The 57,671-nt window shown below is 55.2% G+C and carries 50 protein-coding genes, 3 tRNA genes, 3 rRNA genes and 2 pseudogenes (2 of these 58 cut by a window edge); 37 read left to right on the forward strand and 21 right to left on the reverse strand.

Features of this window, described 5'->3' with window-relative positions; translation table 11 throughout:
• On the reverse strand, positions 1–315 hold the beginning of the coding sequence (locus ACKZ62_RS04595; RefSeq protein WP_447096377.1) for a hypothetical protein. It extends 1,179 nt beyond the left edge of the window; the window shows 315 of its 1,494 coding nt (coding positions 1–315); it begins with the start codon at positions 313–315; its stop codon lies off the left edge, out of view.
• Positions 316–522: 207 nt separating this feature from the next.
• Between ACKZ62_RS04595 and ACKZ62_RS04600 the strand changes: the two are divergent.
• The 7 genes and pseudogenes from ACKZ62_RS04600 to ACKZ62_RS04630 all read left to right on the forward strand — a co-directional run.
• Positions 523–684, forward strand: a pseudogene (locus ACKZ62_RS04600) (protein-methionine-sulfoxide reductase heme-binding subunit MsrQ); the annotation flags it as partial.
• A gap of 488 nt (positions 685–1,172) precedes the next feature.
• A 16S ribosomal RNA gene (locus ACKZ62_RS04605) occupies positions 1,173–2,709 on the forward strand.
• Positions 2,710–2,792: 83 nt separating this feature from the next.
• Positions 2,793–2,869: transfer RNA gene (locus ACKZ62_RS04610), tRNA-Ile, on the forward strand.
• 30 nt (positions 2,870–2,899) lie between these two features.
• Positions 2,900–2,975, forward strand: a tRNA-Ala gene (locus ACKZ62_RS04615).
• 247 nt (positions 2,976–3,222) lie between these two features.
• Positions 3,223–6,114 (forward strand): 23S ribosomal RNA (locus ACKZ62_RS04620).
• Between the two features lie 169 nt (positions 6,115–6,283).
• Positions 6,284–6,399 (forward strand): 5S ribosomal RNA (rrf, locus tag ACKZ62_RS04625).
• Together the 16S, 23S and 5S rRNA genes with 2 tRNA genes alongside form the textbook arrangement of a ribosomal RNA operon.
• A gap of 192 nt (positions 6,400–6,591) precedes the next feature.
• Positions 6,592–7,012, forward strand: a pseudogene (locus ACKZ62_RS04630) (IS3 family transposase); the annotation flags it as partial.
• 85 nt (positions 7,013–7,097) lie between these two features.
• Here ACKZ62_RS04630 and ACKZ62_RS04635 read toward each other — a convergent pair.
• Positions 7,098–7,247 carry a hypothetical protein gene (locus ACKZ62_RS04635; protein ID WP_242460974.1) on the reverse strand — a complete coding sequence of 50 codons (150 nt, stop codon included), beginning with the start codon at positions 7,245–7,247 and terminating at the stop codon, positions 7,098–7,100.
• Positions 7,248–8,206: 959 nt separating this feature from the next.
• Between ACKZ62_RS04635 and ACKZ62_RS04640 the strand changes: the two genes are divergently transcribed.
• The 3 genes from ACKZ62_RS04640 to ACKZ62_RS04650 are packed head-to-tail and all read left to right on the forward strand — an operon-like array spanning position 8,207 to position 13,951.
• Positions 8,207–10,669 (forward strand): ABC-three component system protein, encoded by a 2,463-nt coding sequence (locus ACKZ62_RS04640; protein ID WP_447096378.1) that lies wholly within the window; start codon positions 8,207–8,209, stop codon positions 10,667–10,669.
• A complete protein-coding gene (locus ACKZ62_RS04645) occupies positions 10,662–11,201 on the forward strand; it encodes a hypothetical protein (RefSeq protein WP_122611846.1) in 540 nt (179 codons plus the stop codon). The genes ACKZ62_RS04640 and ACKZ62_RS04645 overlap by 8 nt, the downstream gene beginning before the upstream one ends.
• A complete protein-coding gene (locus tag ACKZ62_RS04650) occupies positions 11,201–13,951 on the forward strand; it encodes a hypothetical protein (protein WP_447096379.1) in 2,751 nt (916 codons plus the stop codon). The genes ACKZ62_RS04645 and ACKZ62_RS04650 overlap by 1 nt, the downstream gene beginning before the upstream one ends.
• A 458-nt stretch (positions 13,952–14,409) precedes the next feature.
• Here ACKZ62_RS04650 and ACKZ62_RS04655 read toward each other — a convergent pair whose 3' ends face one another.
• The 13 genes from ACKZ62_RS04655 to ACKZ62_RS04715 form a co-directional block, all read right to left on the reverse strand.
• A complete protein-coding gene (locus tag ACKZ62_RS04655; protein WP_447096380.1) occupies positions 14,410–15,264 on the reverse strand; it encodes a hypothetical protein in 855 nt (284 codons plus the stop codon).
• Between the two features lie 96 nt (positions 15,265–15,360).
• On the reverse strand, positions 15,361–18,246 hold the full coding sequence (locus ACKZ62_RS04660; protein WP_447096381.1) for a DUF927 domain-containing protein: 2,886 nt from the start codon (positions 18,244–18,246) through the stop codon (positions 15,361–15,363).
• Entirely contained in the window at positions 18,243–18,515 is a 273-nt protein-coding gene (locus tag ACKZ62_RS04665) for a DUF3077 domain-containing protein (protein WP_236277560.1), read from the reverse strand. The genes ACKZ62_RS04660 and ACKZ62_RS04665 overlap by 4 nt, the downstream gene beginning before the upstream one ends.
• Positions 18,512–18,793: a hypothetical protein gene (locus tag ACKZ62_RS04670; RefSeq protein ID WP_236277559.1), complete on the reverse strand. Its 282-nt coding sequence runs from the start codon at positions 18,791–18,793 to the stop codon at positions 18,512–18,514. Before ACKZ62_RS04670 ends, ACKZ62_RS04665 begins: the two co-directional genes overlap by 4 nt.
• Entirely contained in the window at positions 18,790–18,948 is a 159-nt protein-coding gene (locus tag ACKZ62_RS04675) for a hypothetical protein (RefSeq protein WP_447096382.1), read from the reverse strand. The genes ACKZ62_RS04670 and ACKZ62_RS04675 overlap by 4 nt, the downstream gene beginning before the upstream one ends.
• Before the next feature lie 375 nt (positions 18,949–19,323).
• The gene (locus tag ACKZ62_RS04680; protein ID WP_447096383.1) at positions 19,324–19,629 is read right to left on the reverse strand and encodes a hypothetical protein; all 306 of its coding nucleotides are present in this window, start codon (positions 19,627–19,629) and stop codon (positions 19,324–19,326) included.
• Positions 19,626–20,234 carry a hypothetical protein gene (locus tag ACKZ62_RS04685; protein ID WP_236277557.1) on the reverse strand — a complete coding sequence of 203 codons (609 nt, stop codon included), beginning with the start codon at positions 20,232–20,234 and terminating at the stop codon, positions 19,626–19,628. The genes ACKZ62_RS04680 and ACKZ62_RS04685 overlap by 4 nt, the downstream gene beginning before the upstream one ends.
• Positions 20,231–20,500, reverse strand: coding sequence for a helix-turn-helix transcriptional regulator (locus ACKZ62_RS04690; protein ID WP_447096384.1), 270 nt, complete (start codon positions 20,498–20,500; stop codon positions 20,231–20,233). Before ACKZ62_RS04690 ends, ACKZ62_RS04685 begins: the two co-directional genes overlap by 4 nt.
• Positions 20,497–20,745 (reverse strand): helix-turn-helix domain-containing protein, encoded by a 249-nt coding sequence (locus tag ACKZ62_RS04695; protein WP_236277555.1) that lies wholly within the window; start codon positions 20,743–20,745, stop codon positions 20,497–20,499. The genes ACKZ62_RS04690 and ACKZ62_RS04695 overlap by 4 nt, the downstream gene beginning before the upstream one ends.
• 340 nt (positions 20,746–21,085) lie before the next feature.
• A complete protein-coding gene (locus tag ACKZ62_RS04700; protein WP_268977439.1) occupies positions 21,086–22,237 on the reverse strand; it encodes a PIN domain-containing protein in 1,152 nt (383 codons plus the stop codon).
• A 219-nt stretch (positions 22,238–22,456) separates the two neighbouring features.
• Positions 22,457–23,311, reverse strand: a complete 855-nt coding sequence (locus ACKZ62_RS04705; RefSeq protein WP_447096385.1) for a hypothetical protein — start codon at positions 23,309–23,311, stop codon at positions 22,457–22,459.
• Between the two features lie 285 nt (positions 23,312–23,596).
• The gene (locus ACKZ62_RS04710; protein ID WP_236277552.1) at positions 23,597–24,838 is read right to left on the reverse strand and encodes a tyrosine-type recombinase/integrase; all 1,242 of its coding nucleotides are present in this window, start codon (positions 24,836–24,838) and stop codon (positions 23,597–23,599) included.
• Between the two features lie 164 nt (positions 24,839–25,002).
• Positions 25,003–25,087, reverse strand: a tRNA-Leu gene (locus ACKZ62_RS04715).
• Between the two features lie 108 nt (positions 25,088–25,195).
• Between ACKZ62_RS04715 and queA the strand changes: the two genes are divergently transcribed.
• The 6 genes from queA (at position 25,196) to ACKZ62_RS04745 (ending at position 31,270) form a co-directional block, all read left to right on the forward strand.
• The gene (gene queA / locus ACKZ62_RS04720) at positions 25,196–26,245 is read left to right on the forward strand and encodes a tRNA preQ1(34) S-adenosylmethionine ribosyltransferase-isomerase QueA (protein WP_447096386.1); all 1,050 of its coding nucleotides are present in this window, start codon (positions 25,196–25,198) and stop codon (positions 26,243–26,245) included.
• Between the two features lie 5 nt (positions 26,246–26,250).
• Positions 26,251–27,366 (forward strand): tRNA guanosine(34) transglycosylase Tgt, encoded by a 1,116-nt coding sequence (gene tgt, locus ACKZ62_RS04725; protein ID WP_003175976.1) that lies wholly within the window; start codon positions 26,251–26,253, stop codon positions 27,364–27,366.
• Positions 27,367–27,409: 43 nt separating this feature from the next.
• Positions 27,410–27,748, forward strand: coding sequence for a preprotein translocase subunit YajC (gene yajC / locus ACKZ62_RS04730; RefSeq protein WP_003175975.1), 339 nt, complete (start codon positions 27,410–27,412; stop codon positions 27,746–27,748).
• Positions 27,749–27,810: 62 nt separating this feature from the next.
• On the forward strand, positions 27,811–29,679 hold the full coding sequence (gene secD, locus ACKZ62_RS04735; protein WP_447096387.1) for a protein translocase subunit SecD: 1,869 nt from the start codon (positions 27,811–27,813) through the stop codon (positions 29,677–29,679).
• Positions 29,680–29,688: 9 nt separating this feature from the next.
• Positions 29,689–30,603 carry a protein translocase subunit SecF gene (secF, locus tag ACKZ62_RS04740; protein ID WP_032890676.1) on the forward strand — a complete coding sequence of 305 codons (915 nt, stop codon included), beginning with the start codon at positions 29,689–29,691 and terminating at the stop codon, positions 30,601–30,603.
• A 124-nt stretch (positions 30,604–30,727) separates the two neighbouring features.
• Positions 30,728–31,270, forward strand: coding sequence for a glycine zipper 2TM domain-containing protein (locus ACKZ62_RS04745; RefSeq protein ID WP_032890678.1), 543 nt, complete (start codon positions 30,728–30,730; stop codon positions 31,268–31,270).
• A 205-nt stretch (positions 31,271–31,475) separates the two neighbouring features.
• Here ACKZ62_RS04745 and suhB read toward each other — a convergent pair whose 3' ends face one another.
• Positions 31,476–32,291, reverse strand: coding sequence for a type III secretion system regulator SuhB (gene suhB / locus ACKZ62_RS04750; RefSeq protein WP_003175971.1), 816 nt, complete (start codon positions 32,289–32,291; stop codon positions 31,476–31,478).
• Positions 32,292–32,435: 144 nt separating this feature from the next.
• Here suhB and trmJ point away from each other — a divergent pair, with 144 nt between their 5' ends.
• The 19 genes from trmJ (at position 32,436) to der (ending at position 49,203) form a co-directional block, all read left to right on the forward strand.
• Entirely contained in the window at positions 32,436–33,206 is a 771-nt protein-coding gene (trmJ, locus tag ACKZ62_RS04755) for a tRNA (cytosine(32)/uridine(32)-2'-O)-methyltransferase TrmJ (RefSeq protein WP_122753173.1), read from the forward strand.
• Positions 33,207–33,208: 2 nt separating this feature from the next.
• Positions 33,209–33,991: a serine O-acetyltransferase gene (gene cysE, locus ACKZ62_RS04760; RefSeq protein ID WP_032890682.1), complete on the forward strand. Its 783-nt coding sequence runs from the start codon at positions 33,209–33,211 to the stop codon at positions 33,989–33,991.
• A 302-nt stretch (positions 33,992–34,293) separates the two neighbouring features.
• Positions 34,294–34,785 carry a Fe-S cluster assembly transcriptional regulator IscR gene (gene iscR, locus ACKZ62_RS04765; RefSeq protein WP_003194020.1) on the forward strand — a complete coding sequence of 164 codons (492 nt, stop codon included), beginning with the start codon at positions 34,294–34,296 and terminating at the stop codon, positions 34,783–34,785.
• A 50-nt stretch (positions 34,786–34,835) separates the two neighbouring features.
• The gene (locus ACKZ62_RS04770) at positions 34,836–36,050 is read left to right on the forward strand and encodes an IscS subfamily cysteine desulfurase (RefSeq protein ID WP_032890684.1); all 1,215 of its coding nucleotides are present in this window, start codon (positions 34,836–34,838) and stop codon (positions 36,048–36,050) included.
• A 99-nt stretch (positions 36,051–36,149) separates the two neighbouring features.
• Positions 36,150–36,536 (forward strand): Fe-S cluster assembly scaffold IscU, encoded by a 387-nt coding sequence (iscU, locus tag ACKZ62_RS04775; RefSeq protein WP_003209682.1) that lies wholly within the window; start codon positions 36,150–36,152, stop codon positions 36,534–36,536.
• Between the two features lie 28 nt (positions 36,537–36,564).
• The gene (iscA, locus tag ACKZ62_RS04780; RefSeq protein ID WP_003209680.1) at positions 36,565–36,888 is read left to right on the forward strand and encodes an iron-sulfur cluster assembly protein IscA; all 324 of its coding nucleotides are present in this window, start codon (positions 36,565–36,567) and stop codon (positions 36,886–36,888) included.
• An 8-nt stretch (positions 36,889–36,896) separates the two neighbouring features.
• Entirely contained in the window at positions 36,897–37,418 is a 522-nt protein-coding gene (gene hscB, locus ACKZ62_RS04785; protein ID WP_032890686.1) for a co-chaperone HscB, read from the forward strand.
• A gap of 51 nt (positions 37,419–37,469) precedes the next feature.
• A complete protein-coding gene (hscA, locus tag ACKZ62_RS04790; protein WP_032890687.1) occupies positions 37,470–39,332 on the forward strand; it encodes a Fe-S protein assembly chaperone HscA in 1,863 nt (620 codons plus the stop codon).
• Between the two features lie 3 nt (positions 39,333–39,335).
• The gene (gene fdx / locus ACKZ62_RS04795) at positions 39,336–39,677 is read left to right on the forward strand and encodes an ISC system 2Fe-2S type ferredoxin (protein WP_099602716.1); all 342 of its coding nucleotides are present in this window, start codon (positions 39,336–39,338) and stop codon (positions 39,675–39,677) included.
• A 14-nt stretch (positions 39,678–39,691) separates the two neighbouring features.
• A complete protein-coding gene (gene iscX / locus ACKZ62_RS04800) occupies positions 39,692–39,892 on the forward strand; it encodes a Fe-S cluster assembly protein IscX (RefSeq protein WP_032890702.1) in 201 nt (66 codons plus the stop codon).
• A 91-nt stretch (positions 39,893–39,983) separates the two neighbouring features.
• The gene (gene ndk, locus ACKZ62_RS04805; protein WP_003175956.1) at positions 39,984–40,409 is read left to right on the forward strand and encodes a nucleoside-diphosphate kinase; all 426 of its coding nucleotides are present in this window, start codon (positions 39,984–39,986) and stop codon (positions 40,407–40,409) included.
• Positions 40,410–40,438: 29 nt separating this feature from the next.
• Entirely contained in the window at positions 40,439–41,587 is a 1,149-nt protein-coding gene (gene rlmN / locus ACKZ62_RS04810; RefSeq protein WP_032890704.1) for a dual-specificity RNA methyltransferase RlmN, read from the forward strand.
• A 12-nt stretch (positions 41,588–41,599) separates the two neighbouring features.
• Entirely contained in the window at positions 41,600–42,358 is a 759-nt protein-coding gene (gene pilW / locus ACKZ62_RS04815) for a type IV pilus biogenesis/stability protein PilW (protein ID WP_179179896.1), read from the forward strand.
• The gene (locus ACKZ62_RS04820) at positions 42,358–43,347 is read left to right on the forward strand and encodes a RodZ domain-containing protein (RefSeq protein ID WP_179179897.1); all 990 of its coding nucleotides are present in this window, start codon (positions 42,358–42,360) and stop codon (positions 43,345–43,347) included. Before pilW ends, ACKZ62_RS04820 begins: the two co-directional genes overlap by 1 nt.
• A gap of 2 nt (positions 43,348–43,349) precedes the next feature.
• Complete coding sequence (gene ispG, locus ACKZ62_RS04825; protein WP_003175952.1) at positions 43,350–44,459, forward strand: flavodoxin-dependent (E)-4-hydroxy-3-methylbut-2-enyl-diphosphate synthase; 1,110 nt, start codon at positions 43,350–43,352, stop codon at positions 44,457–44,459.
• A gap of 23 nt (positions 44,460–44,482) precedes the next feature.
• Positions 44,483–45,772 (forward strand): histidine--tRNA ligase, encoded by a 1,290-nt coding sequence (hisS, locus tag ACKZ62_RS04830; RefSeq protein ID WP_447096388.1) that lies wholly within the window; start codon positions 44,483–44,485, stop codon positions 45,770–45,772.
• A 41-nt stretch (positions 45,773–45,813) separates the two neighbouring features.
• Positions 45,814–46,455 (forward strand): YfgM family protein, encoded by a 642-nt coding sequence (locus ACKZ62_RS04835; protein WP_032890712.1) that lies wholly within the window; start codon positions 45,814–45,816, stop codon positions 46,453–46,455.
• The gene (bamB, locus tag ACKZ62_RS04840; RefSeq protein WP_032890714.1) at positions 46,448–47,599 is read left to right on the forward strand and encodes an outer membrane protein assembly factor BamB; all 1,152 of its coding nucleotides are present in this window, start codon (positions 46,448–46,450) and stop codon (positions 47,597–47,599) included. Before ACKZ62_RS04835 ends, bamB begins: the two co-directional genes overlap by 8 nt.
• Before the next feature lie 134 nt (positions 47,600–47,733).
• Positions 47,734–49,203 (forward strand): ribosome biogenesis GTPase Der, encoded by a 1,470-nt coding sequence (gene der, locus ACKZ62_RS04845; RefSeq protein WP_032890716.1) that lies wholly within the window; start codon positions 47,734–47,736, stop codon positions 49,201–49,203.
• Positions 49,204–49,237: 34 nt separating this feature from the next.
• Here der and ACKZ62_RS04850 read toward each other — a convergent pair whose 3' ends face one another.
• Positions 49,238–50,497 carry an NHL repeat-containing protein gene (locus tag ACKZ62_RS04850; RefSeq protein WP_447096389.1) on the reverse strand — a complete coding sequence of 420 codons (1,260 nt, stop codon included), beginning with the start codon at positions 50,495–50,497 and terminating at the stop codon, positions 49,238–49,240.
• A gap of 243 nt (positions 50,498–50,740) precedes the next feature.
• Here ACKZ62_RS04850 and ACKZ62_RS04855 point away from each other — a divergent pair, with 243 nt between their 5' ends.
• Together ACKZ62_RS04855 and ACKZ62_RS04860 are read left to right on the forward strand one after the other, a co-directional pair.
• Complete coding sequence (locus ACKZ62_RS04855; protein WP_032890720.1) at positions 50,741–51,889, forward strand: pyridoxal phosphate-dependent aminotransferase; 1,149 nt, start codon at positions 50,741–50,743, stop codon at positions 51,887–51,889.
• Positions 51,877–52,668, forward strand: a complete 792-nt coding sequence (locus ACKZ62_RS04860) for an amidohydrolase (RefSeq protein ID WP_095185818.1) — start codon at positions 51,877–51,879, stop codon at positions 52,666–52,668. Before ACKZ62_RS04855 ends, ACKZ62_RS04860 begins: the two co-directional genes overlap by 13 nt.
• A 171-nt stretch (positions 52,669–52,839) precedes the next feature.
• On the opposite strand, the gene leuA is transcribed toward ACKZ62_RS04860, so the two are convergent.
• The 4 genes from leuA to ACKZ62_RS04880 form a co-directional block, all read right to left on the reverse strand.
• Complete coding sequence (leuA, locus tag ACKZ62_RS04865; protein WP_145338389.1) at positions 52,840–54,519, reverse strand: 2-isopropylmalate synthase; 1,680 nt, start codon at positions 54,517–54,519, stop codon at positions 52,840–52,842.
• Positions 54,520–54,843: 324 nt separating this feature from the next.
• Positions 54,844–55,665: a M23 family metallopeptidase gene (locus tag ACKZ62_RS04870; RefSeq protein WP_099602719.1), complete on the reverse strand. Its 822-nt coding sequence runs from the start codon at positions 55,663–55,665 to the stop codon at positions 54,844–54,846.
• Between the two features lie 3 nt (positions 55,666–55,668).
• Positions 55,669–57,048: an exodeoxyribonuclease VII large subunit gene (xseA, locus tag ACKZ62_RS04875; RefSeq protein WP_447096390.1), complete on the reverse strand. Its 1,380-nt coding sequence runs from the start codon at positions 57,046–57,048 to the stop codon at positions 55,669–55,671.
• 10 nt (positions 57,049–57,058) lie between these two features.
• Positions 57,059–57,671, reverse strand: the 3' portion of a protein-coding gene (locus tag ACKZ62_RS04880) for a LysR family transcriptional regulator (RefSeq protein ID WP_447096391.1). Its footprint extends 278 nt past the window's final position; the window shows 613 of its 891 coding nt (coding positions 279–891); its start codon lies beyond the right edge, outside the window; the stop codon is at positions 57,059–57,061.

Here is a 57,671-nt window from a genome sequence, read left to right on the forward strand (position 1 = left end):
GCAACGCTGGAACAGCAGTTGTTCAAAGTCGGCGGCACACCCTTGTGCCACGGCGCGGGCCCAGCATTCGTCGACTTTCCAGTCATCGAATTCGGCCAGCAGCGCCATTGCTTGTTCATACGCAGCAGGGGGGAGGGCGTGGGCGACGAGGCTGTCGCCGGCACGCAGTCGCTGCAACGCCCGCTCGTACGCTTCCCGCAGACGCTGGAAGGCGACGGGATCATCGTCCGGCCGCGTTACCTTGAGCAGCTTGGCGTACTGGCGTTTGAGGGTGCGCTCGTCAGGGCTGGCCAGCAGATCGTCCATGTTCAGCATCGCCAACCGTTCTTTCAGGGGGGAGGGCGATGATCACTGTTCCTGCGCGCTAAAAACAACCCCGCTGCTCACCGCTCCAATATCCATTCCACCCGGCGGTTATGCGCCCGCCCTTCCGTCAGGCGATTGATAGCGGGACTTATCAGGTCTGCGCGGATTCAGTGTGAGGGGAGCTAAGTCTGTGCGCCGGGCGCGCATTGCTGGGGTGGGCTGCTGCATATATTTTGGATCGTGCGGGGTGATCACAGGAGTGGGCTATCTATGCATCTATCTATAGCTGCGCTGCTGCTGGTGTTGCGTGTACCGCCGGTGATGCGCCGAATCCCACGGCTTATTGCGAAAAAAGCACCTTCTGCAACAAAAGCGTAATTAACGCTTGACCGCAGATTCTGGGAGCCTATAATTCGCCCCACTTCCGGCGCAGTCGAAACGGAAAACTCCTTGATAAACAATGAGTTACGCAGTTTTCGGCAGTGTGCTGCTTCAGTTCATCGAAGCCAAAAGGAAGTTGAAAAAGAGGTGTTGACAGCAGCGTGTAACGCTGTAGAATTCGCCTCCCGCTGATGAGAGATCAGAAGCGCAAGTGGTTGAAGTTGTTGAAGAAATCTTCGAAAGCTTCTGAAAATAATCACTTGACAGCAAATGAGGCTGCTGTAGAATGCGCGCCTCGGTTGAGACGAAAGATCTTAACCAACCGCTCTTTAACAACTGAATCAAGCAATTCGTGTGGGTGCTTGTGGAGTCAGACTGATAGTCAACAAGATTATCAGCATCACAAGTTACTCCGCGAGAAATCAAAGATGTAACCAACGATTGCTGAGCCAAGTTTAGGGTTTCTTAAAAACCCAAAGATGTTTGAACTGAAGAGTTTGATCATGGCTCAGATTGAACGCTGGCGGCAGGCCTAACACATGCAAGTCGAGCGGTAGAGAGAAGCTTGCTTCTCTTGAGAGCGGCGGACGGGTGAGTAATGCCTAGGAATCTGCCTGGTAGTGGGGGATAACGTTCGGAAACGGACGCTAATACCGCATACGTCCTACGGGAGAAAGCAGGGGACCTTCGGGCCTTGCGCTATCAGATGAGCCTAGGTCGGATTAGCTAGTTGGTGAGGTAATGGCTCACCAAGGCCACGATCCGTAACTGGTCTGAGAGGATGATCAGTCACACTGGAACTGAGACACGGTCCAGACTCCTACGGGAGGCAGCAGTGGGGAATATTGGACAATGGGCGAAAGCCTGATCCAGCCATGCCGCGTGTGTGAAGAAGGTCTTCGGATTGTAAAGCACTTTAAGTTGGGAGGAAGGGCAGTTACCTAATACGTGATTGTTTTGACGTTACCGACAGAATAAGCACCGGCTAACTCTGTGCCAGCAGCCGCGGTAATACAGAGGGTGCAAGCGTTAATCGGAATTACTGGGCGTAAAGCGCGCGTAGGTGGTTTGTTAAGTTGGATGTGAAATCCCCGGGCTCAACCTGGGAACTGCATTCAAAACTGACTGACTAGAGTATGGTAGAGGGTGGTGGAATTTCCTGTGTAGCGGTGAAATGCGTAGATATAGGAAGGAACACCAGTGGCGAAGGCGACCACCTGGACTGATACTGACACTGAGGTGCGAAAGCGTGGGGAGCAAACAGGATTAGATACCCTGGTAGTCCACGCCGTAAACGATGTCAACTAGCCGTTGGGAGCCTTGAGCTCTTAGTGGCGCAGCTAACGCATTAAGTTGACCGCCTGGGGAGTACGGCCGCAAGGTTAAAACTCAAATGAATTGACGGGGGCCCGCACAAGCGGTGGAGCATGTGGTTTAATTCGAAGCAACGCGAAGAACCTTACCAGGCCTTGACATCCAATGAACTTTCTAGAGATAGATTGGTGCCTTCGGGAACATTGAGACAGGTGCTGCATGGCTGTCGTCAGCTCGTGTCGTGAGATGTTGGGTTAAGTCCCGTAACGAGCGCAACCCTTGTCCTTAGTTACCAGCACGTAATGGTGGGCACTCTAAGGAGACTGCCGGTGACAAACCGGAGGAAGGTGGGGATGACGTCAAGTCATCATGGCCCTTACGGCCTGGGCTACACACGTGCTACAATGGTCGGTACAGAGGGTTGCCAAGCCGCGAGGTGGAGCTAATCCCATAAAACCGATCGTAGTCCGGATCGCAGTCTGCAACTCGACTGCGTGAAGTCGGAATCGCTAGTAATCGCGAATCAGAATGTCGCGGTGAATACGTTCCCGGGCCTTGTACACACCGCCCGTCACACCATGGGAGTGGGTTGCACCAGAAGTAGCTAGTCTAACCTTCGGGAGGACGGTTACCACGGTGTGATTCATGACTGGGGTGAAGTCGTAACAAGGTAGCCGTAGGGGAACCTGCGGCTGGATCACCTCCTTAATCGACGACATCAGCTGCTCCATAAGTTCCCACACGAATTGCTTGATTCATTGAAGAAGACGATAAAGAAGCAGCCCGAAATTGGGTCTGTAGCTCAGTTGGTTAGAGCGCACCCCTGATAAGGGTGAGGTCGGCAGTTCGAATCTGCCCAGACCCACCAATTTTGTGTGGGAAACGCCTGTAGAAATACGGGGCCATAGCTCAGCTGGGAGAGCGCCTGCCTTGCACGCAGGAGGTCAACGGTTCGATCCCGTTTGGCTCCACCACTACTGCTTCTGTTTGTTGAAAGCTTAGAAATGAGCATTCCATTGTTATGATGGTGAATGTTGATTTCTAGTCTTTGATTAGATCGTTCTTTAAAAATTTGGGTATGTGATAGAAAGATAGACTGAACGTTACTTTCACTGGTAACGGATCAGGCTAAGGTAAAATTTGTGAGTGGCTCGAAAGAGCCAAATCGAATTTTCGGCGAATGTTGTCTTCACAGTATAACCAGATTGCTTGGGGTTATATGGTCAAGTGAAGAAGCGCATACGGTGGATGCCTTGGCAGTCAGAGGCGATGAAAGACGTGGTAGCCTGCGAAAAGCTTCGGGGAGTCGGCAAACAGACTTTGATCCGGAGATGTCTGAATGGGGGAACCCAGCCATCATAAGATGGTTATCTTACGCTGAATACATAGGCGTAAGAGGCGAACCAGGGGAACTGAAACATCTAAGTACCCTGAGGAAAAGAAATCAACCGAGATTCCCTTAGTAGTGGCGAGCGAACGGGGACTAGCCCTTAAGTGGCTTTGAGATTAGCGGAACGCTCTGGAAAGTGCGGCCATAGTGGGTGATAGCCCTGTACGCGAAAATCTCTTAGTCATGAAATCGAGTAGGACGGAGCACGAGAAACTTTGTCTGAATATGGGGGGACCATCCTCCAAGGCTAAATACTACTGACTGACCGATAGTGAACTAGTACCGTGAGGGAAAGGCGAAAAGAACCCCGGAGAGGGGAGTGAAATAGATCCTGAAACCGTATGCGTACAAGCAGTGGGAGCCCACTTTGTTGGGTGACTGCGTACCTTTTGTATAATGGGTCAGCGACTTATTTTCAGTGGCGAGCTTAACCGAATAGGGGAGGCGTAGCGAAAGCGAGTCTTAATAGGGCGTCTAGTCGCTGGGAATAGACCCGAAACCGGGCGATCTATCCATGGGCAGGTTGAAGGTTGGGTAACACTAACTGGAGGACCGAACCGACTACCGTTGAAAAGTTAGCGGATGACCTGTGGATCGGAGTGAAAGGCTAATCAAGCTCGGAGATAGCTGGTTCTCCTCGAAAGCTATTTAGGTAGCGCCTCATGTATCACTGTAGGGGGTAGAGCACTGTTTCGGCTAGGGGGTCATCCCGACTTACCAAACCGATGCAAACTCCGAATACCTACAAGTGCCGAGCATGGGAGACACACGGCGGGTGCTAACGTCCGTCGTGAAAAGGGAAACAACCCAGACCGTCAGCTAAGGTCCCAAAGTTATGGTTAAGTGGGAAACGATGTGGGAAGGCTTAGACAGCTAGGAGGTTGGCTTAGAAGCAGCCACCCTTTAAAGAAAGCGTAATAGCTCACTAGTCGAGTCGGCCTGCGCGGAAGATGTAACGGGGCTCAAACCATACACCGAAGCTACGGGTATCACGTAAGTGATGCGGTAGAGGAGCGTTCTGTAAGCCTGTGAAGGTGAGTTGAGAAGCTTGCTGGAGGTATCAGAAGTGCGAATGCTGACATGAGTAACGACAATGGGTGTGAAAAACACCCACGCCGAAAGACCAAGGTTTCCTGCGCAACGTTAATCGACGCAGGGTTAGTCGGTCCCTAAGGCGAGGCTGAAAAGCGTAGTCGATGGAAAACAGGTTAATATTCCTGTACTTCTGGTTATTGCGATGGAGGGACGGAGAAGGCTAGGCCAGCTTGGCGTTGGTTGTCCAAGTTTAAGGTGGTAGGCTGAGATCTTAGGTAAATCCGGGATCTTAAGGCCGAGAGCTGATGACGAGTTAACTTTTAGTTAACGAAGTGGTTGATGCCATGCTTCCAAGAAAAGCTTCTAAGCTTCAGGTAACCAGGAACCGTACCCCAAACCGACACAGGTGGTTGGGTAGAGAATACCAAGGCGCTTGAGAGAACTCGGGTGAAGGAACTAGGCAAAATGGCACCGTAACTTCGGGAGAAGGTGCGCCGGTGAGGGTGAAGGACTTGCTCCGTAAGCTCATGCCGGTCGAAGATACCAGGCCGCTGCGACTGTTTATTAAAAACACAGCACTCTGCAAACACGAAAGTGGACGTATAGGGTGTGACGCCTGCCCGGTGCCGGAAGGTTAATTGATGGGGTTAGCTAACGCGAAGCTCTTGATCGAAGCCCCGGTAAACGGCGGCCGTAACTATAACGGTCCTAAGGTAGCGAAATTCCTTGTCGGGTAAGTTCCGACCTGCACGAATGGCGTAACGATGGCGGCGCTGTCTCCACCCGAGACTCAGTGAAATTGAAATCGCTGTGAAGATGCAGTGTATCCGCGGCTAGACGGAAAGACCCCGTGAACCTTTACTATAGCTTTGCACTGGACTTTGAATTTGCTTGTGTAGGATAGGTGGGAGGCTTTGAAGCGTGGACGCCAGTCTGCGTGGAGCCAACCTTGAAATACCACCCTGGCAACTTTGAGGTTCTAACTCAGGTCCGTTATCCGGATCGAGGACAGTGTATGGTGGGTAGTTTGACTGGGGCGGTCTCCTCCTAAAGAGTAACGGAGGAGTACGAAGGTGCGCTCAGACCGGTCGGAAATCGGTCGTAGAGTATAAAGGCAAAAGCGCGCTTGACTGCGAGACAGACACGTCGAGCAGGTACGAAAGTAGGTCTTAGTGATCCGGTGGTTCTGTATGGAAGGGCCATCGCTCAACGGATAAAAGGTACTCCGGGGATAACAGGCTGATACCGCCCAAGAGTTCATATCGACGGCGGTGTTTGGCACCTCGATGTCGGCTCATCACATCCTGGGGCTGAAGCCGGTCCCAAGGGTATGGCTGTTCGCCATTTAAAGTGGTACGCGAGCTGGGTTTAGAACGTCGTGAGACAGTTCGGTCCCTATCTGCCGTGGACGTTTGAGATTTGAGAGGGGCTGCTCCTAGTACGAGAGGACCGGAGTGGACGAACCTCTGGTGTTCCGGTTGTCACGCCAGTGGCATTGCCGGGTAGCTATGTTCGGAATAGATAACCGCTGAAAGCATCTAAGCGGGAAACTAGCCTCAAGATGAGATCTCACTGGAACCTTGAGTTCCCTAAAGGGCCGTCGAAGACTACGACGTTGATAGGTTGGGTGTGTAAGCGCTGTGAGGCGTTGAGCTAACCAATACTAATTGCCCGTGAGGCTTGACCATATAACACCCAAGCAATTTGCTTGCTTCGAGCTGAAAAGCGAAAGAGCACCAGATTGCGGTGTGTGAAGACGAAATGAACCGAAAGTTCGACTCTTGCAAACACCGAAAGCTATCACATACCCAATTTGCTGAAGCGAGGCCAGCTGGTCACGACTCAGTACCCGAATTTCTTGACGACCATAGAGCATTGGAACCACCTGATCCCATCCCGAACTCAGTAGTGAAACGATGCATCGCCGATGGTAGTGTGGGGTTTCCCCATGTGAGAGTAGGTCATCGTCAAGATTAAATTCCGAAACCCCATTTGCGAAAGCAGATGGGGTTTTGTTTTGGGCGGGCGGAAAGTGCGAGGACGGATCAGGGCGAGCTCTCGAATATCCTCAGGGGCGGCGGGCCTGAACTGGCCTAATGATTTTGACACTTCAATCGGGCGCTATATTGGTACCCAAGTCTGAGGTGTTTGGATACTTCGCCAAAAAGTGCGCCTTTATCAAGCAGCGCACGGGCGACTACTCGATTCGACGGCTTTGCCTGACGCTGATAGTGCATCCCGGTGGTTATTACAGCGTGGCGGTCTGAGCCGCAATCTATACGCGCCAAAGACGACCAGCGACTGCTGGGTTTGGTCAAGCATTCCTGGCTGGAGAGCGGCGGCGTTTACGGCTATCGCAAAATCCATGACGATCTGCGCTAGGTCTGTGAGGATTGTGGTGGTCATTGTGTGGCTAGGCTGATGCGTCTTTAAGGTATGCGTTCTCAGACAGGTTATCGACGCCGCCCCGGAAAGTGCGGCGGTAAGCCAGCGGTAGCATTACCCAATTTGTTGAAGCGCCAGTTCGATGTCTTGGAATCCAACAGGGTTTGGGTCACTGACATCACCTACATTCGTACGTATGAAACAACGTAAAACGCCGCCATGGTTTCAACAATCAGCTGCCATCGGTAGAGTTTGAAAAGCGTTACGCAATGAGCTTGCAAGGTGTCTAGAGAATCTGGGGCGATTCACGCTGATTGAGAAGGCGCGGGATGACCGGCAAATAGTTAGGATTATTTTTGCCGTCCCAGTTCGGACGATCAATCGCATCTTGAACGTCAAGGATAACAATCAGGATAGGGGCGGATTGGTCCTTCATCTCATCTCCTTTGGGTAGGGCGGCAGGCCGAGTGTGCTGAGACGAGCCTCAACCAACAGTTGATTGCACTCGAAACCTGCCTACAGCTCTCTGCGAAGCCCTCTATAATGAATCTCAAGCTTATGCAAGTTGAGTTCGGCAGACGCTTACGGATACGCGCACTGCCTAATGCGGAACATTTGCCAGGATTCCTAACGGATATTGCCTTCTACCTAAGCTAGAAATCTCTCAATGGTTGGGCCTGGGTGTTGCCGACGCCTCGGAGTAGCCCAAATTCGTCCAATCGATAAGGCCGATATCGTAATTCGAGATTCGCGCGTTGGCTTATGCGTGATGGGAGGGGAGCGAGAGTGGGCTTTCGATGTCATCACAAGGCTTCTGGGGCGGGGCGTGAGCGCGCTCAACGATCTTTAAGGTTGTGGGCTGGTTTTGTCTGTTCTCGCCTTCTGGGCACCTTTGCCGGCCTCTGGCGACGTGACTTCACTTTTCCACAGACGAAAAAAAAGACCTTGAAATTCAAGGTCTTTTTTTAAGATGGTGCCCGAGGGAGACTGGAATCTTCCATATGGGTTGGCCGTTTCGAAAGGTTTTGCATTCAAGGGATACACGTCGGGATACACAGCCATTGCCGCTGACTTTGGTTATGACCCATCAAAGTAATCACTTACGGTTCCGGTACTGGGATCAATCAGGCAGAACTGGCAAAGGTGCCTTGCCCCTGACCCACATGAACTCCCTAGCATGGATACCGAGGTGCGCATTATGCATTGGAACGATTGGGAGTGGACAGCCTGCCAGAAGGGGCATGGGAGTTGGCGGCTCATGTAGGAGATGCCTAAAAATGACGCATGCAGGGGAATTTTGCCTATCTGTTGCGAAGGCTGTTTGTTCATAGCAGTATGCCGTGAAGCGTACTGAAGGTTGGTACGGTCTATCCAAGTTGCGTAAAGGATTAGCTCTTGTCAAATCTTAGTATGCACGAAACTCCCGAATCGCTATCAGATAGCCTCAGAGAGGCTGCGAAGAAAGTAAAACCTCCCGTGTTTGAACTTGATGGAGGTCAGTTGCCTTTTGAAAGACTTAGTCCAGAGCACTTTGAACTGCTAATTGCTGATCTCTATCGAGAGCGCCAAGGGGCCAAGGGGTGGGACTGGTACGATAAATCAATCCGCCTCAATGGCGGGAGTGATATGGGGCAAGATGTAGTTCTATTTAACAGCGGTAAACCTGTTGGTGTGGTGCAGTGTAAGCGACTTCGTGCTTCTACGCTGAGTAGGCAGGTGATGCTCTACGAACTTTGTAAGTTTTTTCTATTTGCGCGAATATTTCCTTACCTTACCCCTGTGGCAGGCCAGAAATTTAAGTATATATTTTCTGTTGCAAAAAACGTTCATCAAGATGGTCTGGTTTTTTTTAATTCGTCAGGAAGTGAACGTTTCAATAATTTGCGGTCCGAGATCGTTAATATATTTGGCTCTCTTGTAAAGGATCTGAAAACGTTTAGCGGCTATCCAGGTTTTGTTAATTTAACTCCGGAAGATGTTTGCGATCTGGTGTGGGGCTCGTTAGTAGAGGTCGAGACAAGCGTTTATAGGCAAAATGATTTGTCCGATTTAGTAAGAAAGACGCCAGGCGTCTATTCAAATTATTTTTCTTTGCGGCATGTCGCCATTGTAGGTGAGGAGCTTAAGGAGTTAATAGCAGGTTATTTCAGGTCTGCTGGCGCTCCACCTAACTCGTCTTGGATGCAGCTGGAGGAAGACTCGTATACAGTCGAAATTCCGATGTTTGCCTCGCATAATGATAAAGTCAATGTTGTGTTAATACAGGGTACGGGTGATTTTGCTTTAAGATCTTTAGAGAGTGCTTTGGGTCAAGATGATGCTGTTAAATCGATGGTCGGCGGACGCCTCACAGTTATTTTAGCTGGTGGTTCGGCTTTTAGTTGTGCAGACGATATGAGAATTGAAAAGATACTTGGGGGGTTTTCAAGTCCAGTTATTCTGATTGCTGGCTGTGGTGCGCTGGACGGTCAGGAAATAAATAATTTGAAGAATGAGCCTGGGGTCGTTTGGTATTTTAGACATTTTATTCTTGCCGCCAGTCGTCGGTATAAATTTGGTTGGTGTTGGTTAAAGCTTCAAGAGGATAGAGTTGAGGGTGAGGGAAATGCCGGTGAAGTAGGCGATAATAAAGAAGTCTTACGTTACCCTCTGATAGTGAATACTCCTTTGGATCCGACTTTTGAATCGGCAGATGTTGGACTTAGGTTGTCATTCAATGATTTTATAATATATCCGTTAATTGATGATGATATGTTATGTAGCTGGGCTTCTCGTCACTCGGTTCTCAAGCGGTTAGCTTTGGGTATGCATGAAGATAGTTCTAGCCGTAGAACCATGATTTGTGGGGCTGTGCATTGGGATGAGGTTTCGGATAAACATGATGAGTCAATAAGTGATGTGCTTGCTGTCAGAAGGAATCTGCAGAGAGAGGTCGGGGTTTTTCTAGCAAATAGTTCGCTGACTACCAAGTTTGATAATGAGTGGCGCAGCGCGTCCGGATATTTTCCTTCCTTTGTGGAAAGTAGCTATTTGTTCAATAGACGATCGTCGCCAAAGGGATCAATATTCAGACGTGATGATGAATCTTATATATTTTTTGTTCTGAGATGGACTCAGGTAGGCATCGAGTCGGTAATAGAAGTTCCGCACTTTGATTTGCGCGGAGTTGTAAGTGGAGATATTGATCCTGGTGGTGTTGAGTTAAGTCGGCATATGAAGTGGCATTTGCCACATCCGCATAGCAGTTTGCAATTGCATGACTCATTTTCTGAGTTTTATGAAAGTCTAATTTCTTCAAATTATAAGAAGTCAACTAAGCTGTCGGCTGGATTTTTTTATGGTGTCCAGCCCGGATTGGAATTTAGTGTGAATGATATCTCCAAATCATTCTCAAAGTTATGCGAGCCTTTGCAAGCTGCTTGCTACTTGTCGGGTGGGTACGGCGCGAAGTGGGTACAGCATGATGAGTATCCAGCGCATATTGATTATTGTAAGTTCGGTAAACCTGTAGTGTCACTCTTCTTATGGGCAGATAGGAATATGTCATTAAATCAAGTCGAGGCTATGGTATCCGAGTATTCGAAAACTGGCGGTGCAGCTCCAGATTTAATTATATTTACCTCCGTCTTAGGTGATCCAGAGCCAGCAGGTCGCGCGACAAGAAGTAAGTCTCGTGACAATATCGCGAGTCCAGCTTCGTTGCCAGGAAGTATTGCGGAACCCAACATTGCCCGTAAAACATATTTGTTTCCGATGCGTGAAATACAAAACTGTTATATGTCTGGTGTTTCGGAGTCAGACGAGCGTGCAAAATTTTTTGAAGGACTCGTGGCACGAAAGGAGGCATTAGATGTTTGAGGCGTTGAAAGAACTCGTGTTTACGTTAGGTGCTAGTGCTGGGTTTGAAAAGGTTGCCATCGAATTAGATTTGAATGATGAAGAGCGCGTGCCGTTTGCTTATCTTGAATCATCTTATGCATCTATATTGATTTGGCCAATAAGCCAGTTATCTCAAGAAAAGCTGATTGAGCATGCTGTTTTAGCGGAGCGAATTCTTGATGAGATACTAACGACTCGTGAATCATCAGGTGTAGTAATAGATGGTTATGTGATTATTGCGCTAGATAAATACTACGAGAACTTGAAGTCTGTAGTTTTAGAGATAGAGCAAAGTACGCGTTTGTGTCGTAAACACATAGTCTGGTTTGATGCATCTGGATGGGCAAGGCTGGAACGCGTCACTACTCTGGGAGTAAGTAAAGTTACAATGCTATCGGATATAGGGAGTTTGCCGACTCTCGATCATGAAGCGCAAATGCTTATGGATGAATTGGAGTCTACTCAGCCAAGGGCCCTAGCTCGAGCACATGATACATGGAGTGCCCAATAATGGCATTGGTAAAGTTTAAAATTGATAGCCTCGAGATAACCAGGTTTCGGGGGGTTCCAGACACAATTACCGTGCCGCTCGGAGCACCTCTAACACTAATCTACGCTGCTAACGGAACTGGGAAGAGTACTGTTTGTCAGGCTGTGGAGTGGTTGCTAACTGGTCGCATAGAAGGAATTGAAGATGACGCTATTACCTGTAAGTGGGGAGCGAGCGAGACGTGCGTGTCTGCCATAGGTAGTTTTGATGATAAGCCTCTCAAGTTAATTAGAACTTTTGACGGGTTGAGTAGGGAGAGTGCTGGGAAGCTACATGAGGTCGATACTCTGAAGTTTCTTAAAGCGTTGACACCTGATAATTTGGCTGTAAGTAGTCGTTCAGATTATGCGATAAAGGAACGTAGTAGTTGGCTGCGAGGTACGCGTTGGCTGTACTCAACAGCGCTCGGATTACTTATTGATGATGATCACTTAGATAAGCGGGAGCAAATATTTGCGGATATTCTAGGCTATGGGCATTTGACGCCAGTGCGAAGAAAAATAAAGGCTTACTGGGATGCTTTGCCAAGTTATAGAGGGTTAGAGTCCAATATTAAAAAAATCGAATTGCAAATGGAGAGTGCTAAGAAAGATATAAGTTCGGCGGGGCCCACAGCATTTGATACGTCAATAGAACTTGCTTATTCAATTCTAAATATCAAGGAGGCTGAAGGGGTAGAGGAACATAATCAACGGTTGGATGCGGTTAATGCAGCTATCTCGGGTGCAGAGCATAGGCTCGCCTCAGTTTCTAGTCAGTTCATAAATCTATCCGGCGGCTTACAAAGTGCTGAATTAACGTATAGTGAAATAAAAAATCTCCGGGGGCTTATCTCAGAAGCTATCAATCGTAACAAGTCGGTTGAGGAGCGAGTTAATAAGGTTGCCTCTGATCTTTCTCAGAAAAATACAGAAAGTTCAGATGGACAAATACTTCTTAAGAACCTTGAACTGCTTTGTGAGGTGCTGATAAAAGCAAATGAAGTATATTCTGATATGGAGGATCTTGAGGAGTCAATATCCTCTGATATAACTGTTTCCGAGTTGAAAGAGAATTTGCCTGAGGCTTTTTGGACAAAATCTGAAATTTTTTTATTAATATCAGCGGTTGATGAATTCTCCAATGTAAAGCAAGACTTCATAGATCTTCGTAAAAAATATTCTGAATTAAATAAAGTTATTTTGCAGCGACCCGCCGCGACGCAGTTAAGTGAAGCCAGTGCGGAGGTAACTAATTACAGAGAGCTTAATCAGAAGGCGATTTCGGAGTTGGCAGCTATTTCATCGTCTCTTGATGAGCTGCGGCGATTAGGTCAGGGCTTTGTTCATGAACATGAAGAACTTAAAAGTTGTCCACTGTGTGGAGTAGAACAGCCTACGCACGATAAATTACTCCGTTTAATTGGTGTGGCGATGAGTACTGTTGCGCCATCTGTTGCAGTATTACAGGTGAATGTAAAGCGTACGGGTGAGCTACTTACTTCAGCAGAAAAGAAACATTCCGAGATTGCTGCAGTTGAAATGCGAGCCACCTTGGCGCAGCGCGAGCTTTCAGATGTTGAAGAGAAGCTTAAGGAGATGATTTCGCAATCTCCTTTCGATGAGCTTACACTCGAGAGCATCGATCAGTTTAGCGTAGATTCGATTTACTCTTATGAGCATCGGCTTTCGGTTTCGAAGGATGTTAACGAACTTTATTCAACTATTCGGCAAGTTGAAAAAAAGTTTGAGCTTGTGACAGCTGAGAAAACCTTTTCTGAGCGTGTTTCTCAGGCGTCAAATACAGTGAAAATTTTTATTGAAAAACAAAAAAGTAGTTTGTCAAAAGTAGATCGTGAATTGCTTGGTTTAAAGTCTAATTTGACAAAGGAAGAGCAGCTGCGAGATAGGGAGGCACGCGACCTAAAAAACCTTGAGGAAAGGCTCAGTGCTTTATTGTTGTCTAAGACTGAGTTTTCTGATGCGTGCAAGATTCTTAAGGTCTCTGAGCCACCAACTTCGCAGGAGTTGGAGAGAGTGGCTCAGCTTATCTCGGATAGGCGGCAAAAGTTGGACCTGTCAAAAGAGCAGGTTTCAATTGCGAGCACAAGTATTAAATCTGGAATTGCATTTAAAGAATTGAATCGGCTTACAGTTGAGTGTAATAGGCTTAAATCTCTTCTTGATCAGGCTAAAAGCTGCACAAAAAGAGCCGAAAGAGTATACGGGATTTACGATTCGCACATAAAAGAATTAACGAAGTCGCAGCTTGCCCCATTGATGGAGCCCGCTCAGCAGTTGTTTTCCCGGATGCATGCTAATGAAGTTTATAAAGGGATCGGAGTAGATTCAGAAGAGGGAAGATTAATTTGGTCAGGAGTCGCTGATGATTTAACTGTAAACGCTGGGGCAATGTTTAGCCAGGGACAACGTCAAGACCTTGCGCTTTCATTGTACTTGTCTCGTGCAATGAGCATGGGGGGGATGTTTTTTTTAGATGAACCCATTGCTCATCTAGATGACTTGAATAGAGTTGCGATGCTAGATATTTTTAGAGTATTGGCAGTTTCTGAAAAAGATACGTCTCTTGTGTTAACAACTTCAAGCGACAGTTTAATGAGGCATGTAACGCAAAAGTTTTCTTCCGCGCTTGGTGGGTCATTACTTAATGTTGTTACACTCAAGGGCAACCCTAGGACAGGAGTAACACTCGAGAGTAGTATTGATAAATGATTTAATTTCGGTGTGCTTCAAGTTTGGTTTGAGTAATAAAAAGACGGACATCCTTGTAAAAATGGCAGCTAGAGGAAACCTGCGAGTCTGATAACCCGTGTAGGGGCCCCCCCTTCAGGAGGACCCGTAAAATCTGCCGCTACGGCTCCTTGCCTGGGACTAGTCGCACACAGCAATCGGCAGATCCGGAGCTATCCGCCGCGTCCATTCGCGCTGAAGGTTCACGCCGCGAAAGGGGGCGAGGGGAAAGTTAATCCGTAGGTAGTGAAGAGGAAGTGTTCCACGTGTTCCATGTGTTCCAGAAACGTCGGAGGCCACGGAATACGAGGCTTTCAGAGGCGGAACACCAAATGCTAATAACCGGAACACCAGTTACGCGGAACACGTTTGGTGTTCCGCGATTTGGTGATCCGGTTATGGGTGGAAAGCAACGCCGTAGGTATCGGCGATGCGGTGAGTCAGGCGGCTAGCAACTGCTCCATGGATAGTGCATAGGCTTTATCTCTGATTGTCTTCTCGCTGATGCACGAAGCCCCATGCGGGGTTTGCAAGGGCACATAGAGCTCACTCAACGAGCTTGTCCATCCCAAGGCTTTCTCGGTGGCTTCCAAGTGTGCCGCGACGGCGGCGAATTCCTGAGCGGCCTTGTCCATGCGGTCAGCCCACATGATCCGCGCTACGCGTAGCTGGCGCTGACCAAGATCTTTCAAAACCTCTCTGATCTCTGCAATTTCCACATCGAGCTTTTCGACTTCGTTTTTCAAGGCCTGCGCGGTCGCTGCCATTCCTCGCTTGCCACGTGTCACCATTGCCAGGGCTTCGGAGGCGAGACGCAGCACCTTCTCCGCACGCTGCTCATCTGCGTCGTCTCCGTCACTGAGAGCGACCGCATAACTCGCCGCGGCTTGTTTCTCCGCATATTGGGCCTTCTCGACTTCGGCTCGTTTCTCATCCTCTAGCTTTTGCAGTTTGGTCGACAGTTTTAGGCGTTTGTCCTGCAGATTTTGCAGGTCGCTCTGTACCTGACTGATTTCTTTCTGAGCCTTTTTGATGTTGGCGCTCGCGAACCGGGTGCCATCTTCCCAGTCGACTAGCCTTTGAATACGCTTGATCTCGGAAGCGTGACCCTCGATAGCCGATTTAGCGTTATCAAACGCATCAGTGATTTCGCGAGGATAAGGCGCTCTATTAATGCGGTTGTTTGCGTGGAAGCGTTTGGCCTCCTTTGCCGCCGAGCTAAGATTCGGTAGCGCCTTTTTGAGACGTTCCAGTTCCGCTTGATGGTGTTTGAGTTGCTTTTGAAGTTCGCTCATGAGAATTCTTCCATATCAAAATTTGTGGTGTTTGTACGCATTATTCCGGGCGGGCCAGACCCGAGGCGGCCGGCAGCTCTCCTCGATCCGCCAACTTCACGCGGCTTCGGTTTCAGAGGAGAGGAGGGCGTTGGCATGCACCACGTACGCTCTCGTTTTGGCGAGCCCGGGGAGCCGCACCGATTGCGCAGCACGACCTTCCGCGCTGGCTTCCAGAATTCCGCGCTCGATCAGTTCCCGGTTGACCAAGGTGAGGCTCATGCCTTTGAACACTTCCGCCCTCCACGCGGTGGGCAGGAAGTAGTAGGTGACCAACGTGTAAACGCCATCGCCCATGCCGTGTTCAACTGTGCGCCGGAAACCGAGGCGGTCGGTGGTTCGTGGTGCGTGATCGTCGGTTTTGGCGGCAAGACCGTCCCAGCGTGTGAAGCGGCTTTCACCGAATCGCTCGATGACTTGCTGCAATCGACTCACGATGGCGTCACCTTCCATGTTCCCGGCGCCACCGCGTTCCTCGAGCCAAGCATTCAGGCAAACTTGCGCCGCTGTGGTCGCGGTGCCCTCCGGCCAGCCTGTTACACCGAGCGCCGTCGCGAGTTCACCTGCGGCAGCGGCAAGACCGAAGCGAGCAGCGGCACGATGCGCTTGACCGCTGGCGGAAGCAGGCAGGGCCTTGGCGATGAAGCGCTCCACCGTGCGCCGCAGCATGGCTGTCCAGCCGAGCATTTCACCTGGCTTGCACAGCGCTGACAGGAACGCGGTAAGCGGCGTACCGTAGTATTTGCCTACTCGTGCTTTGAGTGCGTCCGACAGGGTTGCGGCGTCTTCGAACCCGTTCAGCACGTCGAACATGCCAAGCCCTTTGCTCGCATCCGCAGGCACTGCGAGCATGCGGATTTCCATCCCTGCCTTTAGCTCTTTGTTCGCGTCGGCCATGTGCTGCGCCAGTGTCTTTTCGCCGGTCGAGAGAAATAACAAGCGCCACTCTTGCACCTGACGGCCTGCTTGCCCTCGATCATTGGCGCGCGCTTTACCCGTGCCGTTGCCGAGCATGTACACCGTTTCACCGATAATGCGCGGATCGCACATACCGATTTCATCGAGTACCAGAACTCCGTCCGAATGCGCGGCGGCAATCGACTCCAATGCGTTATCGGTCGATCGCCAGGACCGGACCAGTCGCGGTCCGCCATAGACCGAGGCGGCAACTTGCAGGTGTGTCGTCTTACCGCCGGAGCTGTCTCCGTATAGATGAAAGCCACCTGATTCATGCCCCAGCAAATGCAAAAGCGGTCCGGCAAAGGCAACGCTGGCGACAAACGCCAAGCGGTGATTCCCAACGCAAAGCGCGCCGATCTGCTGTTGCCATTGCTCCAATGTGCCGGCCTCGCTAATGGGGGGAAGCTGCGCGCCGGAATCACAAAAGAACAGGTGCTCATGGCTGTTGCCGATTTGCTGATCGGGCAGCAGGTATGCAGGTCCATGCCATCCAAGGCGAGTGACTAAGCGCGCCCGCTCGTTGCTGTCGAACCCTTGCAGGTAACTTTGAAGATCGTTGCGCGCATTGCGACCGGAGCGCGTTCCAGACAAGCGCAATCCCATATCCACCAGCGGCCCTAAAACGTCTTTGCCGAAGTCGCCGGTCATGTTGCGAGCTGGAATGTTCCAGCGCTTTTTAGCCCCGTCTGGATCGTCGAACTCAACCAGCAAACCCCAGTTGTGACCCTTGTCATCGCGAGTACGGGCGAGAATCTCCAAGGGGGAACACACAGGCCGCGACTCACCATCATCACCGGTATAGAACACGCCTTCGGGGGCCAGTCGAAATCCACCGGGCAGCAAATCGGTTTTCGATTTTGCCGGTTGTTTGGCTGCTGCTTTTGGCTCTGCAGGTTCGTCGGACTGCTCGTGGTTGAGGGAGACGAACAGCTCACCGCTGCGCTCCAGCTCGGCGACGTGTGCTGCCGTCCAACCTTTGGCCAGCGCGTCGGCGGCATCGTCGCCTTCGTCCCACTTGCCACCTTTGGCAAACGCGGCTAGACCGTCCTTTAGCGTGGGTTTGCGCTTGAACGCAGCCAGCTCAACGAATCGCACCGATTCGGCACCGATCTCGAGCAGCTTTTTGGCGACCTCTTCCATGCACGCGGAGCCGCTGCTGTCGTTGTCCGGCCAAAGCACAACATGACGTCCTTTGAGTGGCGCCAGGTCTGCCTTGTGCCAAGAGTTAGACCCGTTCGGCCAGCACGTGGCCACGAAGTCCGGCATCAATTCGCTTGCTGCATCGGCGGCTTTTTCGCCCTCGCACAATACGACAGGTGCAGAATCGCGCAGTGCCAATTCTTCCAAGCGCAGGATCGGACGCGGGTCAGGCAATCCCTGCCATCGCCACTGCGTGGTTTCGCTGTTGGAGCGCTGGCACCAAGTCAGTGGAGCGAAGACTTTTTTAGTCTTGCCGTCTTCATGTGTACCAAGATCAAAGCGGTAAAGCGCCATGAGTGGCTGACCGCTAGCGTCACGGTAGATCCAGACCTTCGACGGAGCACCGTGATCTCGATGGCGGACCGGGCAACGTTGCATCGCTTCGGCCGGGATCGGCTGTATGGCGGTCCATGTTGGCCCTTTGGTTTTACCTTGAGTAGGAGCCGACCGCGCCGCACCGACACTCACGCTCAGCAGTTCGGTGAGCTTCGCGCATGCCTCGACATCGGTGCCGCCGTCCAAGTAGCGCACCAAGTCGATAAGGTCTCCGCCTTTGTCGCCGGTGGCGAAGTCAGCCCAGGTGCCTTTGTTCAAATTGACCTTGAGCGAGCCGGCACGCTTATCGGTGCGAGTCGGATTGGGGGCGGTGTATTCCTTGCCACCGTCGACACGCTTTCCGTTGGGCAGCCAGTGCGCTAGGACACGTTCAATATCCTTCAGCGATGCGGCTTTTACGTCGGCGAAGCTCGGACGTTTCGTTCTGCTGCTCCGGGGCTGGCTCATGTGTCGGCCCTCGGCGAGAACAGGGTGTGAGCCACGTCATCAAGCAGCGCTTTTGCCATTTCACCTAGATAAAGAGCAGGCCAACTAAACCGTTCGCATTGATCGCTAATGACGGCGTCGCGGTTGAGCAGGTTCACGTGGTCTTGCAACTGAGAGGCTAGCTCCAGAGCATCTTCGATGGGGATGCCTGCGTTGACGCGAAACAACTTCAAGCCGCTGGCATTAGCAGGCGAAAAATCCGTGCGGCCAATCGTGGTCAACGCGTTCATAGCGCACCGCCTTCGTGCTCCGCTGGAACGGAAGTGGTATCACCGTGCAGAGCGAGGGTTTTGATCAAGCCGAGGGTGCCGCGAACGTCCCATATGACGGCGGCAATAACACGGTTAGAAAGGCGCGACTCACCTTCAAAGTGGTCTTCGAGCAACGTCAGCACCGAGTCGGCGCGCTCAATTGCGCAGGCGATGGCGTCAATCGGTACACCGGCCCCGGCGCGCTGGCTGACGCTGAGAATGTCTTCGGGCAGGGAAAAAGTCAGCGCGTTGTTCATTGGGCACCGCCTGCGGCTTCCAGAGCGCGAGCTTTGGCCATGTGTGCGTTGTAGCGGGCGAGACGTGTAGCAAGACTGGAATTGGCGTGTAGAGCGGCGAGAGCCATTGCACGGTGTGCAGCGGCGCGATTTTTGGACGGAATGAGAGCGGGCATGGGTGAGGCTCCTACTTTCTGACTGGAGCCGCCACCGTCCTTCCTACGGGATTGGGTGGCAGCTGTGCGCGGGGTAGGAATACCGGGATAGTAGGCACCCGGCCAGGCCGAAGCCTGCCCACACACAGCCGCCATAACACGATACTGCAGGCGAAAAAAAACGCCTGCAGTTGTGATCTGGGCGCTGATGCGCCTACTAATTCTCGGGTTCCTACGCCCGGTCGCTGAATTTGCAGCGACGGCGGCAGGATAACTCCGAGTTTTTACAAGCGCAACAGGCACGAAGCCTTGCGGATTTTTTTGATGCGACATAAATTGACCGGGCATACAGATTGACCTCAAACGCCCCCGGTTGCCGCCGGGGGCGTTTTCGTTTCAGGCGTGGGCTTCCCAGCGCAGGTTGAGCAGGGGGAGGAAGCCGTCATGGATCATGGAGCGGGCGTCTTCGTAGGCTTCCGTTTGCTGGCCTTCATCAACGATCACCGCACCAAGTTTTTCGCAATGAAGCGCGAGGGCGCACCATGTACCGTCGGCCCAGCTAAGTACGCTGACCACGCGACCCTTCCTGTCTTGTCGGCCGCGATAGCGCTCGAGGCGCTGCATCGTGGCGGCTGAAAAGCCGATGCGGCGTAGCACTGAAAAGGGATGCATCAAGGCTTGATTGGCAACGGATCGGCTCATGCTGCCTCCTGCACGTTGGCGAACAATGGAGGGGGAGTGTCACCTTTGAGCCACGCTGCGATCTTGCTGTCTTCTGCGCAGCGACGACGGTGCCGCTCGGCGAGCACATTGCCCCGCTCGTTCAGGCACGTATCCATGTATTGGGTGAGATCGGACGTGATTCGCAGGTCGGTGTAGAGTCGTTCGTTGATGATCTTTTCTTGTTCAATATCCTTCTCAACGATCTGGCTCCAGACTTGAGGATCATTCGAGTAGCCGTCCTTCTGATCGATCAGCCAGTAGGTGACCCAATTGTTCAGTGCTGATTGACTCAGCCCCGCGCGGCGGCCTTCTTTCATCGCGAAGTGACCGTGGCCATGAACGCTGGAAAACTCGCGGCGAATGGCGTGTTTGCGGATAATCTCTGGCAGTTCCCAGGCATTGGGAGTGAGCGGCAAAACGAGGCCGTCAGGATTGAAAAAGAACGCATCTTTTTCTTCACCGTTCCAGCTCACGCCGGCGATGGTGCGATGGCGCCAATTGATGCCGCCTTGAGCGTAGAGCTGAAAGCCGATGCTGTAGGAGTCGTGGAAGGGACCTTTGAATGGGGAGTAGTTACGCCTCATGCGGCCACCTCATCACGGGCTTCAACGCGCCCACGCGCCCATGCTTGGACTTCCGACAAAACCCAAGCGACCGGGGCGCCGCGAGCATTGCTGTTGGTGAGCTTTACGGTTTTTGGAAAGCTACTTTCAGGCTCATTCATCAGCTTGTAGATAGTCGGGCGAGCGAGACCTACGATGGCCATTACCTCGCTAATTCGGATGAGTGTCACCGATGGGTCGATTGGAGTGGAATCGTTCGCAGAGGACTGGAGACGAGAGGTTTTCATTTCTCTTTCCTCGCAGTTTCAGCAGCGCTGTGCGTGCGACTTTCCAGCCACGTCGACACATCTTTAGGGCGGTAACGTACGCGGCTTCCGACTTTTACATACGGCAGCGGATTACGGCGCGAACTGCGCCAGGCGGCGAGCGTGCGATGCGACAGTCCCAGAGTGGTGGCCACTTGATCGGGAGTGAGTAAATCAGTGGCAGAGGGTGAGAGCGGGATGATGGATTGAAGCGTTGCGACAGTCATTTAGCGTTTCCTGTAGTCGTTGAGAGTTACAGGGCTAACGCTAAATGGGATAAGGGAAACGAACGGCGGTTCACTTCCCTTTCAAACGATTATGGTTGATTGCCAAAGCTGGATCCCCACTCAAATTCGAGCTCACCAAGCATTTACATTGGACTCAACCCAAGCGCTTGGTAGCCATAGCTGACGGAGTCCGGCCAGTAGGGGGATTCCAGTGAGGCCAACAAAAACGCCAGTAGCAAGTATTGAGTATAGATAGCTCTGGGCATGCAAACTTCCGGAAACCATTCGCTCTGTCTCCCCCTTTTGGCTAAGGTAACCACAAGGGGAAGGCAGGTAATTGCTAAATTAAATAAAGCTTGCCTGGTACATATTCTACGTCGAGTTTGCAGTTGTCATGTCCAATAAATTGTGCGTGAGCTAGAACGGCTTCAGCTGTCATTTCCTCTAAAAAGTAAATTACTACCTGACCAGTAACTCGAGCTATTTTGGAGATGGTGAAGTCCCCGACTCCATCGCCGTCCATTGATTCAATATCGATACCCTTTCTTTTGTCATTTGGCAAGTGTATCCAGTCCATGTAATAACTTACGAAGGAAACCGGCATCTGTGCAAAAAATTGTATCGGCATAACGTAGTGTCTAGGCTCTACACATGCTACTGATCCGAAAGTTACATCAGTAATAGTGTCTGCAAGCGGACCGCCGATGCTTATGGCTCCTCTGACAGGGAGCGGAAGAATACTCGTGTTTTCAACATCGTCGTCTTGCCAGCATGCATACCAAAGGTCTGATTTATGCGCAGAAATATATTTGAATATGGATTCTCTAAAACGGTCACTATCGATAACGGTTTTTATTTTCTCAATGTTTGCGCTTCGCGAATCTAAGATACTCAGGAGGTGTTGAATTTCTTGAGAAGCAATAAAGCTCGCTAATTCATCGTATACGGCTAGGTTGTTTTCTTTTGCAAGATGCCCTTTAAGCTGCCCATCCTTGCAGATCACTACCATGCTATCTATTTTCGCAGACTCCATAATGCAGAGCCCTATCACCGCGTCAGGAATATCCTCTCTATTCTTCGGTTTTTTAAAAGCGCCTGCCCCTTCAAAATAGTCATCCCAAAGCTTTTTGTAACAGTCTATCGAAAAGTCTAGTTTCGAGATTTTTAATTCTGTCAGCCAGGATAGTGTAGAGTTGGATATGTTTTGTTGTGTCTCTTTGTCTAGCTCAGAAATTGCTTTCTCTATGCTCTCAATTTTTTCTACTGAGATTCCTGATTTGAGAAATATTTTATTTATGTCTCTTAAATTTTGATTGATGCTCTGGATTTTTGATGTGGTATCTAATAAGCGCTTTGAGTCGTGTTCCCTTAAAACTAGATCAGCAACATACAGCTTTACAAGATCCGCTTCGGCAAGGCGTGCTAGAACTTGCATGTTCTGTGATTTATATCCTTCTTGATGAAGGATGTTAGTGTCTAATGTTATTTTCATGGCATCCTAAGTTTTATTTGCGTTGCCCAAGCTTTGATAATTATTGAAATGTGTTCTCGCATTGTAGTCGGTTTTTAATGGCGTGCCAAAGTGTCGCGTGTAATATGTGATTGTCATTGCGCGAATTTTTCCGTAATTAAGGAGACGCAATTTTCAGTGCTCCCATCCCTCAATTAAAAAATACAAATGACTATTCGTATCGTTGCGAAACTCCGTTGGCTACTGCGCTCCGGCTACACCAATTATTCCGTTTCCTGCCAGAATGTTACGGATTTGTTTTCTGGAAAGCTTAACGGTGCTTCCTGGGGCTCTTAGCGCAGAATCGGTGCCGGCAATAATGCCTACGATCTCTCTTTCTGATCGTCCGTCACTGAGCAGGCGCTTGGCGTGCGAGCAAATACTTTCATCGCGATCTCTTGTAGCTTCACGGCGCACAGCAGCCGAGCTGTTGCCTGCCTTGCGTGCAGCGGCGGTGATGCGAGTTTTTTCAATATTGCTCAACAGCGGAGAGGCATAGACGTCGGCGAGGGTCATGTAGTATCGGGCTGATCCCATTACGTCGGCAGCAGTCTCTCGCGCTTCGATTTCTAGATAAGCTTGCTCGTGGCGCACCTCCTCCACAAACTCCACAGAGTCGTTGGACGCATCTGCATTCAGAGCTGCCAGATTCTCAAAGTTTCCCGCACCTAGGTCTTTGTCGAAGCCGCTCAACCACCTCTCTAGTGTTTCAATGACACGACAAGCTCGATCAATTGCCAGCGCGGCAATGTACTGGCTGTCAGTGATAGCTGAATTAGACGATTCCCCTATTTTCCAGTGGATGCATCGAGGTAGATCATCGCTGGAGCGTTCAAATTGTTGGCTAATGTTGTAGGAGAGCCTTCTGACATTAGCCAGCACTCGAACGGACTCAGCGGACCACTCTCCATCCGTCTGATGACTCGCCCATTGCTCCTGACCCTGCCGTATGAGTTCTAGAGCCTCATCTATGCGGTCTGCAAATTCGTCGTACAGAGTGAATCGCTCAAACGTCTCTACAATCTCCCAGCCCTCGATTTCGAGAGGAGCGCTCAAGTAAAAAATTCTATTCAACATTCGCCCCGCGCCCCGTTTCTGCAATCGAAAAAACGCGAGCGATTGCGCTCGGCAGAGCTGTGATGCCGCCAGTGAGGAGAGGGGGGGCTGCTGGCGGATGTTGCCCCATTCTGGAACACCTTTTGTGTTCCATTGACCATGTGTTCCAGCTGATCGCCAGTTGTGTTCCACGCTTGAAAGCAACGAAATTCAAGGCTTTCAGCAGTTTCGGAACACATGGAACACGCGGAACACCGCTTTTTTGAGGGTTCGGGATTTGCACGGTCAAATTGCCTGTCCGAACCGGCCCGGCAAAACGTTCCCGTTCTGCAACTTGTCCAGATGGTCGGCATACCACTGCATCATGGTTGTACGTTGCTCGAGGTACTGAGCTTTGTTGTAGACGCCCGAGATACCCTCTTCTTTGTGGGCTAATTGCGCCTCCACATGCTCCTTTGGCCATCCGTGTTCACGGAGCAGGGTGCTCGCCGTGTGTCGTGTGCCGTGGCCAACAAGACGTCCTTTATAGCCAATGGTCGCGAATACCTTATTTATCGTGTTTTCACTGATCGTAGGATTTATCGCGCCTACTCCAGGAAATAGCCAGCGGCTGCGCCCGGTTAAAGTGTGCAGCTCTCTAAGGGCGATCAGCGCTTGGCGCGGAAGGGGACACACAAAGTCTCGGCGCATCTTCATCTTCGATGCAGGTGTAGTCCAAAGAGCTCTATCGAGATCAAACTCCTTCCACTCCGCTAGACGAACCATTCCCGGCCTTGAGGCTGTCCATATGCAAAGCCATGCCGCCGTTCGGGCGGTCAGTCTGCTGGGGGTGTTCTTTAAAGCGGTCAGAAACTCGCCGAGTTCGGGCTCTAGCAAATGAGGGTGTTGTTGAGTCTTCGGTGCTTGAGCTGCGATGTCGCGTAGACGGCTACCGGGATCGTTTTCTGTCAGTCCTAAGCCGATTGCTCTACCGAAAATCTGATTGACCCAAGTCCGACATTTTTCAGCAACGTTATGCGCCTCCCGAGCTTCGAGTGAGGCCTGGAGATTTGCACAGTCGGTTCGGGTTATTTCGTCCAGAGGTTTATCACCAAGCGCTGGAAGAATGTCTTTGTCGAGGTAGGTGCGGATTTTATTGAGAGTGGAGGAGGCGAGACCTTTTTCCTCCTTTGCCTTGAGCCAAGCTTCCGCAGCCGCTCTGAAGGTTCGGGTTCGAGCGGCATCGATTGCCGCTTTTGCCGAGCGCTTTTGTTCAAGGGGGTCGGCACCGCTACTGACAACCTTACGTAGATCGGCTGCTCTTTCACGGGCAAGTGCGCCGCTGACTTCTGGATAGCCGCCGAGGCCCATCCATGCCCAGTTACCTGCAGGACGCTTGTACCGGAGTTGCCATGACTTGCCCCCGTCCGGTTTGACCCGGAAATATAAGCCGTTTCCATCCAGCTCTCGATATTCCTTTGTCTCAGGCTCAAGCCCTATAAGCGTGGTATCGGCGAGAGGGCGGCGCTTGATGTCTGCGCGTTTCATCCGTGTATCCCAAAGTTCGGTGTTTTCCTCAGGATACAAGCAGGGATACAGGGATACAACGGATAAGGGGAGACAGGGGTAAACAGACAGGCACAAAAAAACCGGCCAAGTGGCCGGTTTTTCTGGGTCTGAGAGGCTGGTAGAGACTCTCAGATACTGCTATGTGGTGCCCCGAGGGAGACTCGAACTCCCACTCCTTTCGAAAACGGATTTTGAATCCGCCGCGTCTACCAATTCCGCCATCAGGGCTCAATGGCGGCGAAGTATAGAGATGAGATTACCGTTGGTCAATCACGTTTCATGGTCTATTTTCACTATTTCCGCTAAACTTCCCGGCCCTGCTAGACGAACCCCATCATGCGCGTTTCTGACTTTACTTTTGAACTCCCTGATTCGCTGATCGCACGCCACCCTTTGGCCGAGCGTCGCGCCAGCCGACTGCTTACCCTGGAAGGGGTCAGCGGTGCCCTCGCACACCGTCAATTCACTGATTTGCTTGAGCATTTAAAACCAGGCGACTTAATGGTGTTCAACAACACCCGCGTAATCCCTGCGCGGTTGTTTGGCCAAAAAGCCTCCGGCGGCAAGCTGGAAATTCTGGTGGAGCGCGTGCTGGACAGCTATCGCGTGCTAGCCCATGTGCGCTCCAGCAAATCACCGAAGCCGGGTTCGAGCATTCTGATCGAAGGCGGCGGCGAAGCGGAGATGGTGGCGCGCCATGATGCATTGTTCGAGCTCAAGTTCGCCGAAGAGGTTCTGCCTCTGCTGGAGCGCGTCGGCCATATGCCGCTGCCTCCCTATATCGACCGCCCTGATGAAGTCTCGGACCGCGAGCGCTATCAGACGGTGTACTCCCAGCGCCTAGGCGCGGTTGCCGCGCCAACGGCCGGACTGCATTTCGACCAGCCGCTGCTGGATGCGATTGCGGCCAAGGGCGTCGAGACGGCTTATGTGACCCTGCACGTGGGGGCCGGCACCTTTCAGCCGGTGCGTGTGGATAACATCGAAGACCACCATATGCACAGCGAGTGGCTGGAAGTCAGCCAGGAAGTTGTCGATGCGGTAGCTGCGTGCAAGGCTCGTGGCGGGCGTGTAGTCGCAGTGGGTACCACCAGCGTGCGCTCCTTGGAGAGCGCGGCGCGTGATGGTGTGCTCAAACCGTTCAGTGGCGACACCGATATATTTATCTTCCCAGGCCGGCCGTTCCACGTCGTCGATTGCCTGGTCACTAATTTCCATCTGCCGGAATCCACGCTCTTGATGCTGGTGTCGGCATTTGCCGGTTACCCGGAAACCATGGCGGCTTATCAAGCGGCCATCAATAATGGGTACCGTTTTTTCAGCTACGGTGATGCGATGTTTATCACCCGTAACCCGGCGCCACGCGGCCCAGAGGAAACCTTATGAGTCGTATGTCGTTTGAATTATTGGCCACCGACGGCAAAGCCCGTCGCGGTCGCCTTACTTTCCCTCGCGGTACGGTAGAGACGCCGGCGTTCATGCCGGTTGGCACCTACGGCACCGTAAAGGGCATGCTGCCCCGTGACATCGTCGCCACCGGTGCCGAGATCATTCTTGGTAACACCTTCCACCTGTGGCTGCGTCCGGGCACGGAAGTGATCAAGAAGCACGGCGACCTGCACGATTTCATGAAGTGGCAAGGCCCAATCCTCACCGACTCCGGTGGTTTTCAGGTGTTCAGCCTGGGCGCCATGCGCAAGATCAAGGAAGAGGGCGTAACGTTCGCCTCGCCGGTGGATGGTTCCAAAGTATTCATGGGACCGGAAGAGTCGATGCAGGTACAGCGCGACCTGGGTTCCGACATCGTGATGATTTTCGACGAGTGCACGCCTTACCCGGCCGATGAAGATGTCGCGAGAATCTCCATGGAGTTGTCGCTACGTTGGGCTCAGCGGTCGAAGAACGCCCACGGTGATAACACCGCTGCGCTGTTCGGTATCGTCCAGGGCGGTATGCATGAAAGCTTGCGTAAACGCTCGCTTGAAGGCCTCGACAAAATCGGGTTCGATGGCTTGGCCATCGGCGGTTTGTCGGTAGGCGAACCCAAACACGAGATGATCAAGGTGCTGGACTACTTGCCAGGCCTGATGCCCGCTGACAAACCTCGTTACCTTATGGGCGTTGGCAAACCGGAAGATCTCGTAGAGGGTGTGCGCCGCGGTGTGGACATGTTCGATTGCGTGATGCCAACCCGTAATGCCCGCAATGGGCATCTGTTTATCGATACAGGCGTGCTGAAGATCCGTAACGCGTTCCATCGCCATGATGATTCGCCGCTGGATCCCACCTGTGATTGCTACACCTGCCAGAACTTCTCCCGTGCTTATCTGCACCATCTGGACAAATGCGGGGAAATGCTGGGTAGCATGTTGAATACCATCCACAATTTGCGTCACTACCAAGTCCTGATGGCTGGTTTGCGCGAGGCTATTCAACAGGGTACATTGGCCGCCTTCGTCGATGCCTTCTATGCCAAGCGCGGGCTCCCTGTGCCGCCCTTGGACTGAGTTTTCCGACCCTAAGATTCACTATTTGCAACTGGAGTGCTAAATGAGCTTTTTTATCTCTAACGCCATGGCTGACGCCGCTGCGCCTGCTGCTGCCGGCCCTATGGGCGGTGGTTTCGAGTGGATTTTCCTGGTCGGCTTCCTGGTCATCTTCTACCTGATGATCTGGCGTCCACAGGCCAAGCGTGCCAAAGAGCAGAAAAACCTGCTGGGCAGCCTGCAGAAAGGTGACGAAGTTGTGACCACTGGCGGTATCGCCGGCAAGATCACCAAGGTTTCCGACGCTTTCGTGGTTCTGGAAGTCTCCGACACTGTAGAAATGAAGTTCCAGAAGGGCGCCATCGCCGCCACGCTGCCAAAAGGCACGCTCAAAGCGATCTAAGTAACAACCTTTACCAATCGACGGGGCGCGCAAGGCGCCCCGCGTTATAAGCGGGCGGCGTGATGCTGAACAAATACCCTCTGTGGAAATACGTACTGATCCTGGCGGTGCTGGCGATCGGTTTTATTTATTCCGCTCCCAATCTCTATCCTGATGATCCGGCGATCCAGATCACTGGCGCCAGCACTTCGTTGCAGGTCAATCAGGCTGACCTGGAACGCGCGAGCAAGGCTCTGAACGACGCGGGTATCCAAGTTAAAGCGGCAACATTGGCGGCTGGTGCGAAGGGCGGCTTGTTGCGCCTGACCAAGCAAGAAGACCAATTGCCGGCCAAAGACGTCGTGCGCAAGGCCATGGGTGACGACTACGTCGTTGCGCTGAACCTGGCACAGACCACGCCGCAATGGCTGCGCAGCATTGGCGCGCACCCGATGAAGTTGGGTCTGGACTTGTCCGGCGGTGTGCACTTCCTGCTGGAAGTCGACATGGACAAAGCCCTCGACGCACGCCTGAAAGTCTATGAGGGCGATGTGAAGAGCCTGCTGCGCAAAGAAAAGTTGCGTTATCGCAGCCTGCCGCAGCTCAACGGCGCCATCCAGTTGGGCTTCTCAGACGAAGCTTCCCGCGAACAGGCCCGTGCGCTGATCCGCAAGAACTTCAACGATTTTGAAATCGTACCGGCTGACCTGAACGGTCAGGCCGTGCTGCGTCTTGCAATGAGCCCGGCCAAGATCGCCGAAATTCGCGAGTATTCCATCAAGCAGAACTTGACCACGGTACGTAACCGCGTCAACGAGCTGGGCGTGGCCGAGCCGATCGTTCAGCGCCAGGGCGCCAACCGCATTGTGGTTGAGCTGCCAGGCGTGCAGGACACCGCTGAAGCCAAGCGTATCCTGGGTAAAACTGCCAACCTGGAATTCCGTCTCGCAGCTGAGCCAGGCGCTTCCCGCGCGACTTCCGAGGAGTTCGAATTCCGTGAAGGCAATCGTCCGCCGGCGCAAATCGAGCGTGGTTTGATCATCACGGGTGATCAGGTAACCGACGCCAAGGCCGGGTTCGGCGAGCACGGCACACCTGAAGTTAACATTCGCCTGGATGGTCACGGCGGCGAACTGATGAGCCGCGCCACGCGCAGCAACGTCGGTCGCAGCATGGCGGTGATCTTCATCGAGCAGCGTCCTGTTACTACCTACACCAAGCAGATCGTCAACGGCGTCGAGAAAGACGTGCCGGTGCAGACCTTCAAGGAAGAGAAGAAGATCATCAGCCTGGCGACCATCCAGTCGCCGCTGGGTGCTCAGTTCCGTATCACTGGCCTGAACGGCCAGGGTGAATCCTCGGAGCTGGCACTGCTGCTGCGTGCTGGTGGCCTGGCGGCGCCGATGTACTTCGCTGAAGAGCGCACCATCGGCCCAAGCCTGGGTGCGGACAACATCACCAAAGGCGTGGATGCTGCACTGTGGGGCATGTTGTTCGTGTCGCTGTTCATCATCGCCATCTACCGCTTCTTCGGCATCATCGCTACCGTAGCCCTGGCGGGCAACATGGTGATGCTGCTGGCCTTGATGTCGCTGCTGGGCGCTACGCTGACCTTGCCGGGTATCGCCGGTATCGTACTCACCATGGGTATGGCGGTAGATGCCAACGTGCTGATCTTCTCGCGGATACGTGAAGAGATCGCCGCAGGCATGACTGTGCAGCGCGCAATCAACGAAGGCTTCGGCCGGGCATTTACCGCGATTCTCGACTCCAACCTGACCACATTGCTGGTTGGCGGGATTCTCTTTGCCATGGGCACCGGCCCTGTCAAAGGTTTTGCGGTGACCATGTCCCTCGGTATCTTTACCTCGATGTTCACGGCCATCATGGTGACCCGCGCAATGGTCAACCTGATCTTTGGCGGGCGTGACTTCAAGAAGTTGTGGATTTAAGGGGCTGCCATGTTACGTACAATCAACTTCATGGGCGTTCGCAACATTGCGTTCGGCGTCACTGTGCTCCTAACCGTTCTGGCGTTGTTCAGCTGGTTCCATAAGGGCCTGAACTACGGTTTGGATTTCACCGGGGGTACGCTCATTGAGCTGACCTACGAGAAGCCGGCCGACGTTACCTTAGTGCGCAACGAGCTGGTAAAGGCCGGTTATCACGAGGCCGTGGTGCAGAGCTTTGGTGCGACCACCGACCTGCTGGTGCGCATGCCAGGCGAAGATCCGCAACTGGGTCACCAAGTAGCCGAAGCCTTGCAAAAGGTTGGCGGCGACAATCCCGCGTCGGTCAAGCGCGTCGAGTTTGTCGGCCCGCAAGTAGGTGAAGAGCTGCGCGACCAAGGCGGCCTTGGCATGCTGATGGCACTCGTCGGCATCATGATTTACCTGGCTTTCCGCTTTCAGTGGAAGTTCGGTGTCGGCGCGATTGTGTCGCTGATCCACGACGTGATCGTGACCGTAGGTATTCTGGCGTACTTCCAGATAACCTTCGATCTGACCGTACTGGCGGCTGTGCTGGCGATTATTGGTTACTCGCTCAACGACACAATCGTGGTATTCGACCGGGTTCGTGAGAACTTCCGCGTATTGCGCAAGGCGACGTTGATCGAGAACATCAACATCTCCACCACTCAGACCCTGCTGCGTACCATGGCGACATCAATCTCCACTTTGCTGGCGATTGCTGCGCTGATGATCTTCGGCGGTGACAACTTGTGGGGCTTCTCCCTGGCGCTGTTTATCGGCGTTCTGGCGGGTACTTACTCGTCGATCTACATCGCCAACGTGGTGCTGATCTGGTTGAACCTCAACAGCGAAGACTTGATCCCTCCAGCCGCGACTGGCAAGGAGGTCGACGACCGCCCTTAATGAGCGCTTGTTGATCTGCTGTTACAAGAAAGGCACGAGTATTGAACTCGTGCCTTTTTTTTTGCTCCAAGGCTGGGTATAGCGCGGATCTTTCGGTCCGTTTGTGATGGTCAGGAGGTTCAACGTGAACAAGTCGTTACTGGTTGGTGCGGTATTGGGTGCTGTCGGTGTAACTGCCGGGGGTGCTGTCGCCACCTACAGCCTGGTAAAAAGCGGCCCTGAGTATGCGCAAGTGCTGGCGGTGCAGCCGGTAAAAACCCAGATCAAGACCCCTCGCGAAGTCTGTAAGGACGTCGCAGTTACTCGGCAGCGACCGGTGCAGGATCAACACCAGATCGCAGGTACCGTTGTGGGTGCATTGGCGGGTGGTTTGCTAGGTAATCAGATCGGTGGCGGTAACGGTAAGAAGCTAGCGACGGTAGCCGGTGCGGTCGGTGGTGGTTATGCCGGTAACAAGGTTCAAGAGGGTATGCAGAATCGCGATACCTACACCACCACACAAACGCGTTGTAACACCGTCAACGACATCAGCGACAAGGTAGTCGGCTATGACGTGCGTTACACCTTGGATGGTAAGGAAGGCTCGGTGCGGATGGATCGTGATCCGGGTGGCCAGATTCCGGTCGATAAAGAAGGTCGTTTAGTGTTGGGTCAAAACCAGCAATAATTTGAGGCTTGTCATAGTTGAAGGTGTGGGAGGGTGCTTGTTCTTGATGTGGGCGCATCGGTTAATGAGTCTGTAACTGAGCTGCTGTCATCGGAGGCAACATCCCTTTCACATTGATTGGTAGCGTTGCTGGTATTCAAGTTCGCACCAAATCGCAGGCATAAAAAAAGCACCCCGAAGGGTGCTTTTTTTTATGCTCGCTAGCTTAGCGCTTCAGCGAGGCTGGCAGGTGTGGCTGTATAGCCGTCAGCACTGCCTTGAAGCATTTGGTGTTGCCAGCAACGACGTGGCCTTTTTCCAGGAAGTCGTGACCACCGGTGAAGTCGCTCACCAAGCCACCGGCTTCCTGGATCAGCAGAGCGCCTGCAGCCATGTCCCACTCGGACAGGCCTGACTCCCAGAACGCATCAAAACGACCGGCAGCAACATAGGCCAGGTCCAAGCTCGCTGCGCCAGCGCGACGGATACCTGCGGTCTGGCCAACCAGGGCGCGGAACATGCCCAGGTAGTTTTCCAGGTTGTCCATCTGGTCATCGCGGAAGGGGAAGCCGGTACCCAGCAGGGCGCCGTCGAGACTGGTACGGCCGCTGACTCGCAGGCGGCGACCGTTCAGCTGGGCGCCACGGCCACGGCTGGCGGTGAATTCTTCCTGGCGAACCGGGTCGAGGACGACGGCATGTTCCAGGCGGCCACGGTATTTGCAGGCGATGCTTACTGCGAAGTGGGGGATGCCGCGCAGGAAGTTGGTGGTGCCATCCAGTGGGTCGATGATCCACAGGTAGTCTTCGCCTTCGCCGCTACCTTTATGCAGGCCGGTTTCCTCACCCAGGATGCCGTGGGTAGGGTAAGCCTTGCGCAGTGCGTCGATGATTTTCTGTTCGGCGGCGCGGTCTACCTCGGATACATAATCCTTGGCGTCTTTTTCGTCGACCTTGATGGTATCCAGGCGCTCGATGGAGCGGAAAATCAATTCACTGGCGCTGCGGGCGGCGCGCAGCGCGATATTCAGCATGGGCTGCATGGATGTGTACCTAAGGTTGTTAAAGAAAGCCGAGCATTCTAGCAGAAACTTTCTTCAGGTGAAGGACGACGTTAGCTTTCATGGCATAACCTTAGGCTGTTCTGTAAGATTTGCTCCCCTTTCCCGTGTCCGAGAGCGCCTCCCTTGCTGCAAAACATTCGTGTCGTCTTGGTCAATACCAGTCATCCAGGCAATATCGGTGGGGTGGCGCGTGCCATGAAAAACATGGGGCTGACGCGCCTGGTGCTGGTCGAACCGCGTGTGTTCCCGCATCACGAGGCCGATGCCCGTGCATCCGGTGCCAATGACATCCTTGAAAAAGCCCAGGTCGTCGCCACCCTGGAGGATGCTTTGGTCGGCTGCAATCTGGTGCTCGGCACCAGTGCCCGTGATCGTCGCATCCCCTGGCCTCTGCTGGATCCCCGTGAATGCGGCGGTAAAGTGGTGGAAGAGGCTGCTGGTGGCGCTGAAATCGCCTTAGTGTTTGGTCGTGAAGACTCCGGCCTCACCAATGAGGAGCTGCAGCGATGTCACTACCATGTGCACATTCCATCGGACCCTGAATTCAGTTCACTGAACCTCGGGGCTGCGGTGCAGGTGCTGACTTACGAAGTGCGCATGGCGTGGCTGGCAGCTGCCGGTCAGCCAAGCAAAATGGAAAAGGAAGAGGTTGCGTCGACCAAAAGTGGCGAGCTGGCCACCATGGATGAGCTGGAGCGGTTTTATGAGCACCTGGAGCAAACCCTGGTGGCTATCGAATTCCTTGACCCTGACAAGCCGCGGCACTTGATGGCGCGCCTGCGTCGGTTGTACGGGCGCAGTTCGGTAAGCCGGGCGGAAATGAATATATTGCGTGGCATCCTCACGGAAACCCAAAAAGCGGCCCGTGGCGAGCTTCTTAAGCGGAAGGATTAAAAATGTTCGAGCGTTTGCGAGAAGATATCCAGAGTGTTTTCCACCGTGACCCGGCGGCCCGCAACGCCTTTGAAGTGCTGACCTGCTATCCGGGTATGCACGCGATCTGGATTCATCGGCTATCCGGCGCCTTGTGGGGCATGGGCTGGAAATGGCTGGCACGACTGGTGTCGAACTTCGGCCGCTGGTTGACGGGTATCGAGATTCATCCGGGGGCCAAGGTTGGGCGCCGTTTTTTTATCGATCATGGTATGGGTATCGTCATCGGTGAAACTGCTGAGATTGGCGACGATGTCACGCTCTATCAAGGTGTGACGTTGGGCGGCACTAGCTGGAACAAAGGCAAGCGCCACCCAACGTTGGGCGATGGCGTGGTGGTAGGGGCCGGCGCCAAAGTGCTAGGGCCGTTCACTGTAGGTGCTGGCGCTAAGGTTGGCTCCAATGCGGTCGTGACCAAGGCTGTACCGCCTGGCGCAACCGTGGTGGGTATTCCGGGCCGAATCATCGTCAAGCCGGAAGTTGGCGATGAGCAGGAAGCAAAGCGCAAGGCAATGGCCGAGAAGATCGGCTTTGATGCCTATGGAGTCAGTGAAGACATGCCTGATCCGGTCGCGCGCGCCATCGGCCAGTTGCTTGACCACTTGCAGGCGGTGGACGGGAAGCTGGACGGTATGTGCGGCGCGCTGAAGGAGCTGGGCAGCAGTTACTGTGCGAAAGAACTTCCTGAGCTGCGCGAAGAGGACTTCGCCGAGATCAAGGACGAAGCTGCGACGAAGACTGGTTGAGGTCTTCCAGGCACTGAAAGTCACCTGTGGGAGGGGGCTTGCTCTCGATAGCGGTTTGTTAGTTGTTCACTACGTGGGCTGGTCCGCTGCTATTGGGAGCGGTTGCCTCCTACATCTTGACCTCCATTGGTCTCGGAGTGGCCGCTAGGCCCTGTTCCCGCTGTTCGTCCCCACCCCATCCTGCTATGATTCGCGCGCCCTTTTTACGGGTAATCCTGACTAAAGTACTAGGTCTTATAGTTGACTTAAATGCTCGGGAATCGCATACTTGCCCACATTCTGAAACACCTTGGTAATTGTCCATGAGACTGACTACAAAAGGCCGATACGCGGTGACTGCCATGCTCGACCTGGCTCTGCACGCGCAAACTGGGCCGGTGTCCCTGGCCGATATCTCCGAGCGCCAAGGCATTTCCCTGTCCTATCTTGAGCAACTGTTCGCCAAATTGCGCCGTAGCAATCTGGTCTCCAGCGTGCGTGGGCCAGGTGGCGGCTATCAGTTGTCCCGCGATATGCAGGGCATTCAGGTGGCCCAGGTGATCGATGCGGTCAATGAATCCGTCGACGCGACCAAATGCCAGGGCCTGGGTGACTGCCATGCAGGCGACACCTGCCTGACGCACCATTTGTGGTGTGACTTGAGTCTGCAGATCCATGAGTTTTTGAGTGGTATCAGCTTGGCTGATCTTGTGACTCGCCGTGAGGTACAAGAAGTAGCCCAGCGTCAGGACCAGCGCCGTTGCAACACTAAGGCGCCGCGTCTGGACAAGATTGAAGCGTCCGCCGTCGAGTGACAGCCGAAGAGCTAACGGCACGCCAGCCAGCCTGATTTAGGAGAAAGTCCATGAAATTGCCGATTTACCTTGATTACTCAGCGACCACCCCGGTTGATCCGCGTGTCGCGCAAAAGATGAGCGAGTGCCTGCTGGTCGACGGAAACTTCGGCAACCCGGCCTCCCGTTCCCATGTATTCGGCTGGAAAGCCGAGGAAGCGGTCGAGAATGCTCGTCGCCAAGTCGCCGACCTTGTTAATGCCGACCCGCGCGAAATCGTCTGGACTTCCGGCGCCACTGAGTCCGACAACCTGGCAATCAAGGGCGCGGCGCATTTCTACGCGACCAAAGGCAAGCACCTGATCACCACCAAGATTGAGCACAAGGCTGTCCTCGACACCATGCGTCAACTGGAGCGTGAAGGTTTCGAAGTTACCTACCTTGAGCCGACCACCGACGGTATCGTCACCCCGGCCATGATTGAAGCCGCGCTGCGTGAAGACACAATCTTGGTTTCCGTGATCCACGTAAACAACGAAATCGGCACCATCAACGATATCTCGGCCATCGGCGAGCTGACTCGCTCCAAGGGCATTCTGTTGCACGTCGACGCTGCTCAGTCCACCGGCAAGGTTGATATCGACCTGTCCAAGCTGAAAGTTGACCTGATGTCGTTCTCGGCCCACAAGACTTACGGGCCTAAAGGTATCGGCGCGCTGTACGTGAGCCGTAAGCCACGCGTGCGCATCGAGGCCACCATGCACGGCGGCGGTCACGAACGCGGCATGCGTTCTGGCACCCTGGCGACCCACCAAATCGTAGGCATGGGCGAAGCCTTCCGTGTAGCCAAGGAAGACATGGCTGCCGAAAACGTGCGCATCAAGGCCCTGAGCGATCGCTTCTACAAGCAGGTCGAGAACCTTGAAGAGCTGTACATAAACGGCAGCATGACCGCCCGCGTACCGCATAACTTGAATTTGAGCTTTAACTACGTCGAAGGCGAGTCGCTGATCATGGCGCTCAAGGACCTGGCGGTTTCGTCCGGTTCGGCCTGCACCTCGGCCTCTCTTGAGCCTTCGTACGTACTGCGCGCCCTGGGCCGCAACGACGAACTGGCACATAGCTCGATCCGCTTTACGTTCGGCCGCTTCACCACCGAAGAACAAGTCGACTACGCCGCGCAGAAAGTCTGCGAAGCCGTCAACAAGCTGCGCGTTCTGTCGCCGCTGTGGGACATGTACAAAGACGGTGTCGATATTTCCAAGATCGAGTGGGCGGCACACTAACTATAGAAGCCGCCACCCAAGCTCTGTAGGAACGTGGCGGAAAACGCAGGCGTTTTTACAGGGTTCCAGAGCGGCCCTGATGAGTGAGGATTCAGTACCATGGCTTACAGCGAAAAGGTCATCGACCACTACGAAAACCCGCGCAACGTCGGCAAGATGAACGCGGAAGATCCTGATGTCGGCACCGGCATGGTCGGCGCTCCGGCGTGCGGCGATGTGATGCGCCTGCAGATCAAAGTCAACGAAGCTGGCGTTATCGAAGACGCCAAGTTCAAGACTTACGGTTGCGGTTCGGCCATCGCCTCCAGTTCTCTGGCAACCGAATGGATGAAAGGCAAGACTCTGGATGAGGCTGTGACTATCAGCAACACCCAGTTGGCCGAAGAACTGGCCCTGCCGCCAGTGAAAATCCACTGCTCCGTACTCGCAGAAGACGCCATCAAGGCGGCCGTTCGCGACTACAAGCAGAAGAAAGGCTTGATCTAAGCATTTGGCGACGAGTAAGGAGTCAACGATGGCTATCAGCATGACAGAAGCGGCTGCGCAGCACATTCGCCGCTCCCTGAATGGGCGCGGTAAAGGTGAGGGGATTCGTCTGGGTGTTCGCACCACGGGCTGTTCCGGCCTTGCCTACGTGCTGGAGTTTGTCGACGAGGTGGTTGAGGAAGATCAGGTGTTCGAAAGTCACGGCGAGAAAGTGATCATCGATCCTAAAAGCCTGACCTACCTGGACGGCACCGAACTCGATTTCGTCAAGGAAGGGTTGAACGAGGGCTTCAAGTTCAACAACCCCAACGTACGCGGTGAGTGTGGCTGCGGCGAAAGCTTCAACATCTGAGGCTATTCGTGGGTACTCCTTGTCATTTCGCTTTATTCGAGCTGCAGCCGAGCTTTCGGCTGGACCTTGAGCAGCTTGCCACGCGCTACCGAGAGTTGGCGCGTGGGGTGCATCCGGACCGCTTCGCTGACGCTTCCGAGCGTGAGCAACGCCTGGCCCTGCAGCAGTCGGCCAGCCTCAACGAGGCCTATCAGACACTGAAGAGTCCGCCAAAGCGCGCGCGTTACCTGCTCGCCATGAACGGCGGCGAGTTGCCGATTGAAGTCACGGTTCACGATCCCGACTTCCTGATGCAGCAAATGCAGTGGCGCGAAGAGCTCGAAGACCTACACGACGAGGCCGATGTGGCCGGTGTCGCCGTCTTCAAGCGCCGTCTGAAAGTGGCCCAGGATGAGCTCAACGAAAGCTTCGCAGCCTGTTGGGATGATGCAGCGCAACGTGAACAGGCCGAACGCCTGATGCGACGCATGCAGTTCCTCGACAAGCTCACCTACGAAGTGCGCCAGCTAGAAGAGCGCCTCGACGATTAACCCAGTGCTGCCCGTGATGCACGCCTGATAGACAGATAAGACCTGATTACCATGGCATTACTGCAAATCGCCGAACCCGGCCAAAGCCCTCAACCGCACCAGCGTCGCCTGGCGGTCGGGATTGACCTGGGCACCACCAATTCCCTGGTCGCTGCCCTGCGCAGTGGCCTGTCCGAACCGCTGCCGGACGCTGATGGCCAGGTCATCCTGCCCTCGGCCGTGCGCTATCACGCTGATCGCACCGAGGTCGGTGAGTCTGCCAAGTTGGCGGCATCTAGCGATCCTTTGAACACTGTGCTGTCTGTCAAGCGCTTGATGGGGCGTGGCTTGTCCGACGTCAAGCAGCTCGGCGACCAACTGCCGTATCGCTTTGTCGGCGGCGAATCCCACATGCCTTTCATCGATACTGTCCAGGGGCCGAAAAGCCCGGTGGAAGTGTCGGCTGATATCCTCAAGGTGCTGCGCCAGCGTGCAGAAACGACCTTGGGCGGCGAATTGGTCGGTGCAGTGATCACGGTTCCAGCTTATTTCGACGACGCACAGCGTCAAGCCACCAAGGATGCGGCGAAGCTTGCCGGCCTCAACGTGCTGCGCCTGCTCAACGAGCCGACTGCTGCTGCTGTGGCCTACGGTCTGGACCAGCACGCCGAAGGTCTGGTTGCCATTTATGACCTGGGCGGCGGCACTTTTGATATTTCGATCCTGCGCCTGACCGGCGGTGTGTTTGAGGTGCTGGCTACTGGTGGCGACAGCGCGTTGGGCGGCGATGACTTCGACCACGCGATCGCAGGCTGGATCATCAGCAGTGCCGGCTTGTCCGCGGACTTGGATCCAGGCGCACAGCGCAACTTGCTGCAAACTGCTTGTGCCGCTAAAGAAGCGCTGACTGATGCTGCCTCTATTGACGTGTCTTACGGCAACTGGTCGGCACCGCTTACGCGCGAAGCCTTTGATGCCTTGATCGAACCAATGGTCGCCCGCAGCCTCAAGGCGTGCCGTCGCGCCGTACGTGATTCCGGTATCGAGTTGGAAGACGTCGGTGCCGTGGTCATGGTGGGTGGTTCGACCCGTGTGCCGCGTGTTCGTGGGGCAGTTGCCGAGGCTTTTGGTCGCGAGCCACTGACCGAAATCGACCCCGATCAAGTAGTCGCCATCGGCGCAGCGATCCAGGCAGACACCTTGGCCGGCAACAAGCGCGATGGTGGCGAACTGCTGCTCCTCGACGTGATTCCGTTGTCGCTGGGGCTGGAGACCATGGGCGGCTTGATGGAGAAGGTGATTCCGCGCAACACCACCATCCCCGTCGCCCGCGCCCAGGACTTCACCACTTATAAAGACGGCCAGACGGCCATGATGATTCATGTGCTGCAAGGCGAGCGCGAGCTGATCAGTGACTGCCGCTCCCTGGCGCGTTTCGAATTGCGCGGTATCCCTGCGATGGTAGCCGGTGCTGCGAAAATTCGTGTGACCTTCCAAGTCGACGCCGACGGCCTGCTTAGTGTCGCGGCCCGTGAGCTGGGGTCGGGTGTTGAAGCCAGCATCCAGGTGAAGCCTTCCTACGGCCTCACCGACGGCGAAATCGCCAAGATGCTCAAGGACTCGTTCCAGTACGCCGGTGACGACAAGGTCGCCCGTGTGCTGCGCGAACAGCAAGTAGATGCACAGCGCCTGCTTGAAGCGGTGCAGGGCGCCCTTGAGGCTGACGGCGAACGCCTGCTGGATGCCGAAGAGCGCATGGTCATCGACCTGCAGATGCATGAATTGGCCGAACTGATGAAAGGCACTGATGGCTATGCTATCGAGCAACAGACCAAGCGCTTGTCGCAAGTGACCGATGCCTTTGCCGCCCGCCGTATGGACCAGACGGTAAAAGCCGCCCTGGCGGGACGCAACCTGAATGAAATCGAGGAATAATTAATGCCGCAGGTCATTTTTCTGCCACACGCCGAGCATTGTCCGGACGGTATGGTTGTGGAGGCTGAGACCGGCAAGTCCATCCTCGAAGTTGCCCATGACAACCACATCGAGATCGAAAGCGCTTGTGGTGGCGTGTGCGCCTGTACCACTTGTCACTGCATCATTCGCGAGGGTTTCAATTCGCTTGAAGAAGCCGACGAGCTGGAAGAGGACTTTCTCGATCGTGCCTGGGGCTTGGAAGCGCAATCGCGTCTAAGCTGTCAGGCAAGGGTGGGAACTGAGGACATCACTGTCGAAATTCCGAAATATTCGCTCAACCATGCGGCCGAAGCGCCGCATTGATTCAAGGAACTGTCATGAGCCTGAAATGGGTTGATGTACAAGAAATCGCTATACAACTTGCTGAAGCTCATCCTGAGGTCAATCCTCTTACCGTGAACTTCGTCAAACTGCGTGATCTCGTAATGGCGCTGCCGGAATTCGATGACATCCCGGATCGGGGTGGCGAAAAGGTTCTGGAGGCGATTCAGGGCCTGTGGATCGAAGAAGCAGACTGAGCCGCCTTTTACGCAGTTAGGCAATACCCAATAACCCGCGTATAATTCGCGGGTTTAATTTTTCGTAAATTACCGTTTCTGGAGTTACACCATGGCTGTTCAACGTACTTTCTCCATCATCAAGCCTGACGCTGTTGCAAAAAACGTCATCGGCGAGATCACCACTCGTTTCGAAAAAGCCGGCCTGAAGGTTGTAGCTTCGAAACTCAAGCAACTGTCCAAGGCTGAAGCTGAAGGCTTCTACGCTGAGCACAGCGCTCGTGGCTTCTTCGGCGACCTGGTTGCCTTCATGATCTCCGGTCCTGTTGTTGTTCAGGTTCTGGAAGGCGAAAACGCTATCGCTCTGAACCGTGAGCTGATGGGCGCTACCAACCCTAAAGAAGCTGCTGCCGGCACTATCCGTGCTGACTTCGCTGAATCCATCGACGCCAATGCTGTACACGGCTCGGACTCCGAAGCTGCCGCTGCTCGCGAAATCTCTTACTTTTTCGCTGCTACTGAAGTAACCGCTCGCTAAGCATTGGCTTAAAGAGTGAGGGTGAATCCATGACTACATCGACTGTTAAAACCAACCTGCTGGGTCTGACTCAGCCGGAAATGGAGAAATTCTTCGACTCAATCGGGGAGAAGCGCTTCCGTGCCGGTCAGGTAATGAAATGGATTCACCACTTTGGTGTCGACGATTTCGACGCCATGACGAACGTCAGCAAGGCCCTGCGCGACAAGCTCAAGGCCATTGCTGAGGTCCGTGGTCCCGAAGTTGTCAGCGAGGACATTTCCACCGACGGCACCCGTAAATGGGTGGTGCGCGTGGCGTCCGGCAGCTGCGTCGAGACCGTGTACATTCCCCAGGGCAAACGTGGCACCTTGTGCGTTTCGTCCCAGGCAGGCTGTGCCCTGGATTGCAGTTTCTGCTCCACCGGCAAGCAAGGCTTCAATAGCAACCTCACTGCCGCCGAAGTCATCGGCCAGGTGTGGATTGCCAACAAATCCTTTGGCAGCGTCCCGGCGACCGTCGACCGTGCCATCACCAACGTGGTGATGATGGGCATGGGTGAGCCGCTGCTGAACTTCGACAACGTGATTGCGGCCATGCATCTGATGATGGACGACCTGGGCTACGGCATCTCCAAACGCCGTGTGACCCTGTCGACCTCCGGTGTGGTACCGATGATTGATGAGCTGGCCAAGCACATCGACGTATCCCTGGCGTTGTCGCTGCACGCACCTAATGACGCATTGCGTAACCAATTGGTGCCGATCAACAAGAAGTATCCGCTTAAGATGCTGCTCGAATCTTGCCAGCGTTACATGGCGACTTTGGGTGAGAAACGCGTGCTGACCATTGAGTACACCATGCTCAAGGACATCAACGACAAGGTCGAACACGCGATCGAGATGATCGAGTTGCTCAAGAACACCCCGTGCAAGATCAACCTGATCCCGTTTAACCCGTTTCCCCATTCTGGCTACGAGCGGCCGAGCAACAACGCCATTCGTCGTTTCCAGGATCAACTGCACCAGGCAGGCTACAACGTCACCGTACGCACCACTCGTGGTGAAGACATCGACGCCGCCTGCGGCCAATTGGTAGGACAGGTGCTGGATCGCACCCGTCGCAGCGAACGTTATATCGCCGTGCGTGAACTGAATGCCGCCGACGACATGCCGCAAATCGCTGTGAATCGAATCTGAGAGAGGATCTCTATGCCCTTGCGCCTTGCGCTGCTTCTGCTTGTTACCGGCCTCGCGGCCGGTTGTGTTTCATCGGGCCATGAGAGCCCTTTGCAAACCGGTAAAGGTCGTGATGAGGCGCGAGTTGCCTATGTGCAACTGGGGTTGGGTTACCTGCAGCAGGGCATGAGCGAGCAGGCCAAGGTGCCTTTGAAAAAGGCCCTTGAGCTGGACAACAACGATGCCGACGCCAACGCTGCATTGGCCTTGGTGTTCCAAGCCCAGGCCGAACCTGAACTTGCCGATCAGTATTTCAGAAAGGCTTTGGCCTTCCGTCCTGCCGACCCTCGGCTGCTGAACAATTACGGCAGCTTCCTGTTCGAACAGAAACGTTATGACCAGGCTTCCCGTTATTTCCAGCAAGCTTCTTCCGACACCCTTTACCCAGAGCGTTCGCGGGTCTTCGAGAACCTTGGGGTGACCTCAATGCGTCTCGGCCAGCGCGACAGTGCTCGCCAGCAATTGGAAAAAGCCCTGCACCTGAACAGTCGCCAGCCGCGGGCGTTGCTCGAAATGGCTGAGTTGTCTTACGAAGACAGGCATTATGTGCCGGCACGTGACTATTACGAGCGTTTTAGCCTGCTCAGCGGGCAAAATGCACGTAGTCTATTGCTCGGTGTGCGCCTGGCGACAGTTCATGAAGAACGCGACACGGCCGCACATTTTGGCCAGCAACTCGAACGACTCTATCCCGGTACGCCGGAATATCAGCAATACCTGTCGGAGCAATGATGAAAGCGGCGCACCCGGAAGTTGTAGCAGCTAATCGCGTAAACCCAGGCGAAACCTTGCGTCAGGCCCGCGAAAGCAATGGTTGGTCGCTGGCGGAAGTGGCCCTCAAGCTCAATTTGACCACCACGTCCTTGGGCAATCTGGAAGCTGGCGCGTTCGATAAGCTGCCTGGGCACACCTTCGCCCGAGGCTATATCCGCGCATACGCCAAATTGCTGGGTATCGACCAGACCGTTCTGGTTCAGGAGTTCGACCAATTCACCGGCACCGATTCCCAGGGCAGCAGTGTTCATGGCCTGGGTCGTATCGAAGAGCCAGTGCGCGTTTCCCACACCATTTTGCGAATTGTTAGCCTGTTGCTGCTTGTTGCGGTGATCGGTGGCGGGTTTGTCTGGTGGCAAGACCAAGCCTCTCAGCGCAGTAAAGACCTGACCAGCAGCGCGATGGAGCACGTCGAAGTCGAAAGCGCCGATGGCACCACGCAGATCCATCCGTTGGATGAACCGGAAGACCAGGCTGTTGCCGAGGGGCAGGCCACGTCTGAAGCGCCGCTCGCGACCGAGCAACCGGCACCGGAAACCGCTCCTGCGACAACCGCCGCTGTGCCTGCTCCTGTAGCGCCAGCGACTCCGGCAGCGCCCACCGCCCAGGCTCATACGCCGGCAGCACCCGCGTCCGCGCCCCCCGCTCCAGCAGCCTCGGCTACGCCAGCTATTTCGCCACCTACCACTCCAGCATTGATCGCCGGTGACGGGCGCGTACAAGTGACCTACATTGCTGACTGCTGGACGCAAGTCACCGATGGCAACGGTAAAGTGCTGTTTAGTGGTCTTAAGCGTAAGGGAGATACTCTTGACCAAGGCGGTAAGCCTCCTCTGACGCTGCGTCTGGGCTTCGCCCGTGGCGCGCAAGTGGCCTACAACGGTCAGCCTGTGGACGTGGCGCCGTTCACCAGTGGCGAGACTGCTCGCCTCAAGTTGGGACAATAGTCATGCACGGCGAATCTCCAATCAAACGTCGCGTATCGCGCAAGATCTGGGTCGGCTCGGTGCCGGTGGGCGGCGACGCCCCCATCGCAGTACAAAGCATGACCAACAGCGACACCAATGATGTAGCCGCCACTGTGGCCCAGATCAACCGTTTGGAAGCCGCTGGCGTGGACATAGTGCGGGTTTCCGTGCCGGACATGGACGCTGCGGAAGCCTTCGGCCGCATCAAACAGTTGGTCAAGGTGCCGTTGGTTGCAGACATTCACTTCGACTACAAGATCGCGTTGCGCGTGGCTGAACTGGGTGTCGATTGCCTGCGTATCAACCCAGGCAACATCGGTCGTGAAGACCGTGTGCGCGCGGTGGTGGATGCCGCCCGTGATCGTGGGATCCCGATCCGCATCGGCGTCAACGCAGGTTCTCTGGAAAAAGACCTGCAAAAGAAATACGGCGAGCCCACTCCGGCGGCGCTGGTTGAGTCGGCATTGCGCCACGTTGAACACCTTGAACGCCTGAATTTCCAAGACTTCAAAGTCAGCGTAAAGGCCTCCGACGTGTTCATGGCGGTTGAAGCTTACCGGCTGCTGGCCAAGGAAATCGTGCAGCCATTGCACTTGGGTATCACCGAGGCTGGCGGTTTGCGCTCAGGCACAGTGAAATCTGCGGTAGGTCTCGGTATGCTGCTCGCCGAAGGGATTGGCGATACTATCCGCATCTCGTTGGCGGCAGACCCTGTAGAGGAAGTGAAAGTCGGTTACGACATTCTCAAATCCCTGCGTTTACGTTCCCGTGGCATCAACTTCATTGCCTGCCCGAGCTGCTCGCGGCAGAACTTCGACGTGGTGAAAACCATGAACGATTTGGAGTTGCGCCTTGAAGACTTGCTGGTACCGCTGGATGTTGCGGTGATCGGTTGCGTGGTCAACGGGCCGGGTGAAGCCAAGGAAGCGCATGTGGGCTTGACCGGCGGTACTCCGAACCTGATTTACATCGACGGCAAGCCGTCGCAGAAGTTAACGAATGACAATCTTGTGGATGAGCTGGAAAAGCTGATCCGCGAGAAAGCGGCCGAAAAGGTCGCCGCTGACGCAGCGCTGATCGCTCGCGGCTGATTGAACGAATTTAAGGATTTGATGTGAGCAAGTCTCTGCAAGCCATTCGTGGCATGAACGACATCCTGCCGGAGCAGACGCCCCTGTGGCGCTACTTCGAGAATACTGTCGCGCGTCTGCTGGATAACTACGGTTACAAGCAGATCCGCATGCCGATCGTCGAGTTCACCGAGCTGTTCAAGCGCTCCATCGGTGAAGTGACCGATATCGTCGAAAAAGAGATGTACACCTTTGAAGACCGTAACGGCGACTCCCTGACTCTGCGTCCGGAAGGCACTGCCGCGTGCGTGCGCGCTGTGCTTGAGCACGGCCTCACCGGTGGCGGCCAGCCGCAAAAACTATGGTACATCGGTCCGATGTTTCGCCACGAGCGTCCGCAAAAAGGCCGCTATCGTCAGTTCCACCAGATCGGCCTGGAAGTATTTAACCTCGACGGTCCGGACATCGATGCCGAGCTGATCGTGATGACGTGGCGGTTATGGGGCATGCTTGGCATTCGTGATGCGGTCAAGCTTGAACTCAACAGTCTGGGCACCAGCGAATCCCGTGGCCGCTACCGCGTCGCACTGGTCGAGTACCTGTCTGCGCATCTGGACAAGTTGGACGAAGACAGCCAGCGCCGTCTGAAAACCAACCCGTTGCGCGTGCTGGACACTAAGAACGCCGACACGCAGGCCGTAGTGGTCGATGCGCCGAAAATGGCCGACTACCTGGATGACGAATCCCGCGCGCACTTCGAGGGCCTCAAGGCTCGCCTGGATGCGGCCGGCATTCCCTACGTAATCAACCCTAAGTTGGTGCGTGGTCTCGATTACTACAGCAAAACCGTGTTCGAATGGGTCACTGACAAACTAGGCGCCCAAGGCACTGTGTGCGCGGGCGGCCGTTACGACGGCTTGGTCGAGCAGATGGGCGGCAAGCCGACCACCGGCGTGGGTTTTGCCATGGGCATCGAACGGCTGATCCTGCTGTTGGAAACTCTGGAGCAAATCCCCGCAGAAATCTCCCGTCAGGTGGATGTGTACCTGTGCGCCTTTGGTGAGGCAGCCGAACTGGCGGCCCTGGCCTTGAGCGAGAGCGTGCGCGACCAGCTGCCGAACCTGCGCCTTCAGATCAATGCTGGCGCGGGCAGCTTCAAGAGTCAGTTCAAGAAGGCCGACAAGAGCGGTGCACTGTATGCACTGATCCTCGGCGATGACGAGTTGGCCCAGCAAGTGATAGGTTTCAAACCCCTGCGTGGCCAGGGCGAGCAACAGAACATTGCCTTTGATGCGCTCGCTGCGCACTTGGCCACCTGCGTCGTGCAGGGTTGAAGCTGTCGAACAGCCGAATTTAGCGATTAAGGAGTATTGGGGTGTCGAGTACTGATGATGAGCAGTTGGCCGAGTTCAAGGACTGGTGGCAGCGTAACGGCAAGCCCCTGGTTACTGGCGGTCTGCTGGCTTTAGTGGTGGTGTTCGGCTGGCAAGCCTGGACAAAATATCAGGCCAACCAGTCCCAGGGCGCCTCTATCCTCTATCAGCAATTGCTGGAAACCACCCTGACGCCGGACGGCAAGCCCGACCCTGCGCAAGTGGCGGACCTGGCCGGCAAGCTGAAGAACGAATTCGGCGGTAGCACCTATGCCCAATACGGCAGCCTGTTCGTCGCGAAGGTCGCGGTCGATACCGGCAAGCTGGATGACGCCGCTGCAGAACTGAAGGCTATCGCCGACAAGCCGACCAACCCGACCCTGGGTGAAATCGCACGTCAGCGCCTGGCCCAGGTATTGGCGGCACAGAACAAAGCTGACGAAGCACTCAAACTGCTCGACGGTGATGCGGACAAGGCATTTGTTGCTACTCGCGAAGAGCTCAAGGGCGACCTGTTGGTCCAATTGGGTCGCACCGATGAAGCCAATGCTGCGTACAAGAAAGCCAAGGCGGCGCTGTCTGATGAAGCGGCGGTCGGTGGCTTACAAATCAAGCTCGACGACTTGGCCAAAGGGGATGCGTGACGTGATCCGTTGGAAACATGCAGCATTGCTGGCTCTGGCCGTTCTGGCCGCGGGTTGCAGCAGCAACAGTAAAAAAGAACTGCCTCCGGCCGAGCTGACCAGCTTCAAGGAAGAAGTAGTCCTGCAAAAGCAATGGAGCCGCTCCATCGGTGACGGCCAGGGCGAGACCTACAACATGTTGGTTCCGGCAATCGACGGTGACAACATTGTGGCTGCTGACGTGACCGGCGTAGTGATCTCCATGGATCGCATGAACGGCGATGTGAAATGGAAGACTGACCTCGAATTGCCTGTGTCCGGCGCCGTAGGCGTTGGTTATGGCCTGGTGATGGTCGGCACGCTGAAAGGCGAAGTGGTTGCCCTCGATTCCAGCACCGGTGAAGAGAAATGGCGCGCTCGCGTGACCAGTGAAGTCCTCGCACCCCCTGCCACCAACGGCGACATCGTTGTGGTGCAGACCCAGGATGACCGTGTAATCGGTCTGGATGCCGCTACCGGCAACCAGCGCTGGTTGTACGACAGTACTCCTGCGGTGTTGACCCTGCGTGGTACCAGTGGTCCGGTTGTAACCAACAATCTGGCCGTTGCAGGCCTGTCGACCGGTAAAGTGGTCGCCCTGGACACCCAGAACGGCGTGCCGGCCTGGGAAACCCGTGTGGCAATCCCGCAAGGTCGTTCCGAGCTGGATCGTGTAGTGGATATCGACGGTGGCTTGCTGCTGTCGGGTGAAACCCTCTACGTCGCCACCTATCAGGGCCGTGTTGCGGCGCTGGACCTGCAGAGCGGCCGCGTTAACTGGCAGCGTGATGCTTCCAGCTACGCCGGTGTCTCCCAAGGGTTTGGCAGCGTCTACGTCAGCCTGGCATCCGGCACTGTTGAAAGTGTCGACGAGCGTTCCACCACCGCGTTGTGGAGCAACGACTCCCTGGCTCGCCGTCAACTGTCGGCACCGGAAGTGTTCTCCAGCTACGTAGCGGTCGGCGATTTCGAAGGCTACTTGCATCTGCTGAGCCAGGTGGATGGTCGCTTCGTAGGTCGTGAGCGTATCGACAGCGACGGCCTGCGCGCGCGTCCGCTGGTGGTGGGTAACATGCTTTATGTGTATGGCAACAGCGGCAAGCTGGAAGCCCTGACCATCAAGTAAGAACTATGCTTGGGGTAACACCCAGGCGGCCCCGCTTCGGCGGGGCATGCGGCATCTGACGATGCTGCCCCGAGCACCAGCCGCTGCCCTGCAGCGGCTTTTGTATTTTCTGAAATAACGAAGTGGAGAGCCGCATGGTTCCCGTAATCGCCCTGGTGGGCCGACCTAACGTCGGCAAGTCCACCTTGTTCAACCGCCTGACTAGGACTCGCGACGCTATTGTCGGCGACTTGTCCGGTCTGACCCGTGATCGCCAATACGGTGAGGCAAAGTGGCAAGGGCGCTCCTACATTATTGTCGACACCGGTGGTATCTCCGGTGATGAGCATGGCATGGACGAAAAAATGGCCGAGCAGTCGCTGCTGGCCATTGAAGAAGCCGATGTCGTGTTGTTCCTGGTGGACGCCCGCGCTGGCTACACCGCTGCCGACCAGATGATCGGCGAGCACCTGCGCAAGCGTAACAAGCGTTCCTATTTGGTCGCGAACAAGATCGATAACATCGATCCTGAGGCGGCCCGTGCTGAATTCAGCCCGATGGGCCTGGGCGACGCGATCCCGGTTGCCGGTGCCCACGGCCGCGGCATCACGCAGATGCTGGAAATCGCTCTGCGCGACTTCCCGAAGGATGATGCTGAGGAAGAAGAAGGCGAAGAAGAGATCGTTGCCGAAGGTGAGGAAGCCAAGCGCATTCCTGGCCCTAGTGAAAAAGACGGTATCAAGATCGCCATCATCGGCCGTCCTAACGTCGGCAAGTCGACCCTGGTCAATCGTATGCTCGGTGAAGACCGGGTAATCGTGTACGACCAGCCTGGCACCACCCGCGACAGTATCTACATCCCGTTCGAGCGCAACGACGAGAAGTACACGCTGATCGACACAGCCGGTGTGCGCAAGCGCGGCAAGATCCACGAGGAAGTTGAAAAGTTTTCCGTGGTGAAAACCCTGCAAGCGATCAAAGACGCCAACGTGGTGATCTTCGTGATGGACGCCCGCGAAGGCGTGGTGGACCACGACCTCAACTTGCTGGGCTTTGCCCTGGAAGCGGGCCGGGCATTGGTCATCGCGATCAACAAGTGGGACGGCATGACGCCGAGCGAGCGCGATTTCGTCAAGATCGAGCTGCAGCGCCGCCTGTTCTTCGTCGAGTTCGCCGATATTCACTTTATCTCGGCATTGCACGGTACTGGCGTGGGTAACCTGTACGCTTCCGTACAGAATTCTTTCAAGTCCGCAGTCACCCGCTGGCCGACCAATCGTCTCACCCAGATCCTGGAAGATGCGGTGGGCGAGCATGCACCGCCGATGGTCAACAACCGCCGGATCAAACTGCGTTACGCCCACTTGGGTGGTGCCAACCCGCCGATTATCGTGATCCACGGTAACCAGATCGAGAAGGTGCCTAAGTCCTACGTGCGTTACTTGGAAAACACCTACCGCCGTGTCTTGAAGCTGGTCGGTACGCCGATCCGTATCGAGTTCAAGGGGGGCGAGAACCCATACGAAGGCAACAAGAACACACTGACTGACCGTCAGGTGAACAAGAAGCGTCGTTTGATGACTCACCACAAGAAGGCCGACAAGAAGCGCCGCGACAAGCGCTGATTCAAGCTTTAAAAAGGCGCCGGTAGCGCCTTTTTTACGCCTGCGATTCGGAAAAATAACACGCCAGCAGGAAGGTTGGTTCAAGCGTGAGGCCTGATAAGGACATCAATACGAGCAATCGTTTTTGTTGGTCCATGACCAGCCCAATGGGCTCGCTGAACTGCTGGTTGAAGTCCAGCTCAACGATGCCGGTGCCGTTAGGCCCGAAGCTTGTATCGATCTCGCCATTGCTATTGAAGCGCGCCATCACGGCCGTTTTGTTCAATACCTCTTCAAGGGTGCCGACCGCTACGATTTTGCCAGAGTCCACCAGCAACTTGTGCCAACGGGTCACGTTTGCCGTGATTACCGGTAGGCCATTGTTGAAGCCGGGATCCGGCACGCCGTCGGGGTCTAGTGAGATAAGCAGTGCTCCTTGCGCAGCAGAGCCGCACGCAAGGATCTTTTCATGGGTGGCAACGAGATCAAGGTATTGATGATCCTGGGTTCGGTACTCGCCGCTGATCGCGAAGGTTGTATCTACCGCACCTTCCGAGGTGTAACGCTGGAGGATTCCCGTCTTGATACCCCTGACATGGACGCTGTGGCCGTAAGCGAGAATCTTGTCGTCCGCTTGAATGGCGAGGCCTGCTAAAGCCGTGTTCTCGCCCGCCTTAAGGGTGTCGATATAGCCACGGCCACTATTGAAGGCGAGGTCGGTTTGGCCGTCGGCATTTATACGGGCTATCAGAGCTCCCCAGTGTCCGGGTTCGCCTGTGTACAAGTGCAGGGTGATTATCTTCCCGGTACTTTGAAGGGCCGCGTCCACGCCTGGCGCTTGGTTGGGGCCTTGTTCGTAGGTGATTGGCAGATTCAGTACCGATAGGCCGTTTTTACCGAACTGAAGGACGGGTGCTCCGGTTAGTTGGCTTTTAGCTACTGCGGGTACGGGAGTGCTTGAGTTGTGCGTCAGGGCTCCGCACAGCAAGTAGGACTGGTGATCCGCCGTGAGCACTTTCAGGCCATTTGAGGGCCATTGCTGATCCGATGGTTCAAAGAGCCCGGTCACGATTCCATTTTTACCGAAACCTTGATTGGGCTGCCCATCTGCTTGCAGGTTGAAATAGACGAAGTGGCCTTGGGGGTAAGTGTTCATATCCTTCAGAACACTGGCGGAAACCAGTAACTTGTCGTCAATGCTGTTCAATCCATATGCCCTGAAAATCGCTCCATCTTCGATGTTGAGCGGCAAGACTCCGCGTTCACCAAACGACGGATCCAGTTCACCGGTTTTGTGGAGGAGAGTGGTTGACATGGGTTGCCTCGCTGATGGGGTAAGCCTGATTAGTTAGGCGCTTTTTTCTTCGTTGAGGTAACTGTTAGAAATACCTGTTATGCACACTGAGACAGTCCGTTCGTCGCAGAGGACGCGGTAGAAGGCCGATACTGGTCATGGCTATCAACGGCGCGTGCCGGCTTTTTTTCTGACAACCGCATGGGCTATCCTCGACCCTTACCGCGCCATTGCAGCGACAGGTGTTCAGCAGGGACTCACCGAATGATCAACAGCAAGTTACCGAATGTCGGCACCACTATTTTCACCACTATGTCGCAATTGGCTGCCGAAACCGGTGCGCTCAACCTCTCCCAGGGGTTTCCCGACTTCAACGGCCCCCAGGCTTTACTCGATGCCGTGGGCAAACATGTTGCCAGCGGGCATAACCAATACTCCCCGATGACCGGCCTTCCGGCGCTGCGTCAACAGGTGGCGGGCAAGATCGCTCGCAGCTATGGCGCCACGGTCAACCCGGACAGCGAAGTGACCATCACCCCCGGTGCCACGGCTGCGATCTTCTGTGCGATCCAGGCGGTGATCCGCAGTGGCGATGAAGTCATCGTGTTCGATCCCTGCTACGACAGCTATGAGCCCTCGGTCGAACTGGCCGGGGGACGCTGTGTCCATGTGCAACTGAGCCTGCAAGGCTTTGCATTGGACTTTGAGAAGATCAAGGCCGCGCTGTCGCCACGCACGCGCATGATCATCCTCAACACCCCGCACAACCCGACTGGCGCGCTGATCAGCCGCGCCGAGCTGGACCAGTTGGCCGAACTGATCCGCGATCGCGATATCTACCTGGTCAGCGATGAGGTCTACGAACACCTGGTATTCGACGGCGTGCCCCACGTGAGCGTGCTGGCCCATAAAGAGCTGTACCTGCGTGCGTTCGTGGTCAGCTCCTTTGGCAAGACCTACCATGTCACCGGCTGGAAAACCGGCTACGTGGTCGCGCCACCGGCCCTGACGGCTGAATTGCGCAAGGTGCATCAATACGTCAACTTCTGTGGCGTAACCCCGTTGCAGTTCGCCTTGGCCGATTTCATGGCCGAACACCCGGAGCACGTCGACGAACTGCCTGCGTTCTATCAGGCCAAGCGCGATCTGTTCTGCGACCTGCTGGCGCCGTCGCGCTTCAGCTTTACCCGGGTGACCGGAACCTACTTCCAATTGGTGGATTACTCACAAATACGCCCGGACCTGGATGACGTCGCCATGTCCCTGTGGATGACCCGTGAACACGGTGTGGCGACTATCCCGGTCTCGGTGTTCTACCAGACCCCACCCCAAGGCCAGCGCCTGGTGCGCCTGTGCTTTGCCAAACGCGAGGAAACGCTGCAACAGGCAGCTGAAAAACTATGCGTGATCTGAGTGCACTGCCGAATTTGAATATCGCCCTGGTCCAGACCACCCTGGCCTGGCACGACCGCCAGGCCAACCTCGAACATTTCGACGGGCTGCTGGAGCAGGCCCGCGGCGCCGACCTCATCGTGCTCCCGGAGATGTTCACCACCGGTTTCTCCATGGACTCGCAAACCCTCGCCGAGCCGGAAAACGGCCCGACCCATCATTGGCTCCAGGCCCAGGCTGCGAAGTACAACGCGGTGATCACCGGTAGCGTGATCATCCAGGCCGCTGATGGCAGCCACCGCAACCGCCTGTTATGGGCGCGGCCGGATGGCGAGGTGTTGCACTACGATAAACGTCATTTGTTTCGTATGGCCGGTGAACACAATCACTACACACCCGGCGAGCGCCAGGTGCAGTTCGAGTTGAAAGGTTGGCGTGTTCGGCCGCTGATTTGCTACGACCTGCGCTTTCCGGTGTGGAGTCGGGATCCCCAGGACACTGACTTGCTGCTGTACACCGCCAATTGGCCGGGCGCGCGGCGCCAGCATTGGAACCGGTTGTTGCCGGCGCGGGCTATCGAGAACCTGTGCTACGTAGCGGCGGTCAATCGAGTAGGCACCGACGGCAAGGGCTTTGCCTACACTGGCGATAGCCAAGTGCTGGATTTCCAGGGCGAGAGCCTGCTGAGTGCGGGGGAGGCGGACGGGGTGTTCCAGGTGTGCCTTGACGCGGCTGAGCTCGCTGCGTATCGCACCAAGTTTCCGGCTAATCTGGATGCCGATAGCTTTCAGTTTGTCTGACAGACCGCTATCGGGGGGGGCAAGCCTCCTCCCACACTTTGATTTGTGAATACATTCAAAATGTGGGAGGGGGCTTGCCCCCGATGCGTCCCTGACAGGCAACCCAAATCTGGAACTCAATAAAAAGGCCCCTGGGTTCTCACCCAGGGGCCTTTTGTATGACGGCTAAGGTTACGCCGCTTTGGCTTCCTGCTGGCTCAGCGATCGGTTCAGCGCACTGAACAGCGCCTTGAAGCTCGCCGTGGTGATGTTTTCATCAATACCCACGCCATGCACTGGACGTTCGCCGTTCACACGCAGCTCGATGTAGGCGGCTGCCTTGGCGTTGGTACCCGCACCGATCGCATGTTCGTTGTAGTCCATGATTTCCACGCCAATCGGCAGGCCAGCCACCAGGGCTTCCAGTGCGCCGTTGCCCTTGCCCTTCCAGTGCAGGTTGGTTTCGCCCTGGCCCTTGCCCGAGACTTCCACTTCGACAAAGCTGTTGCCGTTCTCTTCCTGCAGGCGATGGCTGACCAGCGCGTACGGAGTGTTGGCTTGCAGGTATTCACGCTGCAGCAAGGCGTAGATCTGTGGTGCGGTCATCTCCAGGCCCACGCGGTCGGTTTCGGCCTGGACTACCTGGCTGAATTCGATCTGCATGCGGCGTGGCAAGCTGATGTCGTATTCCTGTTCCAGCAGGTAGGCGATGCCGCCTTTGCCCGACTGGCTGTTCACGCGGATCACCGCCTCGTAGCTGCGACCGATGTCAGCCGGGTCGATCGGCAAGTACGGCACTTCCCACAGGGCATCATCTTTCTGCTGAGTGAAGCCTTTGCGGATCGCGTCCTGGTGGGAACCGGAGAATGCGGTGTGCACCAGATCGCCGACGTACGGATGACGGGGGTGTACCTGGATCTGGTTGCACTCCTCGACGACTTTGCGCACACCGTCGATGTCGGAGAAGTCCAACTGCGGGTCCAGACCCTGGGTGTACATGTTCAACGCCACGGTGACGAGGTCGACGTTACCGGTACGCTCGCCGTTACCGAACAGGCAGCCTTCGACACGGTCGGCGCCTGCCATCAGACCCAGCTCGGTAGCGGCCACGCCGGTACCACGGTCGTTGTGGGTGTGCAGGCTGATGATCACGCTGTCACGGCGGTTGATATGGCGGCCGAACCACTCGATCTGATCGGCATAGATGTTAGGCGTGGCGCACTCCACGGTGGCTGGCAGGTTGAGGATCATCTTGTGCTCAGGCGTCGGGTTCCACACCTCGATCACCGCGTCACACACTTCCTTGGCGAACTCCAGTTCAGTGGCACTGAAGGTCTCTGGGGAATACTCGAAGGTCCACTGGGTTTCCGGCTGCTGGGCAGCGTATTTGACGAACAGCTTGGCCGCATTGACTGCGATGGCCTTGATGCCGTCCTTGTCCTGGTTGAACACGATGCGGCGGAACGACGGCGAGGTGGCGTTGTACAAGTGCACGATGGCTTTCTTGGCGCCGCGCAGGGATTCGAAGGTGCGTGCGATCAAGTCTTCACGGCCCTGGGTCAGCACCTGGATGGTGGTGTCCTCGGGGATGTGATTGTCTTCGATCAGGGTGCGCACGAAGTCGAAGTCGGTTTGCGACGCGGCAGGGAACGATGCCTCGATTTCCTTCACGCCGACGGCTACCAGGGTCTTCCAGAAGCGCAGTTTTTTCACTGCGTCCATCGGCTCGATCAACGACTGGTTGCCATCACGCAGGTCGGAGCTGCACCAGATCGGCGCGGTGGTGATGGTCTTCGATGGCCAAGTGCGGTCCGGGATATCGATGGTCGGAAACGCGCGGTACTTCGAAGACGGGTCTTTGAGCATGCTCATCGGGAAATCCTTTGTTGTAGGGGCCGAGAAAAGGCGGCCTGCCGTGGAACTGTTTTTGGGGATAAAGCGTAGAGACGAGGCAGATCGATTCAGCCTGGCAGTCGTGCGCTGACGAGGCACAGGCTGCGGTGCTGGCGGAGCTGAATGAGGGTGTGAGAGGTTTTCATAAGCTCAACCCTAACCGCCGAGGTGAAAGATGGCAAGCAGTCGAGAAAAATTGAGAGAAGTTCTGCTATTTACGTAGGAGGCGAGATTTTATGCCTGGAAATTCGGTGGGTTCTGAATTTAATTGCGCGCGCTTTGCAGCGCACGCAATCGAGTCATTCAGGGCTGGAACGCGCCGATAAAGATCGCAGGGTCCACCCGCGCATCGTTGAGGCTGATGTTCCAGTGCATATGTGGGCCGGTGGCGCGGCCGGTCGCGCCGACCTTGCCCACCACTGTCCCACGCACCAGTTGCTGGCCGACCTTCACGTCTATCTTCGACATATGACAGAACATGCTGATAAAGCCTTGGCCGTGGTCGACGAATACGGTGTTGCCGTTGAAGAAGTAGTTACCGACCAGAATCACCTTGCCGTTTGCCGGCGTCTTGATCGGCGTACCGGCCGGCACGGCGAAATCCAGGCCCGAATGCGGGTTGCGCTCTTCGCCGTTGAAGAAACGGCGCACGCCGAACTTGCTCGACAGGGGCCCGTTTACCGGTTTATCCAGCACCAGGTTACTCGGCAGGTTGGGGCTGAAGCTGCGGTAGGCCTTGAGCTGTACGGCCAGTTCGCCTTCGATGCGCTTCAGTTGAGCTGGGTCGGGGTTGACCTGGCTTTTGTTTTTCAGGGTGATGCGCTGTTCCGGGTATTTCTTATAGCCGACGATAAACGGCAGGCTGCGCCCGCCGCTGCTGATGCGCTCGTTACCCGGCTTGACGCTCAGCGGGATACCGACAATCGCCAGCCAATTGTCCTGTTCCTTGACCACCAGCACCGGCTTGCCTTGATAGGTCGCTTTCGGCGCTGCCGCCGAAGGGCCCAGGTCGACCACGGCCACACCACCCGGCACCGGTTTGTTCAAGGTACGGCTGATATAGCTATCGGCGTGGGCATTAAAGGTAAGGCACAGCAGCATCAACAAACTAAAGAGACGAGGCATCAATCAATCCAATAACGAAAGGGTGACGGGTGTCAGGTGGTTGTCTTCCACGCGCACTTGCAATTGGCCTTCACCGAGACGCGCGGTGAGACGCTGGCCGGTGTGGGTTTGCGCCGCGTTGCGAATGGCATGGCCGCGCTCATCCAGCAGGATGCTGTAACCACGGCCCAGGGTCGCCAGCGGGCTGACCACCTGCAATGTCTGCACCTGGCTTTGCAGTTGCAGGCGACGGGCCTTCAGGCCTTCGCGCATGGCGCGGGGCAAGCGTTCGGCGAGGCTGTTCAGGCGCTGGCGCAATAGCGCCAGTTGACGGCCGGGATGCTGGCCGGCTAGGCGGGTTTCCAGGCGGATCAGGCGCTCGCGACGGGTATTGAGGCTGCGTTCAAACGCACGGCGCAGGCGCATATCCAGATCATCCAGGCGCTGGGCCTGCTGGCGCAGACGTTCGCCGGGATGGCGCAGGCGACGGGCCATGCCTTCCAGACGCAGGCGGTCGTGGGTCAGGCGGTTACGCATCAGCATGACCAGGCGGCGATGCAGGTTTTCCACCTGACGCACCAGATGGCTGGCGTCCGGTGCCAGCAATTCGGCGGCGGCGGATGGGGTAGGGGCGCGTACGTCCGCCACGAAGTCGCTGATGGACACATCGGTTTCATGTCCGACGGCGCTGACAATGGGGGTCACGCAAGCGTCCACCGCGCGGGCTACGGCTTCTTCGTTGAAGCACCAGAGGTCTTCCAGGGAGCCGCCGCCACGGGCCAGAATCAGTGCGTCAAAGCCTCGCGCATCGGCCAGTTTCAGCGCGCGGACAATCTGCGGGATCGCCTCGCGGCCTTGCACGGCGGTCGGGATCAAGGTCAGCTCGATGTTCGGCGCACGGCGGCGGAATACGCTGATGATGTCGCGGATCACTGCGCCGGTGGGCGAACTGATAATGCCAATGCGTCGAGGATGGGCCGGCAGTGGGACCTTATGCTCGGCACTGAACAAGCCTTCGGCGCTGAGCTTTTCCTTCAAGGCATCGAAGGCCAAACGCAGCGCACCATCACCGGCGGGCTCCACGGTGTCGAGGATCAGTTGGTAGTCGCCACGGCCCTCGAACAGCGAGACCTTGCCGCGCACCTTCACCGCCAGGCCATCTTTCAGCGCCTGGCGCACCCGTGCGGCATTGTTGCGAAACAACGCACAACGTACTTGGGCGCCGCTGTCCTTGAGGGTGAAATACACATGGCCGGAGGCTGGGCGGGCGAGGTTCGAGATCTCGCCTTCGACCCAGATATTGGTGAACACGTCTTCCAGCAACACCCGCGCACGGCCGTTGAGTTGGCTGACAGTCAGGACTTCACGGTCCAGGCCCAGGCGGGCAAAGGGGTCTTTAATCATGGGCGGCAGTTTATAGGCATTCGTGCAAGGTTTGACAGAACTGCTCAACCAACCGGCTCGGCGTCGGTGGGCAGGCCAGAGCCACGGTGCTCAGGCAATCCGGATCGGCCAGCGGTAGAAAGTGCACATTGGCGGGAGCAATGTCCTGCATGGATTTTGGTAATAAGGCGATACCAAACCCGGCCTGGATCAACTGTAGCTGGGTGGTCTTTCGTGACATGACCCGCGCAGCCTTAGGGAAAAATCCGGCGCGCATGCAGAGCTCGGCCGCCAGATAGCTCAGGCCGCCACGCTGTGGGTGGGGGATCGAGATAAACGCTTCATCTTTGAGCTGTTCCAGGTCGACGGGCTCGTTGCTATGTGCCAAACGGTGATTCGGCGGCACAGCAAGCAGCAATTGTTCTTTATATAAGGGCTCCACACGTACCCCTTCACGCTGGCGCAACACCGGCAACCGTAGCAGTCCGATATCCAGCCTACCGTCGGCGATTTCCTCCAGTTGCGCCTCGGATGACAGTTTGACGATGTCCATTGATACGCCGGGGCAACGCTCCAACCACGTGTTGATGCCTTGCAACAAAACGCCGCTCATCGGCACGGTGCTCGAATGGCTCAGCCGCAGG

Source organism: Pseudomonas sivasensis, assembly GCF_052938085.1.

Bases quoted from the DNA above. Each gene is read 5' to 3' on its own strand.
- ACKZ62_RS04635 (WP_242460974.1), bottom strand. From the start codon at position 7,247: ATGAAGGACCAATCCGCCCCTATCCTGATTGTTATCCTTGACGTTCAA.
- ACKZ62_RS04645 (WP_122611846.1), top strand. From the start codon at position 10,662: ATGTTTGAGGCGTTGAAAGAACTCGTGTTTACGTTAGGTGCTAGTGCT.
- ACKZ62_RS04650 (WP_447096379.1), top strand. From the start codon at position 11,201: ATGGCATTGGTAAAGTTTAAAATTGATAGCCTCGAGATAACCAGGTTT.
- ACKZ62_RS04655 (WP_447096380.1), bottom strand. From the start codon at position 15,264: ATGAGCGAACTTCAAAAGCAACTCAAACACCATCAAGCGGAACTGGAA.
- ACKZ62_RS04660 (WP_447096381.1), bottom strand. From the start codon at position 18,246: ATGAGCCAGCCCCGGAGCAGCAGAACGAAACGTCCGAGCTTCGCCGAC.
- ACKZ62_RS04665 (WP_236277560.1), bottom strand. From the start codon at position 18,515: ATGAACGCGTTGACCACGATTGGCCGCACGGATTTTTCGCCTGCTAAT.
- ACKZ62_RS04670 (WP_236277559.1), bottom strand. From the start codon at position 18,793: ATGAACAACGCGCTGACTTTTTCCCTGCCCGAAGACATTCTCAGCGTC.
- ACKZ62_RS04675 (WP_447096382.1), bottom strand. From the start codon at position 18,948: ATGCCCGCTCTCATTCCGTCCAAAAATCGCGCCGCTGCACACCGTGCA.
- ACKZ62_RS04680 (WP_447096383.1), bottom strand. From the start codon at position 19,629: ATGAGCCGATCCGTTGCCAATCAAGCCTTGATGCATCCCTTTTCAGTG.
- ACKZ62_RS04685 (WP_236277557.1), bottom strand. From the start codon at position 20,234: ATGAGGCGTAACTACTCCCCATTCAAAGGTCCCTTCCACGACTCCTAC.
- ACKZ62_RS04690 (WP_447096384.1), bottom strand. From the start codon at position 20,500: ATGAAAACCTCTCGTCTCCAGTCCTCTGCGAACGATTCCACTCCAATC.
- ACKZ62_RS04695 (WP_236277555.1), bottom strand. From the start codon at position 20,745: ATGACTGTCGCAACGCTTCAATCCATCATCCCGCTCTCACCCTCTGCC.
- ACKZ62_RS04700 (WP_268977439.1), bottom strand. From the start codon at position 22,237: ATGAAAATAACATTAGACACTAACATCCTTCATCAAGAAGGATATAAA.
- ACKZ62_RS04710 (WP_236277552.1), bottom strand. From the start codon at position 24,838: ATGAAACGCGCAGACATCAAGCGCCGCCCTCTCGCCGATACCACGCTT.
- queA (WP_447096386.1), top strand. From the start codon at position 25,196: ATGCGCGTTTCTGACTTTACTTTTGAACTCCCTGATTCGCTGATCGCA.
- tgt (WP_003175976.1), top strand. From the start codon at position 26,251: ATGTCGTTTGAATTATTGGCCACCGACGGCAAAGCCCGTCGCGGTCGC.
- yajC (WP_003175975.1), top strand. From the start codon at position 27,410: ATGAGCTTTTTTATCTCTAACGCCATGGCTGACGCCGCTGCGCCTGCT.
- secD (WP_447096387.1), top strand. From the start codon at position 27,811: ATGCTGAACAAATACCCTCTGTGGAAATACGTACTGATCCTGGCGGTG.
- secF (WP_032890676.1), top strand. From the start codon at position 29,689: ATGTTACGTACAATCAACTTCATGGGCGTTCGCAACATTGCGTTCGGC.
- suhB (WP_003175971.1), bottom strand. From the start codon at position 32,291: ATGCAGCCCATGCTGAATATCGCGCTGCGCGCCGCCCGCAGCGCCAGT.
- cysE (WP_032890682.1), top strand. From the start codon at position 33,209: ATGTTCGAGCGTTTGCGAGAAGATATCCAGAGTGTTTTCCACCGTGAC.
- iscR (WP_003194020.1), top strand. From the start codon at position 34,294: ATGAGACTGACTACAAAAGGCCGATACGCGGTGACTGCCATGCTCGAC.
- ACKZ62_RS04770 (WP_032890684.1), top strand. From the start codon at position 34,836: ATGAAATTGCCGATTTACCTTGATTACTCAGCGACCACCCCGGTTGAT.
- iscU (WP_003209682.1), top strand. From the start codon at position 36,150: ATGGCTTACAGCGAAAAGGTCATCGACCACTACGAAAACCCGCGCAAC.
- iscA (WP_003209680.1), top strand. From the start codon at position 36,565: ATGGCTATCAGCATGACAGAAGCGGCTGCGCAGCACATTCGCCGCTCC.
- hscA (WP_032890687.1), top strand. From the start codon at position 37,470: ATGGCATTACTGCAAATCGCCGAACCCGGCCAAAGCCCTCAACCGCAC.
- fdx (WP_099602716.1), top strand. From the start codon at position 39,336: ATGCCGCAGGTCATTTTTCTGCCACACGCCGAGCATTGTCCGGACGGT.
- iscX (WP_032890702.1), top strand. From the start codon at position 39,692: ATGAGCCTGAAATGGGTTGATGTACAAGAAATCGCTATACAACTTGCT.
- ndk (WP_003175956.1), top strand. From the start codon at position 39,984: ATGGCTGTTCAACGTACTTTCTCCATCATCAAGCCTGACGCTGTTGCA.
- rlmN (WP_032890704.1), top strand. From the start codon at position 40,439: ATGACTACATCGACTGTTAAAACCAACCTGCTGGGTCTGACTCAGCCG.
- pilW (WP_179179896.1), top strand. From the start codon at position 41,600: ATGCCCTTGCGCCTTGCGCTGCTTCTGCTTGTTACCGGCCTCGCGGCC.
- ACKZ62_RS04820 (WP_179179897.1), top strand. From the start codon at position 42,358: ATGAAAGCGGCGCACCCGGAAGTTGTAGCAGCTAATCGCGTAAACCCA.
- ispG (WP_003175952.1), top strand. From the start codon at position 43,350: ATGCACGGCGAATCTCCAATCAAACGTCGCGTATCGCGCAAGATCTGG.
- bamB (WP_032890714.1), top strand. From the start codon at position 46,448: ATGCGTGACGTGATCCGTTGGAAACATGCAGCATTGCTGGCTCTGGCC.
- der (WP_032890716.1), top strand. From the start codon at position 47,734: ATGGTTCCCGTAATCGCCCTGGTGGGCCGACCTAACGTCGGCAAGTCC.
- ACKZ62_RS04850 (WP_447096389.1), bottom strand. From the start codon at position 50,497: ATGTCAACCACTCTCCTCCACAAAACCGGTGAACTGGATCCGTCGTTT.
- ACKZ62_RS04855 (WP_032890720.1), top strand. From the start codon at position 50,741: ATGATCAACAGCAAGTTACCGAATGTCGGCACCACTATTTTCACCACT.
- ACKZ62_RS04860 (WP_095185818.1), top strand. From the start codon at position 51,877: ATGCGTGATCTGAGTGCACTGCCGAATTTGAATATCGCCCTGGTCCAG.
- leuA (WP_145338389.1), bottom strand. From the start codon at position 54,519: ATGAGCATGCTCAAAGACCCGTCTTCGAAGTACCGCGCGTTTCCGACC.
- ACKZ62_RS04870 (WP_099602719.1), bottom strand. From the start codon at position 55,665: ATGCCTCGTCTCTTTAGTTTGTTGATGCTGCTGTGCCTTACCTTTAAT.
- xseA (WP_447096390.1), bottom strand. From the start codon at position 57,048: ATGATTAAAGACCCCTTTGCCCGCCTGGGCCTGGACCGTGAAGTCCTG.